General features: G+C 63.9%; 49 protein-coding genes (1 of these 49 cut by a window edge). 20 read left to right on the top strand and 29 right to left on the bottom strand.

Translation table 11 applies throughout. From position 1 onward, the window contains the following. The 3 genes from QM470_RS10085 to QM470_RS10075 form a co-directional block, all read left to right on the top strand. Window positions 1–135 carry the final stretch of a MarR family winged helix-turn-helix transcriptional regulator gene (locus QM470_RS10085; protein ID WP_283339166.1) on the top strand. 411 nt of this gene lie to the left of the window's left edge, so 135 of the gene's 546 nt are visible here — the last part of the coding sequence; its start codon lies beyond the left edge, outside the window; the stop codon is at window positions 133–135. 80 nt (window positions 136–215) lie between these two features. Next, complete coding sequence (locus QM470_RS10080) at window positions 216–2,333, top strand: FUSC family protein (RefSeq protein ID WP_283339165.1); 2,118 nt, start codon at window positions 216–218, stop codon at window positions 2,331–2,333. Between the two features lie 1,116 nt (window positions 2,334–3,449). After that, window positions 3,450–6,656, top strand: a complete 3,207-nt coding sequence (locus QM470_RS10075) for an autotransporter family protein (protein ID WP_283339164.1) — start codon at window positions 3,450–3,452, stop codon at window positions 6,654–6,656. A gap of 115 nt (window positions 6,657–6,771) precedes the next feature. Here the strand turns inward: QM470_RS10075 and QM470_RS10070 are convergent, their stop codons facing one another. The 5 genes from QM470_RS10070 to QM470_RS10050 all read right to left on the bottom strand — a co-directional run bounded on the left by QM470_RS10070 (window position 6,772) and on the right by QM470_RS10050 (window position 15,388). After that, window positions 6,772–8,589 carry a methyl-accepting chemotaxis protein gene (locus QM470_RS10070; RefSeq protein ID WP_283339162.1) on the bottom strand — a complete coding sequence of 606 codons (1,818 nt, stop codon included), beginning with the start codon at window positions 8,587–8,589 and terminating at the stop codon, window positions 6,772–6,774. Window positions 8,590–8,933: 344 nt separating this feature from the next. Further along, window positions 8,934–9,287, bottom strand: a complete 354-nt coding sequence (locus QM470_RS10065) for a DUF4148 domain-containing protein (RefSeq protein ID WP_283339161.1) — start codon at window positions 9,285–9,287, stop codon at window positions 8,934–8,936. A 221-nt stretch (window positions 9,288–9,508) separates the two neighbouring features. Further along, complete coding sequence (locus QM470_RS10060) at window positions 9,509–12,667, bottom strand: CusA/CzcA family heavy metal efflux RND transporter (RefSeq protein WP_283339160.1); 3,159 nt, start codon at window positions 12,665–12,667, stop codon at window positions 9,509–9,511. Between the two features lie 13 nt (window positions 12,668–12,680). Further along, window positions 12,681–14,051, bottom strand: a complete 1,371-nt coding sequence (locus QM470_RS10055) for an efflux RND transporter periplasmic adaptor subunit (protein ID WP_283339159.1) — start codon at window positions 14,049–14,051, stop codon at window positions 12,681–12,683. Window positions 14,052–14,053: 2 nt separating this feature from the next. Next, window positions 14,054–15,388 carry a TolC family protein gene (locus tag QM470_RS10050; RefSeq protein ID WP_283339158.1) on the bottom strand — a complete coding sequence of 445 codons (1,335 nt, stop codon included), beginning with the start codon at window positions 15,386–15,388 and terminating at the stop codon, window positions 14,054–14,056. Between the two features lie 173 nt (window positions 15,389–15,561). On the opposite strand from QM470_RS10050, the gene QM470_RS10045 reads away from it, so the two are divergent. From QM470_RS10045 to QM470_RS10030, 4 genes are all read left to right on the top strand, one after another. Continuing rightward, window positions 15,562–16,251: a heavy metal response regulator transcription factor gene (locus QM470_RS10045; RefSeq protein ID WP_283339157.1), complete on the top strand. Its 690-nt coding sequence runs from the start codon at window positions 15,562–15,564 to the stop codon at window positions 16,249–16,251. Further along, window positions 16,248–17,609, top strand: coding sequence for a heavy metal sensor histidine kinase (locus QM470_RS10040; RefSeq protein WP_283339156.1), 1,362 nt, complete (start codon window positions 16,248–16,250; stop codon window positions 17,607–17,609). The genes QM470_RS10045 and QM470_RS10040 overlap by 4 nt, the downstream gene beginning before the upstream one ends. A gap of 189 nt (window positions 17,610–17,798) precedes the next feature. Next, window positions 17,799–18,455: a glutathione S-transferase family protein gene (locus QM470_RS10035; RefSeq protein WP_283339155.1), complete on the top strand. Its 657-nt coding sequence runs from the start codon at window positions 17,799–17,801 to the stop codon at window positions 18,453–18,455. Between the two features lie 235 nt (window positions 18,456–18,690). Next, complete coding sequence (locus QM470_RS10030) at window positions 18,691–19,764, top strand: linear amide C-N hydrolase (RefSeq protein WP_283339154.1); 1,074 nt, start codon at window positions 18,691–18,693, stop codon at window positions 19,762–19,764. Window positions 19,765–19,928: 164 nt separating this feature from the next. Here the strand turns inward: QM470_RS10030 and QM470_RS10025 are convergent, their stop codons facing one another. The 5 genes from QM470_RS10025 to QM470_RS10005 all read right to left on the bottom strand — a co-directional run bounded on the left by QM470_RS10025 (window position 19,929) and on the right by QM470_RS10005 (window position 25,491). After that, entirely contained in the window at window positions 19,929–21,758 is a 1,830-nt protein-coding gene (locus QM470_RS10025; RefSeq protein ID WP_283339153.1) for a sensor domain-containing diguanylate cyclase, read from the bottom strand. Window positions 21,759–22,203: 445 nt separating this feature from the next. Then, complete coding sequence (locus tag QM470_RS10020; protein ID WP_283339152.1) at window positions 22,204–23,151, bottom strand: thiamine phosphate synthase; 948 nt, start codon at window positions 23,149–23,151, stop codon at window positions 22,204–22,206. A gap of 21 nt (window positions 23,152–23,172) precedes the next feature. After that, on the bottom strand, window positions 23,173–23,994 hold the full coding sequence (locus QM470_RS10015) for a thiazole synthase (RefSeq protein ID WP_283339151.1): 822 nt from the start codon (window positions 23,992–23,994) through the stop codon (window positions 23,173–23,175). Between the two features lie 88 nt (window positions 23,995–24,082). After that, a complete protein-coding gene (gene thiS / locus QM470_RS10010) occupies window positions 24,083–24,280 on the bottom strand; it encodes a sulfur carrier protein ThiS (RefSeq protein WP_280011638.1) in 198 nt (65 codons plus the stop codon). 83 nt (window positions 24,281–24,363) lie between these two features. After that, window positions 24,364–25,491, bottom strand: coding sequence for an FAD-dependent oxidoreductase (locus tag QM470_RS10005; protein ID WP_283339150.1), 1,128 nt, complete (start codon window positions 25,489–25,491; stop codon window positions 24,364–24,366). A gap of 316 nt (window positions 25,492–25,807) precedes the next feature. On the opposite strand from QM470_RS10005, the gene thiD reads away from it, so the two are divergent. Continuing rightward, the gene (gene thiD, locus QM470_RS10000; protein ID WP_280011636.1) at window positions 25,808–26,665 is read left to right on the top strand and encodes a bifunctional hydroxymethylpyrimidine kinase/phosphomethylpyrimidine kinase; all 858 of its coding nucleotides are present in this window, start codon (window positions 25,808–25,810) and stop codon (window positions 26,663–26,665) included. A 118-nt stretch (window positions 26,666–26,783) separates the two neighbouring features. Here thiD and QM470_RS09995 read toward each other — a convergent pair whose 3' ends face one another. The 4 genes from QM470_RS09995 to QM470_RS09980 form a co-directional block, all read right to left on the bottom strand. Further along, window positions 26,784–27,197 (bottom strand): ExbD/TolR family protein, encoded by a 414-nt coding sequence (locus tag QM470_RS09995; RefSeq protein ID WP_066534792.1) that lies wholly within the window; start codon window positions 27,195–27,197, stop codon window positions 26,784–26,786. A gap of 3 nt (window positions 27,198–27,200) precedes the next feature. After that, window positions 27,201–27,920, bottom strand: a complete 720-nt coding sequence (locus QM470_RS09990) for a MotA/TolQ/ExbB proton channel family protein (protein ID WP_066534790.1) — start codon at window positions 27,918–27,920, stop codon at window positions 27,201–27,203. Window positions 27,921–27,941: 21 nt separating this feature from the next. Beyond that, the gene (locus tag QM470_RS09985) at window positions 27,942–28,655 is read right to left on the bottom strand and encodes an energy transducer TonB (protein WP_218332544.1); all 714 of its coding nucleotides are present in this window, start codon (window positions 28,653–28,655) and stop codon (window positions 27,942–27,944) included. Window positions 28,656–28,814: 159 nt separating this feature from the next. Beyond that, window positions 28,815–29,084, bottom strand: coding sequence for a (2Fe-2S)-binding protein (locus tag QM470_RS09980; protein WP_280011633.1), 270 nt, complete (start codon window positions 29,082–29,084; stop codon window positions 28,815–28,817). Between the two features lie 336 nt (window positions 29,085–29,420). Between QM470_RS09980 and QM470_RS09975 the strand changes: the two genes are divergently transcribed. The 5 genes from QM470_RS09975 to QM470_RS09955 all read left to right on the top strand — a co-directional run bounded on the left by QM470_RS09975 (window position 29,421) and on the right by QM470_RS09955 (window position 34,263). Then, window positions 29,421–30,062: a PepSY-associated TM helix domain-containing protein gene (locus tag QM470_RS09975; protein ID WP_283339149.1), complete on the top strand. Its 642-nt coding sequence runs from the start codon at window positions 29,421–29,423 to the stop codon at window positions 30,060–30,062. Window positions 30,063–30,094: 32 nt separating this feature from the next. Continuing rightward, a complete protein-coding gene (locus QM470_RS09970) occupies window positions 30,095–30,616 on the top strand; it encodes a DUF2271 domain-containing protein (RefSeq protein ID WP_283339148.1) in 522 nt (173 codons plus the stop codon). Window positions 30,617–30,711: 95 nt separating this feature from the next. Further along, the gene (locus QM470_RS09965) at window positions 30,712–31,512 is read left to right on the top strand and encodes a DUF4198 domain-containing protein (RefSeq protein ID WP_283339147.1); all 801 of its coding nucleotides are present in this window, start codon (window positions 30,712–30,714) and stop codon (window positions 31,510–31,512) included. A 245-nt stretch (window positions 31,513–31,757) separates the two neighbouring features. After that, window positions 31,758–32,768: an FAD:protein FMN transferase gene (locus QM470_RS09960; protein ID WP_283339146.1), complete on the top strand. Its 1,011-nt coding sequence runs from the start codon at window positions 31,758–31,760 to the stop codon at window positions 32,766–32,768. 94 nt (window positions 32,769–32,862) lie between these two features. Next, window positions 32,863–34,263 (top strand): sulfite reductase subunit alpha, encoded by a 1,401-nt coding sequence (locus QM470_RS09955; protein ID WP_283339145.1) that lies wholly within the window; start codon window positions 32,863–32,865, stop codon window positions 34,261–34,263. Window positions 34,264–34,296: 33 nt separating this feature from the next. On the opposite strand, the gene QM470_RS09950 is transcribed toward QM470_RS09955, so the two are convergent. The 4 genes from QM470_RS09950 to QM470_RS09935 form a co-directional block, all read right to left on the bottom strand. Beyond that, complete coding sequence (locus QM470_RS09950) at window positions 34,297–35,460, bottom strand: alpha-hydroxy acid oxidase (RefSeq protein ID WP_283339144.1); 1,164 nt, start codon at window positions 35,458–35,460, stop codon at window positions 34,297–34,299. Next, complete coding sequence (locus QM470_RS09945; protein WP_280025105.1) at window positions 35,457–36,137, bottom strand: Fe2+-dependent dioxygenase; 681 nt, start codon at window positions 36,135–36,137, stop codon at window positions 35,457–35,459. Before QM470_RS09945 ends, QM470_RS09950 begins: the two co-directional genes overlap by 4 nt. A 134-nt stretch (window positions 36,138–36,271) precedes the next feature. Beyond that, entirely contained in the window at window positions 36,272–38,533 is a 2,262-nt protein-coding gene (locus tag QM470_RS09940; RefSeq protein WP_283339143.1) for a TonB-dependent receptor, read from the bottom strand. A 379-nt stretch (window positions 38,534–38,912) separates the two neighbouring features. Beyond that, on the bottom strand, window positions 38,913–39,212 hold the full coding sequence (locus QM470_RS09935; RefSeq protein WP_066534759.1) for an SWIB/MDM2 domain-containing protein: 300 nt from the start codon (window positions 39,210–39,212) through the stop codon (window positions 38,913–38,915). 536 nt (window positions 39,213–39,748) lie between these two features. On the opposite strand from QM470_RS09935, the gene rraA reads away from it, so the two are divergent. Beyond that, on the top strand, window positions 39,749–40,273 hold the full coding sequence (gene rraA, locus QM470_RS09930) for a ribonuclease E activity regulator RraA (RefSeq protein ID WP_066534756.1): 525 nt from the start codon (window positions 39,749–39,751) through the stop codon (window positions 40,271–40,273). A 114-nt stretch (window positions 40,274–40,387) separates the two neighbouring features. On the opposite strand, the gene QM470_RS09925 is transcribed toward rraA, so the two are convergent. After that, window positions 40,388–41,962, bottom strand: coding sequence for an ATP-binding protein (locus QM470_RS09925; RefSeq protein WP_283339142.1), 1,575 nt, complete (start codon window positions 41,960–41,962; stop codon window positions 40,388–40,390). 9 nt (window positions 41,963–41,971) lie between these two features. Beyond that, on the bottom strand, window positions 41,972–42,649 hold the full coding sequence (locus tag QM470_RS09920) for a response regulator (RefSeq protein WP_283339141.1): 678 nt from the start codon (window positions 42,647–42,649) through the stop codon (window positions 41,972–41,974). Window positions 42,650–42,903: 254 nt separating this feature from the next. On the opposite strand from QM470_RS09920, the gene QM470_RS09915 reads away from it, so the two are divergent. Then, window positions 42,904–43,200: a YkvA family protein gene (locus QM470_RS09915; protein ID WP_066534748.1), complete on the top strand. Its 297-nt coding sequence runs from the start codon at window positions 42,904–42,906 to the stop codon at window positions 43,198–43,200. Window positions 43,201–43,252: 52 nt separating this feature from the next. On the opposite strand, the gene QM470_RS09910 is transcribed toward QM470_RS09915, so the two are convergent. Next, window positions 43,253–44,098, bottom strand: coding sequence for a type 1 glutamine amidotransferase (locus QM470_RS09910; RefSeq protein ID WP_283339140.1), 846 nt, complete (start codon window positions 44,096–44,098; stop codon window positions 43,253–43,255). 276 nt (window positions 44,099–44,374) lie between these two features. Between QM470_RS09910 and QM470_RS09905 the strand changes: the two genes are divergently transcribed. After that, window positions 44,375–46,066 (top strand): VRR-NUC domain-containing protein, encoded by a 1,692-nt coding sequence (locus QM470_RS09905; RefSeq protein WP_283339139.1) that lies wholly within the window; start codon window positions 44,375–44,377, stop codon window positions 46,064–46,066. Further along, window positions 46,063–48,627, top strand: coding sequence for an ATP-dependent DNA helicase (locus QM470_RS09900; RefSeq protein ID WP_283339138.1), 2,565 nt, complete (start codon window positions 46,063–46,065; stop codon window positions 48,625–48,627). The genes QM470_RS09905 and QM470_RS09900 overlap by 4 nt, the downstream gene beginning before the upstream one ends. Window positions 48,628–48,737: 110 nt before the next feature. Here the strand turns inward: QM470_RS09900 and QM470_RS09895 are convergent, their stop codons facing one another. The 4 genes from QM470_RS09895 to QM470_RS09880 all read right to left on the bottom strand — a co-directional run bounded on the left by QM470_RS09895 (window position 48,738) and on the right by QM470_RS09880 (window position 50,271). Next, window positions 48,738–48,932: a hypothetical protein gene (locus QM470_RS09895; protein ID WP_192333194.1), complete on the bottom strand. Its 195-nt coding sequence runs from the start codon at window positions 48,930–48,932 to the stop codon at window positions 48,738–48,740. A 3-nt stretch (window positions 48,933–48,935) separates the two neighbouring features. Continuing rightward, window positions 48,936–49,130, bottom strand: a complete 195-nt coding sequence (locus tag QM470_RS09890) for a hypothetical protein (RefSeq protein ID WP_283339137.1) — start codon at window positions 49,128–49,130, stop codon at window positions 48,936–48,938. A gap of 167 nt (window positions 49,131–49,297) precedes the next feature. After that, window positions 49,298–49,483 carry a hypothetical protein gene (locus QM470_RS09885; protein WP_083520356.1) on the bottom strand — a complete coding sequence of 62 codons (186 nt, stop codon included), beginning with the start codon at window positions 49,481–49,483 and terminating at the stop codon, window positions 49,298–49,300. A gap of 431 nt (window positions 49,484–49,914) precedes the next feature. Then, complete coding sequence (locus QM470_RS09880) at window positions 49,915–50,271, bottom strand: PRC-barrel domain-containing protein (RefSeq protein ID WP_283339136.1); 357 nt, start codon at window positions 50,269–50,271, stop codon at window positions 49,915–49,917. 287 nt (window positions 50,272–50,558) lie between these two features. On the opposite strand from QM470_RS09880, the gene QM470_RS09875 reads away from it, so the two are divergent. Then, entirely contained in the window at window positions 50,559–50,981 is a 423-nt protein-coding gene (locus QM470_RS09875; protein WP_283339135.1) for a hypothetical protein, read from the top strand. Between the two features lie 165 nt (window positions 50,982–51,146). Further along, window positions 51,147–51,440, top strand: coding sequence for an ElaB/YgaM/YqjD family protein (locus QM470_RS09870; RefSeq protein ID WP_172591818.1), 294 nt, complete (start codon window positions 51,147–51,149; stop codon window positions 51,438–51,440). A gap of 134 nt (window positions 51,441–51,574) precedes the next feature. On the opposite strand, the gene QM470_RS09865 is transcribed toward QM470_RS09870, so the two are convergent. Both QM470_RS09865 and QM470_RS09860 read right to left on the bottom strand, forming a co-directional pair. Beyond that, window positions 51,575–51,901: a BON domain-containing protein gene (locus tag QM470_RS09865; RefSeq protein WP_083520355.1), complete on the bottom strand. Its 327-nt coding sequence runs from the start codon at window positions 51,899–51,901 to the stop codon at window positions 51,575–51,577. Window positions 51,902–51,932: 31 nt separating this feature from the next. Further along, window positions 51,933–52,097, bottom strand: coding sequence for a DUF1328 domain-containing protein (locus tag QM470_RS09860; RefSeq protein ID WP_083520354.1), 165 nt, complete (start codon window positions 52,095–52,097; stop codon window positions 51,933–51,935). A gap of 276 nt (window positions 52,098–52,373) precedes the next feature. Here QM470_RS09860 and QM470_RS09855 point away from each other — a divergent pair, with 276 nt between their 5' ends. Further along, window positions 52,374–53,396 carry an SDR family oxidoreductase gene (locus tag QM470_RS09855; protein WP_283339183.1) on the top strand — a complete coding sequence of 341 codons (1,023 nt, stop codon included), beginning with the start codon at window positions 52,374–52,376 and terminating at the stop codon, window positions 53,394–53,396. Window positions 53,397–53,496: 100 nt separating this feature from the next. Here QM470_RS09855 and QM470_RS09850 read toward each other — a convergent pair whose 3' ends face one another. Together QM470_RS09850 and QM470_RS09845 are read right to left on the bottom strand one after the other, a co-directional pair. Then, complete coding sequence (locus QM470_RS09850; protein WP_283339134.1) at window positions 53,497–53,829, bottom strand: four-helix bundle copper-binding protein; 333 nt, start codon at window positions 53,827–53,829, stop codon at window positions 53,497–53,499. A gap of 154 nt (window positions 53,830–53,983) precedes the next feature. Next, on the bottom strand, window positions 53,984–56,074 hold the full coding sequence (locus QM470_RS09845) for a catalase (protein ID WP_283339133.1): 2,091 nt from the start codon (window positions 56,072–56,074) through the stop codon (window positions 53,984–53,986). Window positions 56,075–56,197 lie beyond the last annotated feature (123 nt).

The raw sequence follows: 56,197 nt of genomic DNA, 5'->3' as shown, positions 1-56,197 counted from the left end.
GACGGCATGGATGCGTCCACCGCACAGCTGCTGCTGCAGGGAATGCTGCAATTACAGCAGCGCATGGCGCAGGAGCTGGGCGATGCGGTGGAGGATGCGGACGACACCGAGCCCACGATGGAGCGGCGGCGGTGATGGTGCAGGACGCTCACACATCCAGGTGGCAGCGCGGCCTGGCGGCCTGCGGTTTCCACCTGCCCACCCTGGTGTTTGCCTTGCGTACTGCACTGGCCGGTTTTGTGGCGCTGGCCGTGGCCTATGCCCTGGGGCTGGAACACCCGCACTGGGCGGCCATGTCGGCCTGGGCTTCCAGCCAGCCCATGCGCGAGCATCTGCTGTCGCGCGGCATCTACCGCTTTGCGGGATCCGTGGTCGGTGTGGCCTTTGCCGTGGCGCTGGTGCTGAGTGCGCAGGGTTCGCTCTGGGTGCTGGCCGTGGGCCTGGCCCTGTGGGGCGCGCTGTGCGCCTTTCTAGGCAATCTGCAGCGCGGCTACATGGTCTATGGCTGCATGCTGGCGGGCTATTCGGCTGCCATGGTGGTGCTGCTGCACCACGGGGGGGCGGAAGATGTCTGGCCGTTTGCCGGGGACCGCATGCTGACGGTGGTGACCGGGGTGCTTGCTGCGTTGTGCATTTCCTGGTGTTTCGCCCCCCGGCGCAAGGCCGCCGTGCTGATTGCCCAGAGTCGCCAGGCACTGGCTGCCGTGCTCGACGCCTGCGTGGCACGGTTGCATGGCCACAGTGCCGCGCCCGGGCTGGACAACGCCAGCCTGCTGGTGCGCCTGGCCGAGGTGGAGGAGTTGCTGGAACTTTACCCCGAAGGATCGCGCACCGCGCGCAACACCAGCAAGGCCATGCACTGGCAGCAGCTCCAGGCGTTGGAGCTGGTCTATCACCTGGGGCAGACGGCGCAGGACAGCACGGCTGTGACCGACGCCCTGGACCCGGTGTGGGCCTTTGCCGCGATACCTGCAGACGCAGACGCAGACGCAGACACTGACGCTGGTGCTTCGCCCGCGGCCCTGGCCGATGCACTGCAGGCTTTGGCCCAGGTGCTGCGCCAGACACCGGCGGCCGACAGCGCGGCCGCACACCCGGTGGATGCTGCACTGCGTGAGGCGATTGCCGCTTGCGAAGCGCTGGTAGAGCGTATCCAGGCAGACGGCCATGCGGTACAACCCGGGCTGAACGCCTTGTACCTGCTGATGCAGGAGATGCGCCGCGCCGTGCGTGCCGAGCAGCTGGACCTGGGCGGACCTGCCTATGCGGGTACGGCATGGCTCGACCGCCGGGTCGATCCCTTGCCACTGCACCGCGACTGGGTGGGCGCCCGCGAAGCCGCGATCCGCGCGGGCGGCACCTTGCTGTTTTTCGGCCTGCTGTGGGCCTGGACCGGCTGGAGCCTGATCGCCTTTGGCATGCTGGGCCTGTCGGTGATGCTGCTGGTGTTCTCGGCCTTCGAGAACCCGAACCGCACTATGACCTTTGTATTGCGCGGCCAACTGATCGGCGCCGCGCTGGCCCTGCTGTGCCAGTGGCTGGTGTGGCCCTGGGCACAGTCCGGCTGGCAGATGGTGTGGATGCTGCTGCCTTTTGCCCTGCTGGGCGGGCTGGTGTTTGCCCACAAGCGCACCGCCGCCGGTGCCATGGACACCAATATGGCTATGCTGATCCTGCTGGCGCCGGTCTTTCCGTATGCACAGGACATGGGCAAGAGCGTGACCATGGCGCTGGCCGTGGTGTCCGGCCCGGCGCTGGCCTGGCTGGTCTATCGCTGCATCTACCCCACCAATGCCCAGCGCCGCATGCGCACGCTGGCGCAGATGATGGTGGCCGAAGTGCCTGCGCTGGCCCAGCGCATGGTCGAAGAGGGCAAGCCCGGTTTGCTGCCCAGTCTGCCAGCCAGCATGGCCGTGGCGCCCGCCGGCTTCTGGCAGGCGCAATTGCACCACCGCCTGCTGCGCCTGGTGCGCTGGGCCGACAAGACCCAGCACCCGCGCCGCGCTACCTTGCCGGAGCTGGGCCTGGCCCTGCGCGCCACCCAGAGCACCATGCTGCAACTGCAGCAATGGCGGCGCGGCACCATTCTGGTCACCCCGCAGTTGCGCCGCACCGAACGCAGGGCTGAACTGGCTTTGCGCCGCATGGCCCAGTGGGGGGCAGCCCACAGCCTGGAAGCACAGGCTGCAGCCGGCCAGCATGCCGCCCAGGCCTGGCAGGCCCTGGCAGCGCAACCCGGCCTGCCGGTGCTGCTGGCCGCCGAGGCGCAGCGTGTTGCCCGGCGTTACCTGCCCGAGCTGTGTGCGGCACGGCGGGATCTGCAGGTGCAGTAAGCGTCGCAGGCAATGCCTCCCAGAGGGGCAGGGGGCAGCCGTGCTCACAGGCCGGTGGATGCAAAAAAGGGACTTCCGCAGGAAGCCCCTTTTCTGCATGGCGGCTGGTGCGTGCACGGTGACAGGGGTGGCCTTTCAGAAGGAAGTATTGAAAGGTCTTGCATTGGAATCCGTCAGTGCAGGGGCCTGGCAAGGTATAGGCACCTGTCAGTGGCAGGAACGCGCAGGCATGTAACAGCTTGTCAGGACAGCCTGCGCTGATAGACGCAAGACCCGTTTGGGCATGGTGCGGTGGTTGCGATACCGTGCGGATTTCCCATGACCGTTGGGCTTCGCTCAGCTCTTGTTGCATTGGCCGGTGTTTCTCCATTGCTGCATTGCGGCGGGGAAGGAGCAAGCTCTGTAAGGGCACCAGGCTGCATGCCGAACCACAGAAAACGAAAAGTTACAGCATCCATTGCTTGAAACAGCCATAAATCAAACTTTACAAAGCAGACCTCCCATGGATGGCTGCTGAATGAGGCCTATTTTTCGCTAAGACAGCTCTGCAGGGTAAGGGCGGAAAGCTGGAAAAAGCGATGGAAGTGGTGGTGATATACATCCGCGCAAGGCAAAACCAGAAAGGTTTCTTGCACTTTCTGTCTGTAATAAGCGTTTTTTGGTGGTTTGTTGATTGATTTTTCACAGCCTCACCGAAGAGGTGTGTGCGCAGTATTCAATAGATTTTTATGACTCAGGTGTTTTGGGATATTTAGGCCGTTATTACATTTATTTTAAAGGCTTGTGCGTTGTGCTGCATGGGGTATAAGAAATCAGTTGTTGGCGACATGGCTGTGCATGCCTCGCGTGCATATGGACGGTCCATACCAGCATGGAATACAGCAACGCAATTCAGCTCTCGAAGGAAACTGGTCGATTCACTTTTAGCCTTGCAACTCACCCTGGGAGGAAAATGTGCCATCAGCAATCCGCGTACACCCGATTCACCATGGCTTTGCCCTGACATCGGTCGCTGCATCTCTTTTATATATAGCCCCAATCAGTGCGCAGATAATTCCTCCTGCGGTTATTCAGTCGGGTGCCAATCTGGATTATGAGCAGTATTACAAAGGGAGTGTGATCAGCAATGGGGTGATCCAGGGCAGCGTCACCATCCATCCCGTTCCGCCTTACCCGAGCCAGCTGGGTGGGGCAGGCATTTCGGTATTCGATGGCGCGTCGGTCACCATCAATCCGAACCTGGGGACGCCCGGCGCTGTGCGCGTGACCTCGGAGTACCAAAGCGGCGCTCCCAACGACGCGCTCTACATCGCCAATGGTTCCGTGGAGATTGTTGCCAGCCCTGCCGGCGTCTGGTTTTATGGGCTGGGAACTTCCGTGCATGGGTTGTACATGCCCCAATCCTCGGCAGGTGCATCCAACCTGAATGCCGCCAACACCACGTTCACCACGAACGGTCTCACGGCAGACGGTATCCGCATGTATGGCAGCACTTCCACGGTGAGGCTACTCAACAGCAGCATCCTGGTACAGGGTGACGATAGCTGGGGCCTTCTAGCGTGGGGTGGCAGCAAGGCCACGCTGACAGAGGTGGACATCACGTCCAGCACCAGTACCGGCGGTGGCGGGGTGCGCGTCTATAACGGTTCCGAAGCCACCCTCCTGGGGTCGGCGCTGGTCAGTAGCGCCACCATAGGGTTGTCGGCCGAATCCGGTGGGGTGTTGAACATCAATTCGGATGCGTCCGTGGCGGGCACCCTGCAGGTGCACACCAGCGGAGCCAGCGCCAGCCATGCGGTCCGCATCGCCACATCGACCGGCAATCTGAACCGCGCCGCACTGTCGACGGTGGGCAATGCCAGCTATGGCCTGCATGTCAGCGGTACGTCCAACGTGACGGGCTCTGCCATCGCGATCAGTACCCAGGGGACTTCGTCCTACGGGATGTGGCTGTCGGGGAGTTCGACCACCACGTTGGATGGCGGATCGATCACCACCCAGGGGGCTACCGCGTATGGCCTGTTGGCAGGTTCGGGTGCCACCACCGCCAACCTCAGTGATTTCTCCATCACCACGAACGGCACCCAGGCCTACGGCATCTATGCATGGACCGGCAGCACCACCAATTTTGCGGGGGGCCGTATTGCGACCAATCAGGCAAGCACCTACGGTATTTACGCCAATGCAGGGGTGGTGAACCTGCTGCGCACGGCTGGGGGCGCGGGGACGGTCATCACCACAACGGGTACCAATGCCTATGCTGTCCGTATCCAGAATGGCGGTGAACTCTACGCCACTGGCGCAACCCTGCATGCACAGGGCAGCTCGGGTGCCGGCATCGTCTTTGATGCGCCGGCGGTTCTGGCTGCACCGACGGTGGGCACATCGACGCCAGCACTGCCGGTGTTGCCCGTGGTGACGCCGTTGGTGGACTCAACCACGCCTCCACCGCCGCTGGCCATTGATACGCCTTTGCCCACAGCGCCTACCGAGAATGCGGCCGATGCGGTGTTGCTGGCCGGGGGAGGTGCAGGGACGCCGGTCACCCCGCTGGCGCCAGCCCGCTACAACATGCGGTTGACTGACTCCACGGTCACCTCTGATCGCAGCGTGGCACTCTGGACATACGGCGGGGTGGCCAATGTTGCACTGGAGCGTTCGACCTTGACGGGGGCAACGGCATCGCTGTATGCGACCAGCCGCGCACTCTCTGGCGGCGGTACGCTGGGGGCGTCGCTGCTGGTGGATGCGGACCAGTCGGTGCTCAATGGGCGGATCTACACGGACGCGCAGAGCACCACCACGCTGAATCTGAAGAACGGCAGCAGATGGCTGGTCACGGCGGATTCCAATCTGACCCATCTGAGCAACAGCAGCAGCCTGATCGATTTCCCGGTGAATGCAGCCTTGCTGGCCAATCCCACGGATGCCAGCGTCTACCGTTCGGTGCGCGTCGACGGCACATATGTCGGTGACAGCGGCAATATGGCATTGAACACCTGGCTGGAAGGAGATGGCTCGCCCTCGGACCGCCTGATCCTCGACGGAGGAAGTGCCACTGGCACGACCCGGATTCTGGTGCGCAACACGGGAGGAGCCGGAGCCCTGACCGGCAATACCGGCATCCTGGTGGTGGATGCCCAAAACGGCGGTACTACTGCAGCGAATGCCTTCAGCCTGGCAAACACGCTGCGGCCCGGGGCGTACAACTACCGGCTCTTCCAGGGGGCAATGGACGGCAGCAACCCCGACAACTGGTATCTGCGCTCCGAGTTTGTGGCGCCACCTGAGCCGCCGGATCCGACAGAGCCGCCGACGACCTTGCCCATTGTGGGGCCGGAGTTGTCTACCTATGGCATTGCCCACCCCCATGCGCGGCAGATGGGGCTGGCGGCACTGGGCACCTTCCACGAACGCGTGGGCGAATCGCTCAACGGACCCAGCCTGGAAGGGGAAAGCGGCCAGCGCAGAGGTTCGGCATGGGGTCGCCTCTATGGCCAGGACACCGAGAGCCGGTACCGGGCTTATGTGACCCCGCGCAGCGATGCCCGGATCCTGGGTGCCCAGGTGGGGCTGGACCTGTGGCAGCGCGGCCAGTTGGGGGCACACCGCGATACCGCAGGGGTGTCCGTGGCCTACACGCATGGCAGGGCCGAGGCGACGGGTCTGGTCACCAATGCAGGAGCCACGGCCTATGAAATGGTGCGCACGGGCCGTGTCAGCCTGGATGCCTACTCCGTGGGCGCGTACTGGACGCACTATGGCCCCGACGGCTGGTATCTGGACGGGGTGTTGCAGGCGACGCGCTACAGCGGCACATCGCGCAGCTATGACACGGCCCTCGACACCAAAGGCCACGGGTGGATTGCATCGCTGGAAGGGGGCTACCCGATTGCGCTGCCCTGGGGCCCCGGGTTTGTGCTGGAGCCCCAGGTGCAACTGATCTGGCAGCGGGTTTCGCTGGACTCGGCACGGGACGCGTTCGGCTACGTGGCGCTGGGTTCTTCATCTGGCACCACAGCCCGACTGGGTGCACGCGCGCAGTGGACACTGCGCCAGGACAATGGCGATGTGTGGCAGCCCTATGTGCGCGCCAACCTCTGGCGCGATATGGGTGGGGAGTCCACACCCGTCTACGGCGGTGTGGACCGTGTTCCCCTGTCCATGCAGGCGACACGGCTGGAACTGGCGGCCGGGTTGACGGCCAAGCTCTCCAACGCCGTCAGTCTTTATGCCCAGCTGGGCTACCAGAAGGGCTTGCACAGCGGCGACCAGTATCGGCGCGGCGTCAACGGCAATGCCGGGATTCGCTACCGCTGGTGAACGGCACATGCTGTGACCGTGCGGTACGCCAAAAGGGCTTCTTGCGAAGCCCTTTTTTGATGAGGGAAGGTGGTGGTTGGGTGGGCGGTGGTCCTGCCGCCGCAGGGCTGCAGGCTTAAAAGCTTTCCCAATCGTCCATGTCCTGGCCCACGGTAGCGGGCTTGGGGGCGGGGGCGCTGGCTGCCCCCGATGCGCCAGATGCCCCAGAGAGGGGGCGGCGCAGAGCCGGTGCAGCCGGTGTGCCGGAGCCCGACTGTGCGGGGCGGGAGAAGGGACGGACGGACGGAGTGGCGGACTTGTCCGGGACGGTGGATGGACTTGCTGGCTGGGTGTGGGCCACGGGCGTCGCCATGGCCGCCGGGCTAGGTTGCTCGTAAGCAGACAGCTTGAACACCGCCACGGTCTCCACCAACGACTGGGCTTGGGTGTTCAGGCTGCTGGCGGCGGCGGCCATTTCCTCCACCAGGGCAGCGTTTTGCTGGGTGGTCTGGTCCATCTGGGTCACGGCTTCACCTACCTGGGCCACGCCCTGGCTTTGTTCGGTGCTGGCGGCGCTGATCTCGCCCATGATGTCGGTCACCCGGCGGATGGCGGCCACCACCTCGTTCATGGTGGTGCCGGCTCGGTCCACCAGCAGGGTGCCCTGGCCCACGCGCTCCACGCTGGTGCCGATCAGCTGCTTGATCTGCTTGGCTGCGTCGGCGCTGCGGCCGGCCAGTGCACGGACTTCGCCGGCGACCACGGCAAAGCCCCGGCCTTGCTCTCCGGCGCGGGCGGCCTCGACGGCAGCGTTCAGCGCCAGGATATTGGTCTGGAAGGCAATGCCGTCGATCACGCCAATGATGTCGGAGATCTTGTGGCTGCTGTCGTTGATGCTCTTCATGGTCTCCACCACTTCGGCCACGATCTCGCCGCCCTGGGCTGCCACGGTGGAGGCGTTGACCGCCATCTGGTTGGCCTGGCGGGCGTTGTCGGCATTCTGGCGCACGGTGGAGCTGAGTTCTTCCATGGAAGCGGCCGTTTCTTCCAGTGCGCTGGCCTGCTCCTCCGTGCGGCCCGAGAGATCGTGGTTGCCGGCGGCAATCTGCGCGCTGGCCGAAGCCACGCCCTGGGCATTGCTGCGCACCGTGGACACGGTCTGAACCAGGCTGTGCTGCATGCGCTGCAATGCCCCCAGCAGCAGACCCATTTCGTCCTTGCGGCCCACATCGATCTGGGTGCTGAGGTCGCCGCTGGCCACGCGGTTGGCTGCTGCCACGGCCTGGCCCAGCGGGCTGGTGATGGAGCGCGTGAGGGCGATGGCAATCCACACGCCCAGTGCCAGGGCCGACAGCACCAGCACGCCGGCCACCAGAATGGCTTGCTGGTAGGTGTGTTGCGCATCCGTTCGCGCGGCGGCAGCGCCTGCGCGGTTGAGCTCGACACTGCCGGAGATGAGGTCGGTGGCCGTTGCAAACGCCTTGGCCGATTCCCCGACGGACAGGGCGCGGGCATCGCCAAAGCGCTCCTCGCCTGCCTCGGCCAGTTCCAGCAGCCGCTTGTCGACCGTCAGGTAGGCAGCCCATGCGGCCTTGATCTTCAGGTTCAGCTCTTGCTCTTCGGGGGAGGAGACTAGTTTGTCATAGGCCAGCATGGTGGTGTCCATCTTGGCGATGGCTTCGTCGTGCAAGGCCCGCTGGGTCCGTTTGCCTTCGGGCGTCACTTCCAGCACCGAGCGCAGGGAGGCGCGGCGGGCGCTGTTGGCCAGCGCGCGCGCGTCGCCCAGCGTTTGCACGCTGGGCAGCCAGTTTTCGGCGATTTCCTCGGTGCCGTCATAGATCCTGGAGGCTTGGAAATAGGCCGCGGCCCCCATGCTGCACAGCAGCAGCAAGATGATGGCAAATCCCGCACTCAGGCGGGCGCCAATTTTGAAGTTGCCCAGGAAACCAGCCATGTTGAACGCCTCCAGATGAAAAATGCGCAGGCCTTGCGTGCCACGCCTGGCCCGCCAGGGTCGCGATTTTTTCGATTCTTGGGCATTTCCAGGGGGTCAGGCACTCCACTGGGAGGCAGTTGCATGGCCGACTGTCGATCTGGTGCAGGGAGGTGGCACCGTTCGTTCCCCATGGAATGTTGCCGTGACGGGGCCACTACGAGGTGGTTGCGGCCCCAGGGGCGGTTCTGTCAAGCTGGGTCAGGGACTGGCGCATGGCGGCTTTGCCTTGCTGGCTTCAAGGCCTCTGTGGGCCGCAAAGCGCCTTGTCCCTCCACCAAGAGGTGGCTGTCTCGTCCGCCGCTTCAGCCCCGGTACATCTCGCGGCGGGCTTTGCGCTCTTCCGGGGTCTCGTTCAGCAGCTCGTCCAGTACCTGCTGGCGTGTCTTGTTCGACGACTGCTGTGACGGCGAGCTGTCCACCAGCGGGTAGTTGCTGTTGCGGAACACATTGGTGCCGCCATTCTTCAGGAACTCGGCCGTTTCCGCCTGGACCTGGGCCCGTGTCTTGTCGCTGCGGAAATGGTCGGGGTACACCACATATCCCGCCTCCGAGTTTTTCGGGTGGATGTAGCTGCTGGCAAAAGCGGTGTTGACGGCGGCCAGCGACAGGGTGGCGAATGCCATGGACAGGAGAATGGGAGTGCGTGTGGTGTGCATGAGGGTGTGCCTTTCAGTCAGGTTGCAATCACCTCGAAGCAATGGCGGGAGCCATGGCTTTCGAGAGGAGTCCATTGTGGAAAACGCACGCTGACGAAAGGCACACGGGAAGATGACATTGCGGCAATGAAGGCCGCCCTGAACGGCGCGCAGAAACAGCAAAGCCATGGCGGCAAGGCCATGGCTTTGGGGGCAGTCCGGTACGGTCAGGACACGGACGGTCAGGAGGATGCCGCTGTCTGCGGCAATTCATCCTCGGACGGGTCATGCCGGTGGACCAGGCGGTAGAGCAGCGGAAGCACCAGCAGGGTCAGCACCGTGGAGGACAGAATGCCGCCAATCACCACCGTGGCAAGCGGGCGCTGTACCTCGGCGCCGGTCCCGGTCGCGATGGCCATGGGCACAAAACCCAGAGAGGCCACCAGGGCGGTCATCAGTACCGGGCGCAGACGCGAGAGTGCGCCCGCATGTACCGCGGCGGGGACGGCCATGCCGGTTTCACGCAGTGCCCGGATGGACGAGATCATCACCAGCCCGTTCAACACCGCGACGCCCGACAGCGCGATAAAGCCGATGGCGGCAGAGATGGAGAGCGGAATGTCCCGCAGCCACAGGGCCAGGATGCCCCCGGTCAGTGCGAAGGGAATCCCTGTGAACACGATGAGCCCGTCGCGCACATTGCCGAACATGGCAAACAGCAAGGTGAATACCATCAGCAGGGCCAGGGGCACCACGATCTGCAGCCGCTGCTGCGCCGACTGCATGTTCTCGAACGTGCCGCCCCAGCGTGTCCAGTAGCCGCTGGGCATGGGGATGGCGTCCAGCTCACGCTGCGCCTGCTCCACGAAGGAGCCGATATCGCGACCACGCACGTTGGCACTGACGACGATGCGGCGCTTGCCATCCTCGCGGCTGACCTGGTTCGGCCCGGGAGACAGATCAAACGTTGCGACGGTGGAAAGAGGGACAAAGCCTGTCTTGCTGTCCGCCTGCGCAGGCAAGGCGATGGGAAGGCGTTCCAGCGCTGCAAGGTCGCTGCGCACCGATTCCGGCAGGCGCACCTGGATGTCGAAGCGGCGGTCGCCTTCGAACACCGTACCGGCCTCCTGTCCGCCGATGGCGGTGGCAATGGTCTGTTGCACATCCCCCATGTTCAGGCCATAGCGCGACGCTTTCTCGCGATCGACCTGCACGGTGAGCATGGGCAGTCCGGTGGTCTGCTCGACCTTGACTTCCGAGGCGCCGGGCACCTTCTGCAGCATGGCAGCAATGGCCTGTGCCGTGCGCTCCAGCACCTGGGTGTCGTCACCGAAGACCTTGACCGCCGCATCGCTGCGCACACCCGAGATGAGTTCGTTGAAGCGCAGCTGGATCGGCTGGGAGAATTCGTAGTTGCTGCCCGGAATGGCCTCCACCACCTTCTGCACGGCGGCCAGCAGGTCTTCGCGGCTGCGTTGCGGATCGGGCCACTGTTCCCGGGGCTTGAGCATGATGTAGCCGTCCGAGATGTTCGGCGGCATGGGGTCCGAGGCAATTTCCGCGGTGCCGGTGCGCGCGAACACGCGCTCGATCTCCGGGAAAGACTCCTTGAGGGTGCTTTCCAGCTGCATCTGCATGTCCAGCGATTGCGTGAGGCTGGTGCCGGGCACACGCAAGGCCTGGATCGCAAAGTCCCCTTCGTTGAGGTTGGGGGCGAATTCGCTGCCCATGCGCGAGGCGAGCAGCAGGCTGAGCACGACGGCCACGACAGCTGCCGCCATGACCACCACGGGGATGCGCATCACCCGGGTGAGCAGCGGTTCATAGGCCTGGCGGGCCCAGACCATGAGGCGGTTCTCCTTTTCCGCGACGCGTTTGCCGATGCACAGCGCAATGGCCGCAGGGATGAAGGTGATGGACAGCACCATCGCGCCGGCAAGGGCCAGCACCACCGTGAGCGCCATGGGGTGGAACATCTTGCCTTCCACGCCCGTCAACGCAAAGATCGGCAGATACACCACCATGATGATGAGCTGCCCGAACAGCAAAGGCCTGCGGGATTCCCTGGCGGCGGCAAACACTTCGTGAAAGCGTTCACTGCGGGTGAGCAAGCGCCCCTTGAGCTCCTGCGCATGGGCCAGGCGGCGCACGCAATTCTCCACGATCACCACTGCGCCGTCGATGATGATGCCGAAGTCCAAGGCGCCCAGGCTCATCAGGTTGGCGCTGATGCGGTACTGCACCATTCCGGTGAAGGTGAACAGCATGGACAGCGGAATGATGAGGGCTGTGATCAGGGCCGCGCGGATGTTGCCGAGGAACAGGAACAGCACCACCACGACCAGTGCAGCGCCTTCCACCAGGTTCTTCTTCACCGTGGCAATGGCTTTTTCCACCAAGGTGGTGCGGTCGTAGACCGTCACGATCTTCACCCCTTCGGGCATGCTCTTGCGGATGGAATCCATGCGGGCGTCCACCGCCTTGGAGACCACGCGGCTGTTCTCGCCAATCAGCATGAACACCGTGCCCAGCACGACTTCGCGGCCGTTGTCGGTGGCGGCGCCGGTGCGCAGTTCGCGTCCCAGTTCGACATCGGCCAGATCCCGGATGCGCACCGGTTGGCCCTGGGCCGTGCCCACGATCACCTGCTGGAGGTCCTCGATGCCCTGGACCTGGCCGGGCGCACGGATGAGGTATTGCTCCCCTTCGCGCTCGATATAGCCCGCGCCAACGTTGGTATTGTTGTTCTGCAGGGCCGTGACCAGCCTGTCCATCGAGATGCCATAGGACGCCAGCTTGTCCGGGCGCGGCGCGATCAGGTACTCCTTGGAAAATCCGCCAATCGAGTTGATTTCCGTGACGCCGGGCACGTTGCGCAGCTGGGGTTTGATGACCCAGTCCTGGATCTCGCGCAGGTCCATGGGGGTATAGGGCGTGCCGTCCGGCTTTTTGGCGCCTTCTTCGGCTTCCACGGTCCAGAGATAGATCTCGCCCAGGCCGGTGGAAATGGGGCCCATGCTGGGGGAGATGCCGGACGGAAGCTTCTCGCGGGCCTCCTGGATGCGCTCATTGACCAGCTGGCGGGCAAAGTAGATGTCGGTGCCGTCCTTGAAGATCACGGTGACCTGCGACAGCCCATAGCGCGACAGCGAACGGGTCTGCTCCAGCTGCGGCAGGCCCGCCATGACGGTTTCTATCGGGTAGGTGATGCGCTGCTCGGTCTCCAGGGGCGAATAGCCTGGTGCCTGCGTATTGATCTGGACCTGGACATTGGTGATGTCCGGCACGGCGTCGATGGATAGACGCTGGTAGTTGAAGAGGCCGAGGATGGCCATGGCGGCCACGGCCACGATGACCAGCCAGCGCTGCTCGATGGCGAAACGGATGATGCGCTCAAACATGGGGGACTCCGGCTCAGTGCGTGTGCTCGGCAGACGCCTTGCCCAATTCGGCCTTCAGCAGGAAGGATCCGTCCTTGACGTAGTCCTGTCCGGCCTGCAGGCCGGCAGTGACTTCGGTGGTCTTCCCGTCCGAGCGCCCCAGTTGAACGCGCTGGGCCTTGTAGCCCCCCTGCGCAGGAACGAAGACCACGTTGTCCTTGCCATCCGGGCGCTGGATGGCCTTGGCGTCGACCGCGACGGGAACCTGTGCGGCATCCGCGAGGACCTTGACCTCCACAAACAGACCGGGTCGCCACACGCCCTGGGGGTTGGCCAGTGCCACGCGGGCGGTGGCCGTGCGTGTCTGTTCCCCAATCAGTGCGCCGACATAGGCGATCTTGCCTTCTGCGGCCGACTCGAACGCCGTGGCCCGCACCGTCACAGGTGCGCCGACGCTCACATAGGGCAGTTGCGGTGCGGTGACATTGATCTCCGCCCAGACGGCGCTGAGGTTCGACACGGTGAAGGAGGCGGTGCTTTCCGTCACCGATTCGCCCACGGTCAGGTGCTTTTCGACCACTACCCCTGCCAGCGGCGCGCGCAGCTCATAGCGGCTGGAGCCGCCCGATCCGCTGGAACCCGCGCCCATGGCTGCGAGCTTCTGCGAGGTGTTGGTCACGGCAATTTCGGCCTCCTGCAGGGCCTGACGGGCCTGCAGATAGTCCTGCTCGGCGGAAATCTTCTCTTCCCAGAGCTGCTTTTCCCGCTGGTAGGTGTTTTGGGCGAGCGCCAGACGTTTCTGTGCCGTCTGCAGTTCGCTGCGTTGGTCCGATACGGTGGCACTGTGGATCACTGCCAGAAGCTGCCCCTTGGCGACCTGTTCACCCAACCGGGCATGGACCGAGGCCACGATGCCGGCCACGCGCGGCACCACGTGTGCGGTGCGGTCTTCATCCAGGCGGATCTCTCCCGGCAGCAGGACTTCCTTACGGATGGCGGCTGCACCGGCCTGGGCCAGGGTCACGCCCGCTTTCTTCGACTGGGCTTCGCTGAGCTGGACCAGGCCTTCCTCTTGTTCATGGCCGTGTGCGTCTTCCCCGTGCGGGTCGGCAGCCGACGCGGTCTTCTCCTTGTCGGCCGTGCCGGTTTTGGCGTCGTGGTGTTCTTCGTCGGAGTGCTTGTCGGCTTCCTGGTGGTCGCCATGCTTTTCAGCTGGCTGGCCATGGTGCTCGCCATCCTGGTGCGCGTCGGCATCCGCGTGGCCGGACGCTGCGGCCGGAGTGGGGGCGCCCGGAGTCCGGAGGATGAGGGCGCCAGCCACCATGCCACAGGCCAGAATCGCTGCGACGGCGATCCAGTGTTTGGGAGCAGAGAGTGATGCGTCGAATTGCTTGGGTTCGGACATGTTCAGATTCCAGTGTGTGTGTCGGCCAGGGATTCCGTGCCCAGGAGGCGGTCTATTTCTGCGCGGGCTTTGTGTGATGCCATCCACTGGTCCAGCAGCTGGCGCTGGCTTTCGAACAGCGTGCGCTGGGCGTCCAGCACATCCAGGAAGCCGAACTTGCCCAGGGAAAAGCCGCGTACGGCGATGTCGTAGGCAGACTGTGCGGTGGGCAGCACCTGGCTCTGCAGCAAGGACAGTTGCTGGTTGCTGCTGATCAGTTGCTGGCGTGCCGTGAACACCTGGGCCTGCAGCTGCAGGCGCTGTTCCTGCAATTTCTGTTCGGCCTGGTCCACCTTGCGCAGGGCCTGGAGCTGGTTGCCTGCATTGCTGTCGAACAGCGGCAGCGGGATGCTGATGCCCAGCACCACCTGGTTGCGGCCCACCTCATTGGCCCGCTTGACGCCCAGGCTCACGGTTGGGTCCTGCACGCGCCTGGCGCGTTCGATGGCGGAGGCGGCCTTGCTCTGCTCCAGGGCGTGGCGCGCTTGCACCATGGCGGGGGCGGTGTCCAGCAGCGCGTCCAGCTGGTCGGCTGTTGGAGCTTGCGCAGTGGCAGAGACGTCACCAATGGCCATGCCGATGTCCGCCGCCCGGCCGCCCCAGAGTGCGGCCAGATTCTGCTGCGCGACCGTTACCGACGACCTGGCCTGCTGCAGTTCCAGGGCGGCATTGGCCTGTGCCACCTGGGCGCGGCTGGCTTCGAGCGGAGGCACTTTGCCGGCCTGGACGCGCTTGCGGGCTGCGTCGCTGGCCTGTGCAGCGAGATCGTGTGTCTTCGACGCGAACTGCACGCGTTGCTGGGCGAGCAGCAGTTCGTTGAAACCATTGACCAGTTGGTAGCGGAGCAGGGCCTGCGTTTCGGCCACGGCGGAATGGGCTGCAGCCTTCTCGCTTTCCGCCAGGCGCATGCGCGCTGCACGTTTGCCTCCCAGCTCGATGACCTGGTTGATCTGGACCGTGCTGGAGCGGGTCTCGGAGCGGGTGTCTTCCTGGCTGAACGCCAGTTCGGGGTTGGGGCGGGCCTGGCTTTGCAGCAGAGCGCCTTCGGTGGCGGCGGCACCGAAACGGGCTGCTTTCAGACCGGGGTTGGCTGCCAACGCCCTGTTCCAGGCGTCAGCCAGGGTCATGGATGTGCCGGTTTGCGCCGTGTGGTTGGGGGCCGGCGTCGCCAGGGCCGGGGGCGGGTCTGTCGCGGCGGTCGTGGCGGATGCCCCGCTGGAAAGCGCCAGTGCGATCCAGACCAGGGAAATCTTGCGCTGCGTACGTGCCCCGCCGGGAGCATGGGCCAGGGTTGCCATGTGTGCTTCTCCAGAAATTGGTCGCGCACACGGGCCTTCCTGCGGCCGGTGCGGCTGCGGGTTTCCATGTGCGATGGCGCAGACTGTAGAAACCGCCAGCGAACACCAAGCCGTCGGCCAGATGACAAATTTGTAATCTGGCGGAAGCGTGCAAATCCGGGAAAATGGATTAGATGAGACTGCTGTTGATTGAAGACGAAGCCAAGCTGGGCGAGTACCTGCGCAAAGGTCTGGCCGAAGAGGGCTATACCGTGGACGTCGCAGTGAACGGCATTGACGGATTGCATCTGGCGATGGAGCTGGACTACGACCTCATCGTTCTGGATGGCATGCTGCCGGGCATCGATGGCTTTGCCGTGCTGGCGGCGCTGCGACAGTCCAAGCCGACGCCGGTGCTGATGCTCACGGCCCGTGCGGATGTCGAAGACCGCGTGCGCGGCCTGCAAAGCGGTGCCGATGACTACATGATCAAGCCGTTCGCCTTCTCCGAGCTGGTGGCGCGGATCCAGGTGCTGCTGCGCAGGGCGCATGCCTACCAGCTGGCGCCTGAGCCCACGGCGCTGAAGGAGGGCGATCTGGAGGTCGACCTGATTCGGCGCAAGGCGGTCCGGGCCGGGGTGCGGCTGGACCTGACGGCCAAGGAGTTCAACCTTCTGGCATTGCTGTTGCGCCGCCAGGGTGAGGTGCTGTCCCGCACGGAGCTGGCATCGCAGGTCTGGGACATGAACTTCGACAGCGAAACCAATGTGGTCGAAGTGGCGGTGCGGCGCCTGCGCATGAAGGTGGACCAGCCCTTCGAGACGCCGCTCATCCATACGGTGCGGGGCATGGGCTATGTGCTGGAGAGCCGGGCCCGGCCATGAAGCAGACCGCTGGAGTGCAGCACCTTGGCAGGCAGCTTTCCCGCTGGATGGCCTTGCTGTCGATGCTGGGGCTGGGGGCGGTCAGCATTGCCGTGTATCTGGTGTTTGACACCACACTGTCGGCGCGCCAGGAGGAGATGCTGGACCAGAAGCAGCAGGCGCTGGTCCATGTACTGGGTGACGACGACGCCGAACACCGGGACAAATCGCTGGCCCATGTGCTGACGGATTTCCTAGCCGGCCATGCAGACTATGCCATCCGCATTGTGGATAGCCAGGGCGCCACGCTGTTCGACAGCCGCGTTCCCGGCCTGGGGGCGGAGCATACGCTGCAGCGGACGTTCGCCGTCACCATCCAGTCCCGCACCACCGACCATGCGCAGGCAGCGACTGCCACGCTGGTGATGGACCGGCGTCCCGATGACGCCCTGCTGCGGGCGCTGGCCTGGGCGCTGTTCATTTCCATGATTGCGGGCTCGCTGCTGCTGTCCCTGTTCGGCGGCCTGCTGGTCCGCCGCAGTCTGCGTCCCATCCAGTCGCTGGTCTCGCAGATCGACGAGCTGTCGGCCAAGGACTTCGGCCGCCGCCTGGACGGCAGCGGGCTGCCGCAGGAGTTGCTGCCCATCGTGACGCAGTTCAATGCCTTGCTGGACCGGCTGGCAGACGCGTACCGGCAGCTGGAGTCCTTCAATGCCGACGTGGCCCACGAGCTCAATACGCCGCTGTCCACGCTGATTTCCAGCACCGAGGTGGTGTTGCGCAAGCCCCGCACGGTGGAGGAGATGCGCGAGGTGCTGGAGTCCAACCTGGAGGACCTGCGCCGCATTGCCGCGATGGTGGGGGACATGCTGTTTCTGTCCCGGGCAGACCGGGGGGCGGGCACCCGGGAGGCCAAGGTGTTCAGCCTGGCGGCGGTGGCCGCCGATGTGGTGGAGTTCTACGAAGCGGTGGCCTTGGAGGCGGACCTGACGGTGGAGGTGCGCGGCGATGCGCAGCTGCAGTTCGATGCCCCTCTGATGCGCAGGGCGGTGTCGAATCTGCTGAGCAATGCGACGCGGTATGCAGACAGCGGCTCGCGCATCGTGATCCAGATCGGCACCCAGGCGCAGCACGGGCACACGGAGGCCGTCATTTCCGTGACCAACACCGGCGCGGACGTTGCTCCCCAGCATTTGCGCCATCTGTTCGACCGTTTCTACCGGGCGGATTCCGCACGCTACAACGCAGACCGTAACCACGGCCTGGGCCTGGCCATTGTGAAGGCAATTGCCAAGATGCATGGCGGAACGGTGTTTGCGCAGTCGAAAGGTGGAACGACCACGTTTGGCCTGGTCCTGCCGGTGACTCCGGAGGCTTGAGGCGGAACGCCGCGGTCTGCGCGGCAGATGGCGAGATGGCGAAGCGGAATCATGTGCATGCCTGTGGGGCACCGCACGTTGCCGTAGCCGGCGCTCCCACTTCCCGCATACCATGCTGACCGTGCCTTCCATCCTCTGTCAGAGGCCGGTACCTGCCCTCCCTGCCGGCGTACGCCACTGACCTGCACCATGACCACCACCAAACAGCTGTTCTATTACCCCAGTAACGCCAGCATGGCGCCCCACATCGTTCTGGAAGAAATCGGGGAGGAGTTCGAGCTGGTGAAGGTGGAGCGCGCAGAGAATGCGCACAAGTCCGCGGACTATCTGAGCCTGAACCCCAACGGCCTGATCCCGGTGTATGTGGAGGGCGACATGGTGCTGTACGAGACCGCCGCCATCTGCCTGCACCTGGCGGACACCCACCCCGAAAGCGGCTTGGCGCCCCTGCTCGCCACGGCCGAGCGGGCTGCGTTTTACAAGTGGCTGATGTGGCTGACCAACACTTTGCAGACTGCGTTGATTGTCTATTTCTATCCCGAGCGCTGGGTGGATGTGGGCAACGAATCGGGCATCAGACAGGTGCAAGCCCATGCGGAATCGAAGATCACCAGCCTGCTCGAACAACTGGAAGCGCAGTTGCAACAGAGCGCAGGCCCCTGGTTGCTGGGGACGCAGTACACGGTGCTGGATCCCTATGCGTTCATGCTCTGTCGCTGGACCCGGGGCTTTGCACAACCTGCGCGGACATGGCCATTGCTGGGGGCGTATCTGCAGCGGATGCTGGCGCGGCCGGCCGTGCAGCGCGTGATCGCCACCGAGGGACTGGCAGAGCCCCTGGTCTGACGGGAACGCGGAGGCTGCTGGCACGCTGGCCTTGGGCCGGCAGGGCGGCGTTTTGACGGAGTGTAGGACCGGGATTCGTTTGCGATGACCCCGGTTGTGGCCCTACCATGCACAGCGGGCGGGGCACAGCAGGAGGCCTTGTCCTGGGGTGCGAGGGCATGTCCCTGCGCGCTGCGTTCCGGTTTCGCTTTGTGCTTTTCGTTTGTGCTTTTTGCTTGCGCTTCAGGAGGCCTTGATGAACATGAACTTGCCACGCATTCGACCGCAATGTGCTGCGTTGTTGCTCGGTATCGCGGGGATTGCTGCCGCGTCCAGTGCCTGGGCTTGCACCAGACTGGTGTTTCACGGGGCCAATGGCCAGGTGGTGACAGCACGTTCCATGGACTGGAAGAGCGACATCGTCAGCAACCTCTGGGTGCTGCCGCGGGGCATGGAGCGCGATGGGAAAACAGGGCCCAACACCGTACGCTGGACGTCCAAGTACGGGAGTGTCATCACCTCGGGCTACGACGTCTCGACCACCGACGGCGTGAACGAGGCCGGTCTCAATGCCAATCTGTTGTGGCTGGTGGAGTCGGAATACCCCGCATTCGATGGCCGTGGCAAGCCCGGGCTGACGATTGCCGCATGGGCGCAGTACGTGCTGGACAATTTTGCGACGGTGCAGGAAGCGGTGACGGCACTGCAGAAAGAGCCCTTTATCATCGTGACAGACAATGTGCCGGGTGAGAACCGGTTGACCACGCTGCACCTGTCCATGTCAGATGCCAGTGGTGACAGCGCCATCGTGGAGTACATCGGGGGCAAACAGGTCATTCACCACGGCCGCCAGTACCAGGTGATGACCAACTCGCCCATCTTTGATGAGCAACTGGCACTGAACACCTATTGGCAGCAGATCGGTGGCACCGTGATGCTGCCGGGCACCAACCGGGCTGCCGACCGTTTTGCGCGCGCATCGTTCTATGTGAATGCCATTCCCAAGGATCAGACTCCGAACAAGAACCTGGCCAGCGTGTTCAGCGTGATCCGCAATGCGTCGGTGCCCTATGGCATCAGCACCCCGGGGCAGCCCAATATTTCCTCCACCCGCTGGCGCACCGTGTTCGATCACCAGCGCAAGCTGTATTTCTTTGAATCTGCACTGACGCCTAACACCTTCTGGGTGGATCTCAAGCAAATGGACTTCAGCCCGCAAAGCGGCAAGGTGTTGAAACTGGACCTGGGTCCCGATCAGGACCATACGTTCTCGGGCAATGCCACGTCGCAATTCAAGCCATCGGCGCCATTTCAATTCCTGGGCATCTAGGCCAGGGCGGATGAAGTTCGGCTGGAGCCCGAGTTAGGCCGATGTCGCTGAAGCGCCCTTCACGGGGAAGCTGAGGTGCTTGCGGCGGCCTCAGCCCTGTGCCCACAGCTTCGGTGGGCCCAGGGCGTGGCTATAGCTTTTTCCAGTCGCTGCAGGCCTGGGCCTCAGCTGACGGTGCCCTGCGGCAGGTCCGCATGCTGCACGATGCGGCCCTTGCCGGCATGCTTGGCCGCGTACATGGCCTCATCGGCACTTTGCAGCAGCGTGGCCGTGGAGCTGTCTTTGCTGCTGACAGAGATGCCGATGCTGATGCCGACATGGGCCATGATGCCTTCTTGCAGGGCGATGGGCTGGCGCACGGCCTCCATGCAGCGTTGCATCACCGACAGCGCTTCCCCGGGGGTGTGCAGGTTGGCGAGCAGCACCACGAATTCATCACCGCCCAGGCGGGCCACACAGTCGCCGGCGCGGGCCTGGGCCGTGAGCCGGGCGGAGACCACGCGCAACACCTCGTCCCCGGCATCGTGGCCCTGGGTGTCGTTGACCTGCTTGAAGCCATCCAGGTCCATGAAGCACACCGCCACCATCTGGCCGGATGACAGCTCCTGGGTCAGCGTGTCTTCCAGTGCCCGGCGGTTGGCCAGGCCGGTGAGTGCGTCGTGGTTGGCCAGGTGGGTGGCGGCCTGCTCGCCTTGCTTGAGGGCGTCGATGTCCACAAAGATCCAGAGCGACTCGTCTGCGTTCAGCAGCGTGCCGGACGCGTCCACCCAGAAGCGCTTGCCGTCGGAAGCCTGTAGCTGGAACTGTTTGTGAAACTTGCCGCGGGCCAGCAAGGAGGCGTAGGCTTTCTCGCCGATGACCCGGTAGCTCGCATCGTCTGGATAGAACATGCGCGTGGACGCGCCCTGCAGCGCCGAAGCAGGCTGTTTAAGCAGGCGGCGCAGGGCGGGGTTGGTCCACACGATTCTGCGGTCGCGCAGACGGGCCATGCCGATGAGGTCGTTGTCGATGACCAGTTCCTGCTCCTTGCGGATGCGGCGCTCACGCTGCTGCAGGCGGTAAAGGGCCACCGAGCCCAAGGCGATCAGGGCTATGCACAGGCCGGTGAGGGCCCAGGCACGCCAGGCGGAGGCGCGCCACATGGCCAGATAGGCTTCCGTTCCGAGCCCGGTGAACACCGTGAGGGGGTAGCCCGGCAAGCGCTGGTAGGCCGTGATGCGCTCGACGCCGTCGAGCAGGGTGGGGGTGATGTACCAGCCTTCCTCGCGGTTATGACTGATGGCCCGGTGGTATTCAGGCGAGACCGTGGCCTTGCCGATACCCGATTCTGCGTCCTGGCTTGCTGCCGGATAGCGCGCCACCAGCAGCGCCTGGTCGGTGCGCAGTGCCATGGCGCTGTCCGGCCCGAACAACTGGCGCTGGAACAGCTGGTGAAAATGATCGGCAGCGACGATGGCATACACGATGCCCTGGAAGCTGTCGTCTTCGGACTGAAGGCGTCGCGCCAGCACGATGGACCATTTGCCAAAGGAGTGGCTGACCAAGGGCTCGGACACCACCATCTGGTCGGTGGCACGTGCCTGGGCGAAGTAGTCGCGGTCGCCCACCGAGAAGGGGATATCGATTTCGCTGGGCGTGATCAGGACTTCGCCTTCCTGGTCGGTGGTGCGCAGGGCCGTGACAAACGGGATGAGGGCACGCTGCTCCTGCAGCATCCCATACAAGGCCAGGTTGGCGGCGGGAAGACCGTCCAGGCTGCGCGTGCGATACCGACTGGCAATGGAAGACAGTGCGTTGTCTACCAGCCGCATCTCGGCAGCCAGTTCCAGGCTCAGAGTACGCGCGTGGTGTCGGGTGACTGCGACACCCAGGTCCATGTCTGCACGGTAATTGGCATGCATGCTGAACCAGGTGGCAAAGCACAGCAGGGCGGCCACCACCAGGTTGCCGAGCACGATGTGACGCAAAAGCGTGTGGGAGCGGAGGCTTGTCATCTGGATGCGCAAGGTCCCTGGAGGCACGCCGGGAGCCAAAACATTTCGGGTCCTGGCCATGCTTCCAATCACCGGTTGAGTGGAAAGTCTCGGGCCGCCACTGTGCGTTGGGCGGGTCCTCATCCGCAGCGGCTGCGAAGAGTTTATAAGCGAGGATGAGATTCCTTGGAAAGCCCTGTGTGGGGGGAAAGCCTGCTTCCAAAATTGATTGCAGACTTTGGCCACCCGCTGTATATCCAGCGCCTGGCAGACCCCGTCGCAGCAGCACGGCGGTGGCCGTGTGCATACCGTGTCCCGCCACGGCCCCGCGCCGAGGAGCGGGGCGGCAAGGGCACACAGTGGGTTGCACACCACACTCCAGGCAAAAAAAGAGGACTTCAGATGAAGTCCTCTTGTGGCGATGGCGCCCGGGGGCGTCGCTGCAGGTTCGCAGACTGACTGGCAGTCAGGACTGGGCGGGCTGTGGCAGCCTTGCCATCAGATCCCGCGCGGCCGCTTCCGGATCGGGCGCATTCACCAGCGCGCGCACCACGGCAATGGAGCCGACGCCGGTGGCGGCAATTTCGCCGAACTGCTCGGCGGCAATGCCGCCGATGGCCACCAGCGGGTAGGCCTGCATCAGCCGCACATAGGCCTGCAGGCGGGCCAGACCTTGCGGAGCGGTGGCCATTTTCTTGAGTGTGGTGGGAAACACGGCACCCAGGGCGATGTAGCTGGGCTGTACGGCATGGGCGCGCACCATCTCGGCGTAGCCGTGGGTGCTGACGCCCAGGCGCAGGCCGCTGGCGTGGATGGCGGCCAGGTGCTCACCGGCCAGCGCGTCCAGGTCTTCCTGGCCGACATGGATGCCGTAGGCGCCGGCGTCGATGGCTTCACGCCAGTGGTCGTTGATGAACAGGCGGGCGCCCGTGCCTTGCACGGCGGCCACGGCCGCCTGCACTTCGGCACGGATGGCGGCGGTGTCGCCGCTCTTGAAGCGCAGCTGCACCGTGGGCACGCCGGCATGTGCCATGCGGCCCACCCATTCGGCCGTGGGCAGCACGCCGTACAGACCCAGCTGGCGCGGGCAGGTTGGGAAGGCCTGGGCGGGATCGGCACCGGCCAAGCCAAAGTCCTGGGGATCGTCCGGCCAGTGGGTGACGTCGAAGTGGTTGGTCCGCTCGGCCTGGCGCTGCCAGGCCTGGGCCAGGCATTCGGCGTCGACCGCGATGAAGCCCAGGCGGCTGCAGGCCTGCAGGGCGGCCAGGTAGGCGGGCTCCGTACGCAGTGCCGGCGGCGTGGGCTGGGGCACCAGTTCGACGGAGTTGGCATCGTGGTGCAGGCGCGCGCCAAAGGTGGCGCTGTGGTGGTGGACGATGGCGTCCGCCAGGGCCTGGATCTCTGCAGTGTGCATGGCGTGGTCTTCCAGCGGGGGTCAGGCGTGGTGCCAGAACGGTGTGCCCAGCACGGGGGTGCTGGGCTGGGCGGCACGCTGCTCGGCCATGGCGCCGGCCAGGTAGCCATCGCGGCCGGCCTGCACGGCGTCGGCAAAGGCACCTGCCATGCGCACGGGGTCTTCCGACAGGGCCACGGCGGTGTTCAGCAGCACGCCGTCAAAGCCCCATTCCATGACCGTGCAGGCGTGGGAGGGGCGGCCCAGGCCGGCGTCGACGATCAGCGGCACGTTCAGGCGCTCGCGCAGCGTCTGCATGGCATAGGGGTTGGCGGGACCGCGGCCAGTGCCGATGGGCGCGGCCCAGGGCATGACGGCCTGGCAGCCGACATCGACCAGGCGCTGGCACAGCACCAGATCTTCGGTGCAGTAGGGCAGCACCTGGAAACCGTCCTTGATCAGGATGGAAGCGGCCTCCACCAGGTTCAGGGTGTCGGGCTGCAGGGTGTAGTCGTCGCCGATCAGCTCCAGCTTGATCCAGGGCGTGTCGAACACCTCGCGCGCCATCTGGGCGGTGGTGACGGCTTCCTGGATGGTCATGCAGCCAGCGGTGTTGGGCAGCACGGGCACGTTCAGCTTGCGCAGCAGTTCCCAGAAGCTGGCGCCGGTTTCGGCCACTTCGGCGGCGCTGCTGCCCTGGCGGCGCAGCGAGGCGGTCACCATGGCCGGTTTGGCACGGGCGACTGCGGCTTCCAGCACGGCGGGGGAAGGGTAGCGCGAGGTGCCCAGCAGCAGGCGGCTGTGGAAGGTCTGGCCGTACAGCGTCAGGCTGTCAGTGGAGGAGGCGATGGTGTCGGTCGACATGAAATACTTCTGTGTTGGCGGAGGGCTCCGGCGCCTGCAGGGCGAGGGAGCGGTCCATTGAATGCTGAATCGAGGTCCGGGTCTGTGGTCAGCCGCCGGTCACGGGGGCAATGATTTCGACCTTGTCGCCTTCGACCAGTGCATGGGCCGCATAGCGGCCACGGGGTACAAAGCCGGTGTTCACCGCCACGGCAAAGGGCGGCTTGGCCTGCCACTGGGCCACGGCATCGGCCACGGTGGCGTTGGCAGGCAGTTCCACGGATTGCTGGTTGATGGTGATGTGCATGGGCTCTCAAATCAGGGCAAAAAGGCAAAAATCCACCACGGGTTAACCCATGGGAGTGCGGCGATGCCGCGGGCCGGGCGGGTTCAGGCCGCCTGGGCGGCGGTCTGGGGCGCAGTGTGCGGCAGGTGCACGGCCACGTCGAATTGTCGGGCCAAGTCGGTAGCCCCGCTGCGCAAAACCTGCAAAGTGATGTCCAGCATGGCCGGGGAGATCATGAAACCATGGCGGTACAGGCCGTTGACCTGCAGCACGCGCTCATCCAGCCAGCGCAGGGCGGGCAGGTTGTCGGGCAGGGTGGGGCGGCACTGGGTGGCGATCTCCAGGATGCGTGCCTCGGCAAAACCAGAGTGCACCGTGTAGAGGGCGCTAAGCAGCTCCATGGTAGAGCGTACGCTGGCCGGTCCCATGTCGTCGGACTCGATCTCGGTGGCGCCGATCACAAACACATGGTCCTGCTTGGGCGCGATGTACAGCGGATAGCGTGGGTGCACCAGGCGCGTGGGGCGCTGCAGCGTGACTTCGGGGGCGTGGACGCGCACGACCTCGCCGCGGATGCCGCGCAGCGCGCTCCACTCTGTGCGGGCGCCCAGACCGCGGCAATCCAGCACCAGATCGGGCTGGCCGGCATTGCCGGGGGCAAAGTCCGTGGTTTCACGGGCGATGTGCCAATGGAATTGCACGCCCAGGCGGGCCAGGGTGGATTCCAGCGCGGCCAGCAGCTGGCGGTTGTCCAGCTGGCCCTCGCCAGGCAGGTACACGCCCTGCTGGAAGCGGCCCTGCAGTGCAGGCTCCACGGTGGCCATCTGGGCGTGGCTGACGCTTTCCAGCGCGGGCAGCGTGGGGTTGATGCGGCGGTTCTTCTCGAACAGGCCGCACAGGCGGCTGGCATCGGGTGCATCCTGGCGGTGCCAGACCACCAGGGTGCCGTTCTGCTGGAAGTAGACCGGAGCGTCGAGCTGGGCAATCAGCTCGGGCCAACGGGTGAGGGCGTATTGGCCCATGCGCACCACGCCGGGCTCGGTGATGGCCGATTCGGCCAGCGGGGCCAGCATGGCGGCGGCTACGCGGGCGGCGGCGCCGTCGGCTTCGGGGCCCTTGGCCTCGAACACTTCCACGCGGTGCCCTTCGCGCGCCAGCTCCAGGGCCAGCAGGCGGCCCATCAGGCCGGCGCCCAAAATGGCGATATGGGAAGGTGCAGTCAGAGCAAGCATGGCGGTGTCGTTTCGTCCAAGGCGGTTAGAAGGCAATCCAGGGACCAAACGGGGTGGCGCAGCCTGCAGAGGGCGGCCACCGGCTGTGAAACTCCCCACGCCAGCATGACCTGGATCGGGTGTCGGGGTCGTCTGTGTGCCGGGTCGGCATCCAGGCGGCCCCAGGGTCTGTTCTCAGTCGCATGCGGCCCGTGCCGCTGTGCGGCGGGCCGATGGACACCCCTGTTTCGTCCGTGAGCAGGAATTACAGCACAAGCCGCATACCTGGGATGGCCTTGTCGGCACAAGCCTTGGCTTGGGTCATAATTTTTGCCCTATGACCCCTCAGACATCCTCTGCGCCGCACCCAACTTCGCGTTATGTGCGTGTGCTGTCCATTGCCGGCTCCGACAGCGGCGGTGGCGCCGGCATCCAGGCCGACCTCAAGACTTTCAGTGCCCTGGGCTGCTATGGCATGACGGCCATCACGGCCATTACCGTGCAGAACACGCTGGGCGTGACCGGCATCCACAGCATTCCCGTGGATATTCTGCGCGGCCAGATCGACGCCGTGGTGGAAGACATCGGTGTGGATGCTGTCAAGATCGGCATGCTGGCGACGCCGGAAGTGGTGCGAACGGTGGCCGACGCGCTGCGCCGCCACCGCCTACAGCAGGTGGTGCTGGACCCGGTGATGGTGGCCACCAGCGGCGACCGCCTGATTGCCGAAGACACCAAGGACGTGCTGGTGCGCGAACTGTTCCCGCTGGCCACGGTGGTGACGCCCAATCTGGACGAGGCCAGCCTGCTGATCGGCCGCACCATCGATGGCATCGACGCGCTGGAAGCTGCAGCCAGCGACTTGCTGGCGCTGGGCGCGCCGGCCGTGGTGGTCAAGGGCGGGCATTTGCCCGGAGACTGGGTGGTGGACCTGCTGGCCGCGCAGGATGGTCTGCGCCGCACGCTGGAGTCGCCCCGCATTGCCACGCACAACGGCCATGGCACGGGCTGCACGCTGTCGTCGGCCATTGCCTCCCACTTGGCCCTGGGCCTGCCGCTGGCCGATGCCGTGGCGCACGCGCGCAGCTATATCCTGGAAGCGATCCGTGCCGGGGCGGCCGTGCGTACCGGCCATGGCCATGGGCCACTGAACCACGGCCACGCGCCCGTGGCCCAGATCATTCGCCCCAACTGAAGGCGCGCAGCGGCGCAGGGCGCCGATGAGCCCCGCTGTGGCATGCAAACAAAAACACCCCGCAGGCTGTGCGCCGTGCGGGGTGTTTTTTTGGGGATCTGCCCAGAGGCGGGTGGGCTTATTTGGTGACCGGGTCGGTCACAAAACCGATCTTGCGCACGCCAGCAGTTTGTGCGGCGGCCATGGCCTGTGCCACGCGCTCGTAGCGCACTTCCTTGTCGCCATGGATGTGCAGGTCGGGCTGCGGATCCTTGGCGGCTTCGGCCTGCAGGCGGGTCACCAGCTCCTCGTCGGAGATGGCTTCCTTGTTCCAGTGGTACTTGCCATCGGCGGTGATGGACAGGCTCACGTTCTGCGGTTTGACCTTCTCGGGCTCGTTGCTGGCGCGTGGCAGGTCGACGTTGATCGAGTGCTTCATCACCGGGATGGTGATGATGAAGACGATGAGCAGCACCAGCATGACGTCCACCAGGGGCGTCATGTTGATTTCGTTCATGACTTCATCGCTGTCGTCTTGGGTGCCGAAAGCCATGGCTTACGCGCCTTTCTTGATGGGAGAGACGTTGTGGTGGCCTTGGCCGCTGTCCACGCGGGCGCCGGTCACGAAGTAGGCGTGCAGGTCGTGGGCGAAGGTGTTCAGGCCGTTGAGCACGTTCTTGTTGCCGCGCACCAGGGCGTTATAGCCCAGCACGGCGGGGATGGCCACGGCCAGACCGAAGGCGGTCATGATCAGTGCTTCGCCGATGGGGCCGGCCACCTTGTCGATGGAAGCCTGGCCCGAAGTGCCGATGGCCACCAGGGCGTGGTAGATGCCCCAGACGGTACCGAACAGACCCACGAAGGGGGCGGTGGAGCCCACGGACGCCAGAATGGCCAGGCCGGCTTGCAGGCGGGCGGTGAATTCGTCCACGCAGTAGCGCAGCGAACGGGTCATCCAGTCGCTGATGTCCAGCGCGTCGTGCAGGTGGGCGCTGGTCTTGCGGTGGTGGGACTGGGCTTCACGGCCTTCCAGGGCCATGTAGCGGAAGGGGTTGGAGGGGTCGGTGTCCAGCTTGCTCAGACCGGCGCTGAAGTCTTCGCTGTGCCAGAAGTCCTTGGCCTGGCGGGCCTGCTTCTTGTACTTCACCAAGGCCAGGGTCTTGATGATGATGACCGCCCAGGAGGCGACCGACATGATCAGCAGCAGGATGGCCACGCTGCGCATGACGAAGTCACCTTGTGCCCAGACGTGGGCAATGCCGAATTGGGATTCCATGAAAACTCCTGAGATGAATGTTTATTCGAGAACGAAATTGATGGGGACGATGTTCCACATGCCTTCGGGGACGCCATTGCGCTTGCCGGGCACGAATTTCCATCGTTTGACGGCTTCCAGGGCCGCCTTGTCCAGGCGTTCGAAGCCGCTGGACTTGTTGATTTCGAGCTGCTGGGGCTGGCCTTGCTCGTCAATGAAGACGCGCAGCACCACCTTGCCCTGTTCGTTCATGCGGCGGCTGATCGCCGGATAGGACGGACGGGGGTTGTTCAGGTAAGCGGCGTTGCTGGACGGCAGCTGGATGGCTGGCGGCGCGGGCGGGGCTGGTGGTGCGGGCGGAGCCGGGGGCGCAGCCGGTGCGGCCGGCACGGGCTTGCTGGGCTCGCTGTCCAGCGTGCCGGTGGGCGCGTTGGGGGAGGGCGTCGGATCCGCAATGGCCTTGGGCAACGGCTGCTTTTGCACCGGCTTGGGGACCGGAGCGGGCTTGGGCGTGGGCTTGGGCGGTTGGGGCGTGGGCGGAGCCGGTGGTGGAGGGGCCGGAGGCTGTGGCTCGGGGGCGGGCGGCGCAATGAACTCGGCAATCACCTCGGCGGGCACGATCAGCGGCTCGGGAGAGTGGGTCAGTGCATGTTGCAGCGCCCAGATGCCGGCCACGTGCAGTGCTAGCACCGAGCCGGTGATGACCGCATTGCGGTGCATGTTGCCGGTCGGCGCGAAACGTTCAGATGAAGACATAGGGATCAAAAAGCCGGCCACGAGGCCGGCACTTGCACAGGGTCTGGTTCACGACCCCTCGAAGACTAGCGGATTGCGGACCCATTCAGGTCAACATAGCGCAACCCGATGTGATGGGCTAGCGCCGGAAAATCCACAGGGAGCACCCCAGGACCAGGATCAGACTGCCAGTGACGGTTGCGAGGAATGCCATGCTTTGCTCTCCAAAATAGAGGTGGCAAGCTGAACCGGCTTGGCAGATTCATTGTGAATGGCAGCATGCGTGCCGCTGGAGCAGCATTTGTCCACCACGTCACGGGCACAGCTTTCGCAGCGTCCGCACTGGGTGGCCACGCCGAGTTCGAACTGAATCTCGTCGAAAGACATGCCCGCATGTGCGTGACGTGCGATTTCGCGGTCAGAAACCCGGCGGCAAACACAAACAATCATGGTCTCAAGCAGATGTGGCTGGCTGTTAAAAGATGGGAGTGATTATAAATAGGAATCTATCGCATTTGCAATGTCTATCTTGTTCATAGTCGTTGCGGAGGTTCCAAAACGTGGAAAAGCGGGGGAGGTCCCGTCCCTAATGGTTGGCGTGCTCCTCTGTTCTATATAGGTAAGAGGTTGGAATGGCCCTGTCTCGCTCAGGGACAGGGGGTCACGGCGGGGGCGCCGGGGTCTACGTAAATCTTAGGTAAATGAGAGCTATTTTTATTTGTTAGCCCTAGAATCGAGGGCTTCGTGGCGCAGGGCAGGGTCCGTGCGCACGCCATCTTTTTGTGTATGCAAGCCTCCCCTTCTTCCCAACGTGCCTACTGGTTGAAAACCCTGCATGAATGGCACTGGGTCAGCTCCGCCATCTGTCTGGTGGGCATGCTGTTGTTTGCCGTGACGGGCTTCACCCTCAACCATGCCGGCCAGATCGAGGCCAAGCCCCGCGTGGTCTCCCGCCAGGACCGGTTGCCTGACTCCTTGCTGCCGGTGCTGCAGCAGGCGGCCGAGGCACAGAAAGCCCAGCCGCAGGAAGGCGCCGGCCTGCCGGTCACCGTGCAGACCTGGGCGCGCGAGGTGCTGGGGGCCGATACCCGCCAGCGCGCCGTGGAGTGGAGCGAGGACGAGGCGTATGTGCCCCTGCCCCAGCCGGGCGGCGATGCCTGGCTGCGCATCGGCCTGCAGGACGGCGAGGCGGAATACGAGCACACCGACCGGGGCTGGATCTCTTATTTCAATGACCTGCACAAGGGCCGCCACACCGGCACCGCGTGGAGCTGGTTCATCGACGTGTTTGCCGTGGCCTGTCTGGTGTTCTGCATCACCGGCCTGTTTATCTTGCAGATGCATGCGGGCCGCCGGCCCATGACCTGGCCCATGGTGGGGCTGGGACTGCTGATTCCCGCCTTGCTGGCCATGCTGCTGGTGCACTGAACATTGACCGAATCACTTGAGAGGGACATTACATGACAACAAAAATCTTGCGATTCACGGCCGCGCTGAGCGCCGTGGCAGGCCTGCCCGCCATTGCCGGCAGCATGAATGTGGGCGTGGAAGTGCCGCGCCTGGACGTGGCCGAGTACCACCGCCCCTATGTGGCCGTGTGGGTGGAGCGCGCCGACAACTCGGTGGCCGCCACGCTGTCCGTCTGGTACGACACCAAGATGCGCGATGCCGAAGGCATCAAGTGGCTCAAGGACATGCGCCAGTGGTGGCGCCGCACCGGCCGTGAGCTGACCATGCCCATCGACGGCGTGACCCAGCCCACCAAGCCCGCCGGCAAGCACGCGCTGTCGTTTGCCGAAGGCCGCAACCCGCTGCCCAAGCTGGCTCCCGGTCAGTACAAGCTGCAGGTGGAAGCGGCCCGCGAAGTGGGCGGCCGTGAACTGGTGACCATTCCGTTCGAATGGCCCGTCAAGCAGGCCACCAACCTGAACGTCAAGGGCAAGAGCGAGCTGGGCGACATCACGCTCGAACTCAAGCCCTGATCGGTCTGATCCGCTGTCTTTCCGCGCTGCTGTCCAGCATTCCTTCCCGGGTTTCCCGCTTTCTCTGTTTCGACCATCTATTCCAAGGAGTCACCATGTTTTCTGCTTCCCGCCTTGCCCTTGCCCTGTCCTTGGCCTGCGCTGCCGTGGGCGCCCAGGCGCACAATCTGTGGCTCAAGCCGTCGAGCACGGTGCTGTCCAAGGCCGATTGGGTGACGGTGGATGCAGCCGTCTCCAACGACATCTTCTTCTTCAACCACCGCCCTCTGGCCGTGGACAAGCTGACCATCACCGCGCCCGACGGCAGCACCGTGCAGCCCCAGAACGTGGCCAAGGGTGAGCTGCGCAGCGTGTTCGACCTCAAGCCGGAAAAAGCCGGCACCTACCAGCTGAGCATCGTCAACCAGGGTGCCATGGGTTCGTACAAGGACGCCGCCGGCCAGATGAAGCGCCTGCGTGGCTCGGTGGAAGACATCGTCAAGCAGATTCCTGCCGACGCCAAGGAGGTGATGGTGGCCGAAAGCGCCAGCCGCATCGAAACCTTTGTGACCATGGGCAAGCCTTCGGCGCTGCGCCTGAGCGGCAAGGGCCTGGAGCTGGCCCCGGTGACCCACCCCAACGATCTGGTGGTGGGTGAGGAAGCCACGTTCGCCTTCCATGTGGACGGCAAGCCTGCTGCCAACGTGGAAGTGGTGCTGGTGCCTGACGGCAAGCGCTATCGCGATGCGGTGAACGAAATCAAGCTGGTGACCGACGCCAAGGGCCAGTTCAAGGTAAAGTTTCCCGTGGCCGGCATGTACTGGCTGGATGCCGACGTCAAGGACAACAAGACTTCGGTGCCTCAGGCCAAGGAACGCCGTCTGGCCTATGTGGCCACGCTGGAAGTGATGCCCTGATGGCAGGTTGCCCTCTGCCCACGTGACAGAGGGCAAATGGCCCTTGCCTTGTGCATCCACGCATGAAGCCCCCCGCACGCGCTCTGCCGGATCCTGTGAAGCCCGGTGTCCGCCAAGTGCCGCGCGTGCATTTCGGCAGCGGCATCTGGCAGCGCCCGGCGCCGGTTGTGGCTGCTGTGCCTGCGGCCACAGCGGCGCCTCCCTCGTTTGCTGCCGCTGGCTGGCAGGCCGCGGGAGCGCAGCGCATGCAGCTGCAGCAGGACCGCAGCCTGCAGACCCTGGGCGGTGCCACCATGGGCACCACCTGGTCGCTGCGGCTGGTCAACCCCGACTATGCGCCGCTGGCGCCCGTACAGGCCCTGGTCCAGTCCATCCTGGACGAGGTCGTTGCGCAGATGAGCAACTGGGAGGCGGATTCCCGGCTGTCGCGCTTCAACGTGGCCGCACCCGGCAGTTGGCACGCGTTGCCAGCGGAGCTGGCCCAGGTCATCGATGCGGCCCTGCACTGGGCACGGGCCTGTGATGGCGCCTGGGACCCGACGGTGGGCGCTCTGGTGGCGCTGTGGGGCTATGGCCCGCGGGCGCAGCCGCAGCAGGCGCACAGCGGGCAGCTGCCTTCGGACGCCGAGATCGCCCAGGCGCTGCGCCACTGTGGCCACCAGCGGTTGCAATGGGAGCCTGCGCAGCGGCGCCTGTGGCAGCCGGGTGGCCTGCAACTGGATTTGAGCGGCATTGCCAAGGGCTTTGCCGTGGACTGGGTGGCCCAGCGCCTGCAAGCCGCCGGCTGGCAGCATGGGCTGCTGGAGATTGGTGGCGAGATTCTGGGCTGGGGCCTGCGCCCCGATGGACAGCCTTGGCGCGTGGCCGTGGCCGGCCTGCCGCCCGAAGTGCAGGGCAGTGCCACACCGGAAGCCGTGCCCTTGCAAGGCGGCGCCCTGGCCACCTCGGGCGACCACTGGCATGTGTTCACCCAGGGCGGGCGGCGCTATTCGCACACCATCGACCCGCGTACCGGCCAGCCGGTGGCGCATGCCCTGACCAGCATCACCGTCTTTCACGCGGCCTGCATGCACGCCGATGCCCTGGCCACGGTACTCACCGTGCTGGGGCCGCAGGCGGGCTGGGATTTCGCGCTGGCACAGCATGTGGCTGCCGTGTTCCACACCCACCCTGATGCAGCGCATCCCCATGGGCAGCGGCGCAGCACGCCGGCATGGGATGGGCGTTTTGCTTCCGCTGGAGGCCTTGGACAATAAGAGCTGCCTGCGCACTGTGGGATGCCATACCCGGTAACTAATGGATGGGGTTCTCTGCGGCAGGCGTACACACAGCTATGGTTTTGAGATCAGCATGATGGATTGGATTGTGACCCCGGCACGTCTGGGTGGCGCGCTGGCGCTGGTGCTGGGCTATGCGGGCCTGTGCTCGGGCGTGGCCTGGCGGCTGCGACAACAGCGCCATGCGTTGCAGCGTGAGCGCCGCAGCCTGCAGCAAGGGGTCGACGCAGATGGTGCGGCCATGCTGGTGGTCTACGCCAGCCAGACCGGTCAGGCCGAGGCCCTGGCCCACGATACCGCACGCACCCTGCACGCTGGCGGCTGCCCGGTGCAGCTGGTGCCCGTGCAGGAGCTGACGCTGGCGCAGCTGCAATCCAGCCGCCACAGTCTGTGGCTGCTGTCCACCACGGGCGAGGGCGATGCGCCCGACCAGGCGCTGCCTTTTGTGCAGCAGTTGCTGCCCCAGTCTGCGGCGCTGCAGGGTCACGATGCCCGCATTCTGGCGCTGGGTGACCGTGAATATGAGCAGTTCTGTGCCTTTGGCCTGCGGGTGCAGGCCTGGCTGCAGAGCCAGGGCGCACAGACCCAGGTGGTGTGCATGGACAGCGGCCAGGCGCAAGCCCAGGCCCGTGCGCTGGCGGACTGGCAGGACGGCGTGGCTGGGCTGCTGCACGCTGTCACGGGCCAGGCTGCGGCCGGTTGGCAGTCGGCAGACAGCAGCCAGCAGTGGGTGTTGCGCAGTCGCACGCATTTGAACCCCGGCAGCCAGGGCGGGGCGGTGTACCTGCTGGAATGGGAGCCCGAGAACGGCCAGCTGCCGCAGTGGGAGTCGGGCGATCTGGTGTCGCTGTGTCCCCCGGGCGAACCGGATACGCCGCGTGACTACACCATTGCGTCGGTGCCGGCAGACGGCTGCCTGCAACTGCTGGTGCGCCAGAGCGTGCGGGACGATGGCGAGTTCGGCGTGGCATCGCGCTGGCTGTGCGAGGAGATGGCGCCTGGCGCCACGCTGACGCTGCGCATCCGTGCGCACAGCGGCTTCCGGCTGGAGGGCAATATGGACCGCCCGGTGGTGCTGATTGGCAACGGCACCGGCCTGGCCGGGCTGTACAGCCACATCAAGGCGCGGGTGCAGCAGCAGCAGTTTGACCACTGGCTGCTGTTTGGCGAGCGCAGCCCCGAACACGACAAGCTGCTGGATGCGCAGCTGCAGCAATGGGTGGCGCAGGGGCAGCTGGCCCGGCTGGACCGTGCCTGGTCGCGCGATGTCGCGCAGCCCGGCTATGTGCAGCAGCTGCTGGCCCAGCAGGCCGACCGCCTGCGCCACTGGGTGGAGCGCGGTGCCGCCATCTATGTGTGCGGCAGCCTGCAAGGCATGGCCAAGGGGGTGGACGATATGCTGCGCGAGCTGCTGGGCAGCGAACAGCTGCAGGCCCTGGCCGCCAGCGGCCGCTACCGGCGGGACGTGTACTGACGGGGCAGGCCTATGCCTGCACCCTGGTTCGGTTCAACGCGGCTGCCACAACAGGTCGGCGCCGATCTGCTGCAGCTGGGCACATCCGGTCTGGGCCATGGCCAGTTCCAGTTCGGAGCGCAGCAGGTACAGCATGTGCGCCGTTCCCAGCGTACCGGCCACGGCCAGGCTGTGCAGTTGCGGACGGCCGATCAGCACGGCATTGGCGCCCAGTGCCAGGGCCTTGAGCACGTCGGTGCCCTGGCGGATGCCGCTGTCCAGCAGCAGTGGCAATTGCGGGCCGACGGCCTGGCGCACATCGGCCAGCACATCGATCGGGGAGACCGCCGCATCCATTACGCGTCCACCGTGGTTAGACACCACGATGGCATCGGCCCCCAGTGCCGCCGCCTGGCGTGCTGCGCGTGGCGACAGAATGCCTTTGACAATCAGCGGCAGACGGGTGTGTGCGCGCAGCCATTCCAGATCGCTCCAGCGGGGTGCGCCGGTGGCCAGCGGTGTGCCAAACAGGATGCGATCGTCCATCAGGTCGCCAGTCTGCTGTGGCTGTGGCATGCCACGCAGATTGACGGCTTCCACGCCGGGGGGCAAGGGGTAGCCTGAGCGCTTGATGTTGGCGTCCACCGTCCATACCAGGGCCTGGTAGCCGGCCGCTTCTGCGCGGCGTACCAGGGACAGGGTGTGCTGGCGGTCAGGCTGGCTGTAGAGCTGGAACCACAGCGGGGCCGTGCGGCCCAGCTCCTGGGAGGCGGCGGCCGCTGCCTGGGCGATTTCTTCCAGGGTGTAGCTCGACAGGGTGCTGACCACCATGCCGGTGCGCATGGCCATGGCCGCGCGCACGCTGGCAATTTCGCCTTCCGGGTGGGCCAGCCGGTGGTAGGCCACCGGTGCCAGCAGCACTGGCCAGTCGAAAGCCTGGCCCAGCAGCTGCAGGCCGGTGTGGGCCTGGGACAGGTCCGGCAGCGGCTCGGGCAGCAGGCGGATGCCATCCAGTGCCTGGCGGTTGTGCGCCAGCGCATGGGCCTGGTCGCAGCCACTTTCGATGTGCGCCCAGGCATGGGCTTCGATGTGGTGGCGAGCCTGGCGCGCGTAGTCGGCCAGGGCCCCGATACCGGAGGGGATGCGCGACAGTGCCGGCTGTACGGCCTGGCCCAGCGCATTGAGCGCAGGCGACAGTGCGGAGGGGGTGCCTGTCATGCTTCAGACCACATGCGCAGCAGGTTGTGGTAAGTGCCGGACAACGTGGACAGGCGCGGGTGTGCAGGCAGTTCGCTGCTGAGCTGCTGGATGGCCTGGTCCAGGTCGAACAGCAGGCGGCGTTGTTCTGCAGATTTGATCAGGCTTTGGGTCCAGAAGAACGAGGCATAGCGCGTGCCGCGCGTGACCGGGTTCACGCGGTGCAGGCTGGTGCCGGGGTAGACGATGGCGTCACCCGCTGCGAGCTTGACGGTCTGCTGGCCAAAGGTGTCTTCCACCACCAGCTCGCCGCCTTCATATTCTTCCGGCTCGCTGAAGAACACGGTGGTCGACACATCGGTGCGCACCTTGATGGCCGTACCGGGGATGGTGAACAGGGCGTTGTCGATGTGGTTGCCGTAGGTGCCGCCGCCTTCGTAGCGGTTGAAGCGCGGCGGCAGCACCTTGCTGGGCAGGGCGGCGGACAGGTACAGCGGATGGTGGCCCAGGCGGTCCAGGATCAGGCTGCCCAGGGTCTTGCCCGTGGCACTGTCCAGCGGCAGTTGCAGATTGTTCTTGACCTGGGCGGCCAGGAAGCCGGCCGTGGTGCGGCCATCCTGCCAATCGGCTTGTTCAAGCGCTTGGCGGCATTGGCGCACATCTTCGGCGGACAGCAGGGCGGGGATACGCAGCAGCATGGCAGGATGATTCTTTCAAGACAGTACAGGGTACAGGCCGTAAGTGTGAATGCAAAAAGCCCCGTGGGCACGGCGGTCCACGGGGCTGTGACGCTGGCCTGCGCTACATCAAGTGCGCAGACGGGTCAGGGGGCTCAGTACGTGAACTTGAGCGAAGCCACGGCAGAACGGCCTGCCGCAATGTTGGCGTAGTGGGGCGAGCGCACGCCGCTGTAGTAGACCTTGTCACCCAGGTTGTACAGGTTCAGCTGGAAGGCCAGGTTGCGGTTGATCTGGTAGCCCAGCATGGCGTCATAGCGCGAGTAGCCGCTGACGCCCTTGGTGACGATGCCGCCACCAGGAGCGGTCGACAGGGCATAGCTGGCGTTGACACTGCTTTGAGCATACACACCCAGACCCAGGGTCAGCTTGTCCGTGGGCTTGTAGCTGGTCCACAGACTGAAGCTGTGCTTGGGCGTGTTGGGGAAGGCCTGGCCGTTGGCGGCATTACCGGTACCCATGTCCTTTTGCTCGCTATCCATATAGGTATAGCCGCCGAAGACGCTCAGGTTGCGCAGGATCTGGCCGGTGAAGCCCAGTTCGATGCCGTTCACGACCTTGCTGCCAGCCATGTAGTCCACGCCGCCTTCGGTGATGCGTGCGTTGGTCACTTCGTTGCGGAAGATGGCGGCTGTCAGGCCCAGCTTCTTGTCCAGCAGATCCCACTTGGTGCCCAGTTCCATGGAGCGGGTCTTTTCGGGCTTCATGTCGGCTGCGGTGGCCGTCGTCATGACCATGTCTTCGCTGCCGTTGCCCAAGGCGTTGCCCACAGGGCGGGTGGAAGTGCCGATGTTGGCGTAGATGCTGCCATTGGGTGCCGGCTTGTAGACCAGGCCCAACTGGTAGTTGAACAGGGTGTCGGAACGCGAGATGTCGTAGGCCGGGTAGGTGTTCGGCGCACGGCCACCGGCAGGGCCCGAAGACGAAGTCTTGTAGTGGTCGGCACGCAGACCCAGGTTCAGCAGCCATTGCTCATTGAACTTCAGCGTGTCGAAGCCATACAGGGCGATGGTGTCGACCTGGTTGGTGGTGGCTTGTGCTGGCAGGCTCCAGGCGAACGTCCAGGGGGCATTGGCGCCGCTGGGGTTGCTCAAGGTGGTGCACCATGGTGCGACCGCCGAGGTGCAGGTGCCGCCGCTTTGGATGGCGGTAGAACGGACTTCGGCTTTTTCCTTGGACAGTTCCAGGCCCAGTGCAAAGCTGTGGCCCACGGAGCCCGTCTGGGCCTTGCCCGTCAGCTCGGTCACGTTCTGCAGGGTGGTGGTTTCCGAAACGCGTGCGTTGCCACGGCGCCAGACGTAGCCGTTGATGGCATTGCCTTTGCTGTCGTCAGGCTGGGTCCAGACATAGTCCTGGTCGGTCTTGCTGTAGCGCAGGCTGTTGCGGATCTTGTTGGTGTCGGTGAACTTGTGTTCCACGGTGGCCGTGAACAGATCGCTCGTTTCCTTTTCGTAGTCACGGTTGGTCAGGCCGTACCAGTTGGCGCGGTCGTTGCCATAGGTGGGACGCACCACGCTGCCGCCAGGCAGTTTGGCCATGGCCGTGTTGCTGTACAGGTAAGGCACGCCACCGTCGGGAATATTGTCCGTCTTGAGGTGTTGCCAGGACAGCGTGACTTCGGTGGGGGTGCCCATGCCGAAGGTCACGGTAGGTGCGATACCCCAGCGCTTGTTGGTCGGACCATCACGGCCGGGAATGTCTGCGTCATGCGCCATGGCATTCAGGCGGAAACCGGTGGTTTCGCCCAGCTTGCGATTCAGGTCCAGCGTGGCGCGCTTGTAGTTGTCGGTGCCCAGGCCCACATCGCCAGCGACGAAGTTGTCGTTCTTGGCTTTTTTGGTGGTCAGGTTGATCGAGCCACCTGCACCGCCACGACCGGCGTAGGCCGAGTCAGCGCCCTTGATGACTTCCACCGATTCCAGGTTGAACACTTCGCGGGTGCCGGCGGCGATGTCGCGCATGCCGTCCACGAAAGTGCTGGCCTGGGAGTCCATGCCGCGGATGAAAGGTTGGTCGCCGGAAGGGTTGCCGCCTTCGCCATTGCCGAAGGTGATGCCGGGGGTGGACTTCAGCGCGTCTTTCAGGCTGGTGGCACCGGTTTGCTTGATGATTTCTTCACCGATCACCTGCACGGTCTTGGGGGTGTCCACCAAGGGAGCCGTGAACTTGCCCTGGGGCGAAGTCTGGGGGTTGAAGGGAGAATCGGCTGTGGCATTCACCTGGACCGAAGGCAGGGTGACTTCTTGTTGGGCCAGGGCGTTGCCGCCCATCAGGCACAGGCCAGCAGCGACCACGATCTGCGTGAGTTCGCAGTGCAGTGCGTTGATGTCTGTAGGTGTGTTTTTGAGTGTAGACATGTGAGCAAAGGTAGAGGGAATCCGGTCTCGGTCGATCTCGAGAGACGCCGGATTTTAGACACTACTGATAATTGTTCTCACTGCTATTCAGGGAGTATGGAATGTAAAGCTGGGATTTGTTGCCACTCTGCAACAAATGGCGGGGTGGCGACCTGCGATCCGTTTGATGTTGGTGCTTGCTCTCTTTTGGGGTGAAGCGGTATGGCGGTGCGTGGAGCAGCGGATGAGTACGCTGGATGACACTTCATGGCAGGCAGAGATGAATGCATCGCCAGATCGCAGTGCATAGGGCTGGCGGGCACGTTGCGCAAACGGAGTTGTGCCGCAGACGCAAAAAAGCCGGCTCGAGGCCGGCTTTTTGAATCCTGTGAAGGATGCTTTACTTGACGTGCTTGCCGATCAGGCCAGCCATCTCGAACATCGAGACTTGGGGCTTGCCGAAGACTTCCTTGAGCTTGGCGTCGGCGTTGATCATGCGCTTGTTGGCAGCGTCTTGCAGGTTGTTGGCCTTGATGTAGACCCACAGCTTGCTGATGATTTCGGTGCGTGGCAGGGGAGTGGAACCGACCACGGCAGCCAGAGCGGCGCTGGGGGTCAGGGGTTTCATGAAGGCTGCGTTAGGGGTGCGCTTTTTTGCAGGTGCTGCCGGTGCAGCGGTTGCCTTCTTTGCAGTTGCCATGGTTGCTTGTCCTTGTTGAGGAAGTGTGGTTCTCTTCGCCACGCTGCGGTCTTGCAGCAAGGCATCAGCAAATCCTACTGGGAAAATTTGCCCATTCCAAGCTGACTGGCCCCTTTTTTTGCCTCGAATTGTTGTGCAACGTCACTTTTGACGGGTTTCCGGCACTGGCGGCGTGCCTGAATGGGTGTTCGGGACGCCACGGCAACCAGAAAACGGGGGCGCCTGCACGAGCTGGCGGAGGCCATTTCCAGGGGGAATGGCAGCGCTGGCGGCCCAGGCAGAGGTGTCTGACGGACATCTGTGGAAGACTGTGGCCTGTGTTGTCGGGAGCCTGTCAGCGACTGCCGGGATGATGGGAAGACCCTTTCCGGTGGCTTGCACCTGCTGCCTGCGATCTGCCGTCGGCTGTCGGCTGTCGTTTGCTGGCTTGCGTGCGGTCGCATGCTGCCCCTCTGTCAGGGGCCTCGGTGCTAACGCTGGGATCCGCTATCACGGGCGGCCCTGCAGGGTGATGACTATTGTTTTGGAGCTTTTTCATGCGCACTGCCTCTGCCCACGGTCCCCAGGTTGCCACTTGCGATCTGTGCGATGTGTACAAGAATGACGAATCCGGCCAGTTTCGGGTGCTGCCGCCGGTCTTCCCCAGCTTTGGCGGGGTGGAGTCCTTTGCCGGCCCAGCCTTCACGGTGAAGTGCTTTGAAGACAACAGCCTGGTCAAGGCGGCGGTCGATTCCCCGGGTCAGGGCCGGGTGCTGGTGGTGGATGGCGGCGGCTCGGTACGCCGCGCGCTGGTGGGCGGCAATCTGGCCGCCGCCGCCGCCCGCAACGGCTGGGCGGGCGTGGTGGTGTATGGCGCCGTGCGCGATGTGGCTGAGTTGCGTGCCGCCGCCGTGGGTATACGCGCGCTGGCGCTGATGCCGCTGCCCACGGAAAAGCGCAACGAAGGCCAGTCCGGTGTGGCCGTGCAACTGGCCGGGGTGACGGTGCGTCCCGGGGACTGGGTGTATGCCGATGCCGATGGCGTGGTAGTGGCCGACCGGGCGATTCACCCCGGAGCCTGAGCGTTCCGTCGCGGCGGCGTCCTGCGGGGCGCATTGGCGGTTGCTGGCGCCGCCAGCAGGGGCGCCGACGAGGTATCTGGGGGCGCCAGAATGGCAGATATTGCCCCCGGCGCCTCAGACTGCGCGGTGTGCCACCCGCTGCAGCGGCAGCGACAAGGTCGCGACCAACCCCGGTGCGCCCGGAGCCAGGTGCAACTGGCCGTCAGCGCTTTCGGCGATGCGCTGCACGATGGTCAGGCCCAGGCCGCTGCCCTGGGTGGCCGATGTCTTGCGCCAGAAGCGCTGCAGGGCCTGGGCGCATTCCTCGGCGCTCAATCCAGGGCCATGGTCCCGCACCTGGATCTGCAAGGTGGCGGTGGCCGTGCTGGCACAGGCCTCCATCCCTGTCGTACCCACCGTTCCGTGGCTTGTTGTGCCATGGGCCGGGTCGGGCCCTTCCTCAACGCCATCGGTATCGCCAGCTGTACCCGTGCCGGCAGGCAGCAGGCTCAGTTGCAGGGTGATGGGTTGCTCGCCCAGGTGGTGGCGCAGGGCGTTGTCCACCAGGTTGGTGACGGCGCAGGTCAGCAGGGCGGGGGCCAGCGGCAGCTCCCAGTCGTGCAACGCGCCGGGTTCCAGGTCGGTCTGCAGCCTGGGCGTGGGGGTGTCGCCCTTGTTGGCGCGTTGCAGCGATTGGCGGCAGGCCAGTTCCAGGGCCTCGGCGATGGCAGTACCCTGTGTGCTGGGGGCCGTGCCGGTGCTGGCGCTTTCCACGCGGGCCAGTTGCAGCAGCTGTTCCAGTGTGGCGTGCATGTGGTCAATGCCTTCGCTTGCCTGCTTCAGGGCCTGGCTGGCGGGGTTGCCGATGGCGCTCGGGGTGGCAGGGCCGGGGCCAGTGTGGCGTTCCAGCACCAGCTGGGCCACCTGCACATGGGTTTTGATGGCGGTCAGCGGGGTGCGCAGCTCGTGGGCGGCGTCGGCCGTCCAGCGGCGCTCGTGCTCGATGGCGCGGTTCATGCGGCCCAGCAATTGGTTCAGGCTGCCCACTAGCGGGGCCAGCTCGGCCGTGTCCTGGCCGGTCTGCACGGGCGAAGGGTCCTGGGGTGGGCGGTGCTGCAGTTCTTCCCCCAGGCGGCGCAGCGGCTCCAGACCCAGGGTGCAGATCCACCAGGTCAGCAGCACCACGCCGGCCAGGGCCAGCACAAAGGGCACCACCAGAGTATAGACAAAGGATTGCACCAGCTGTTCGCGCACGTCCAGCCGGTCGGCGGTGGCAATGCGGATGCCGTTTTCCTCCAGCACATAGGTGCGCCAGGATTTGCCGCCTTTTTCAATGCGGCCAAAGCCGGAGCGGGTGAGCGGGGTGAAGTCGGGACTGTTGCTGGTCTTGGCCAGCGGCAGGATGTCCACCTCGCTGCGCACCAGGCTGACCTCGCAGGCCACGCCGTCGCGGGCAATCACCGACAGCAGCGCGTTGTTGGCCGGGGTGATGGCATCCACCTGCGCCGGCTGGAACTGGTGGACGATGCCGGCCACCATGCGGGCGCTGGCGATCAGCCGGTCGTCCAGCATGGTGCGCAGCTCACGCTGCATGGTGGGAAACATCCAGGCCGCCACGCTGCCCCACAGCACGCACAGCGTTAGGCTCAGCCCCAGCACCAGGCGCAGGCGCAGGCTGGTGGGGGCCGGGGAGCGGCGCAACAGTTTCATGCCGGATCCTCAGAGACCGGGCTGGCAGTAGCGCGCGCCCAGCCGAAAGCCGATGCCGCGCACTGTGTCGATGATGTCGCTGCCCAGTTTCTTGCGCAGATGGTGCACATGCACATTCACCGTGTTGCTGCCCACATCCAGGTCAAAGCCGTACAGGCTGTCGTGCAGCTGGGCCAGGTTCAACACCCGGCCCCGGGATTGCAGCAGCGCCGCCAGCAGCGCCCATTCGCGGCGGGACAGCTCCACCAGTTGACCGTTGCGCCAGACCTCTCCGGTGCCGGTGTTGACCTGGCAGTCGCCCAGCGCCATCAGATCGGTGGCACGGCCGCCGGCGCGGCGCAGCAGGGCGTGCAGGCGCAGCACCAGCTCCTGCAGGTCGAAGGGCTTGGTCAGGTAGTCGTCGGTGCCGGTCTGAAAGCCGGCCACCTTGTCTTCGATGGTGCCGCGCGCCGTCAGTATCAGCACCGGCAGCTGCAGGCCGGCGGCGCGCCAGCTGCGCAGCAGGGCCAGGCCGTCACCGTCGGGCAGGCCCAGGTCCAGCACACAGGCGTCGAAATGGCCGGCGGTCAGATGGCGGTCGGCCAGGGCCAGACTGGGGGCAATGTCGCAGGCAAAGCCGTGCAGCTCCAGCCCGGCCTTGATGCCGCTGGCCACCAGGCTGTTGTCTTCCACGATCAGTATGTGCATGCCGCTGCCTCTGCGCGCCCGCGCGCGAAAAAATCACTGATTCTAGAAATGCAGGGTTATCGCAGTATTAAAGGCAGGATGCCGAGGCGAATCAAAGGGGGCGAGCGGCCGGCACGGTGGCGCCCTTGCTGCTACACCCAGCAGCAATTGCAGACGGCGGCAGCCCTTGTCATCTTCCAAACTGTCCGCATGTGAGGGACGGGTTGCGTGGCATGGTGCTGCGGGACCGTCTGCCGTCGAGAGAAAGGTCTGCCATGTGGAAGCTGGGTCGTCTGCTGTCGGTGTTTCGCAAGGAGCTGCGGCTCGCCTGGGCGGTGCTGCGGGATCCGCGTGCGCCCAAGGCGGCCAAGCTGGCCACGGTGCTGGCAGCGTTGTACGTGGTCAGCCCGGTGGATTTTGTGTCGGACTTCATCCCCGTGCTTGGTTGGCTGGATGACGGTGTGATCGCCTATCTGCTGCTGCAACTGGCTTTCAAGTTTCTGCCGCCCGAGCTGCTGGCCACGCTGCGGGCCCGGGTGGGGCAGCGCAGCCCCGGCAAGGCCACGCCCTGAGGCCAGGCGGCGCGTGCCTGCGCCCCCGGTGTTCCAGACGTTGTCGACGTGATCAGCCCACGGCGCGCGCCAGGATGGCTTTGGTCTGCCGCGCCAGTGGTGCCTGGTACTGCAGTGTCAGATCGGGGCCGGGTTGGTTCCGTCCGGGCAGGGGGGCCGTGGCCGGCGCACCCGGCAGAGCCCCCAGTTGAAACAGCGCAGGCCGGTCCAGCTGCTCTGCCCAGGCACTGTAGGTGCGCCGCGCCGTGGCGTGCAGCAGCGCCAGGTGCTGGGGGAGCTGGGCCAGAATCTGCGGTGCCCGCTGCACGGCGGGGCCGGGGGCGTGGCGCAGTTCGTCCTGGCCTTCGCTGCACCAGGCGCGCACGCTGTCCTCCGTGACTTCCAGGTGGCCCTGAAACGCCCAGTGGCGGCCGTGCACAAAGCCCTTGTTCAGGCAGAACGCGCCGTACATGCTGCGCGAGGCGCCCTGGGGCAGCTCGAAGGTGTCGTAATGCCAGTTGAACAGCGTGATCCGGGGCGGCAGCTGCATCAGGTCCTGCGCCTGGCGCGTGACCCATACGTTGCTCCAGCCGATGTTGGGGCAGGGGTTGCGCCACACCCGCGCACCCATGGCGCGGGCCAGCATCTGTGCGCCAAAGCAGTGGCCCAGCACGGGCACATCGTGCGCCAGCGCGTTCTGCAGCAGGCAGCGCTCCTGTTCGATCCAGCGCAGCTGCTCGTTGGCACAGTGGTTGCTGCCCAGCACCACCACCCCGCGGTAATCCTGCGCCCGCACCGGCGCACGGCCTTCCTGGCAGGGGCTGATCAGTTCACAGGCAATGCCTTGCTGCTGCAAATGTTCCCAAAGCACCCCGGGGCCTTGCGCGGCTTCGTGCTGGAGGATGGCGACAGGTTTCATACATCAAAGGGCTGGATGCTCCAGCCTGTGGTGGCGATGGCTGAAATCTAGGCACTCGGGCATCAAGCCCGTGTGGGGATTGCGCAGTCGGCCATCAAGATGGCGTCAAGTTGGCGCGGCCAGGCACAGGGGCAGCAGGCCTTGCGCCACGCCCGTCTTGCCCATGGCCCTGGCGGCACGGTAGGCATTGGCCGGGCAGAGTGGAGGAGTCTGTATAAAAATACAGGTCTCAACCCGTTTCCGCCACTTTCTGCCATTTCCTTCCATCTCCCGCCCGTGACTGCGCCGCAGCCTGCTGCCTTCCCGCCCCATCGCCTGTATTACCTGCACAACTTTCAGCGTGCGCTGAACTGGTTGGGGCAGCGCTATGGCGACCTGCTGGGTGAAGAGGAGGCCGGCTTTCTGGCCGGGTTTGCCCTGCTGCCGGAGCCCGCGCAGGCCCTGCTGGTGCGCATGGTGATGCGTAAGGGGCCGTGGTTTCGGGCCAGCAAGCTGGTGTATGCGGAAATCGGCGACAGTGCCCAGGCGGCCATGCCGCTGCTGCAGATGGGCTGGCTCAGCACGTCTGCGCCCATGGCGCTGGGTGAACTGTTTGGTCTGCACACCAAGTCCGAGCTGCTGGACATCCTGCAAGGCGCCGGGTTGGCGGCCACGCTGCGCAAGGCCGATATGCTGGCCGCGCTGGACGGGCAGACTGACCCGCAGCCCTATGCCGCCTGGCATCCCCAGGCCACGGAACCTGTCTGGCGCGTGATGGTGGGTGAGGTGTGCGAGCGGCTGCGGCTGATGTTCTTTGGCAACCTCCACCAGGACTGGTCGGAGTTTGTGCTGGCCGATCTGGGCATCTTCCGCTATGAAGCCGTGGCGCTGGATGCTGCGTCGCGCGCTTTTCAGAGCCGTGCCGATGTGGACTTCTACCTGGCCATTTCCACCAGCCGCCAGGCACTGGATGCCGGGGGCGATGCCGGGGCGCTGCTGCATTCGCTTGGGCCGCTTGAAAGCCCCCACCGCTGGTTGAACCAGCGCCGCGCCAAGCTGCTGCTGCGTCTGGGCCAGGCATGCGAGCGGGCGCAGGACTGGGAAAACGCTGCCCGGGCCTACACCGCCAGTGCCTACCCCGGCGCCCGCCACCGGCATATCCGCGTGCTGGAACGCATGCAGTGCTTCGGGCAGGCCCTGGACCTGGCGGCACAGGCCCAGGCAGAGCCTGAAAGTGAAGAGGAATCCCAGCGCGTGGCCCGCATGCTGCCGCGCTTGCGCCGCAACGCGGGCCTGGGCGGCGCACCCCGCCAGGCTGCGTTGGCTCCGGCCGTGGCTGCGCTGTGCAGCGAGGTCGTGCTGGCGCCGCCAGCCCAGCCGGTGGCCGTGGAGTACGCATTGCGCGACCACTGGCACCGTGCCGAGGCACCGGTGTTCTATGTGGAGAACGCGCTCATCAACTCGCTGTTCGGCCTGCTGTGCTGGCCGGCGATTTTTGCACCGCTGCCGGGGGCGTTCTTTCACCCCTTCCAAAGCGGACCGGCCGATCTGGGGGCCCCCGACTTTGTGGCGCGCCGCCTGCCCCTGTTCGATGCCTGTCTGGCCGAGCTGCAGGATGGCCGTTACCGCAGCACCATCCGCAGTCGTTTTGCCGACAAGGCGGGCACGCAGTCGCCCTTTGTCTTTTGGGGCGCGCTGAGCGACGCGCTGCTGGAGTTGGCGCTGGATTGCATTCCCGCCGCCCACCTGCAACGGCTGTTTGACCGCCTGCTGCGGGATGTGAAGGTCAACCGCACCGGCTTTCCCGATCTGGTGCGTTTCTGGCCTGGCCGCGAAGAGGGCGCAGGCCGCTACGAACTGGTGGAAGTCAAGGCGCCGGGCGACAAGCTGCAGGACAACCAGATCCGCTGGCTGGACTATTGCGCGGCCCATGGCATTCCCACGCGCGTCTGCCATGTGCAGTGGCAGGGGACTGGCGAAGGCACATGAGCGACGCCGCTGCCCCGCTGACGGTGGCCGTGCGAGCGCTGTGCGAGTTCACGGCCCGCACGGGTGATCTGGACCTGCGCTTCACACCGGCGCCCAGCGCGCTTGAAGGCATGGAGGGCCATGCGGTGGTGCAGCAACGCCGACAGGCCCAACCAGACAGCAGATATGAAGCCGAGGTCGCGCTCAGTGGCCAGTTTGAAGACCTGCAGGTGCGCGGCCGGGCCGACGGCTTTGATGCGGCGGCGCAGCAACTGGAGGAAATCAAGACCTACCGCGGCTCGCTGGACGCGGTGCGCCCCCACCACCGCGCATTGCACTGGGCCCAGGCCAAGGTCTATGGCCATTTGCTGTGCCAGGCACGCGGACTGGCACGGTTGAACGTGGCGCTGGTGTATGTGCACATGCCGTCCCTGCAGGAAACGGTGCTGGTGCAGGACTGCAGTGCCGACGAGTTGCAGCAGTTTTTTGCCATGCACTGCCGCCGCTATCTGGACTGGGCGCGCAGCGAAGCAGCGCACCGCCAGCAGCGCCATGCGGCGCTGGCGGCAGCGGCCTTTCCCATGGCGGCGTTTCGCACCGGGCAGCGGCAACTGGCGGTGGCGGTCTACCGCACGGCCCGCAGTGCCAGTGCAGGCCGGTGCCTGATGGCCCAGGCCCCCACCGGCATTGGCAAGACGCTGGGCACCATCTTTCCCATGCTCAAGGCCATGGCGGGGCAGGGTGCCACCGCGGCCTCGGCTGCAGAGACCACGCCCCCTGGCTCCGCCGCCCATGGCGCAGCCGGCGCGTCCAGCAATGACACCGGGTTGGACAAGCTGTTTTTCCTGACCGCCAAAGGCACGGGCCATGGCCTGGCATTGCATGCGCTGGAGCACATGCAGACGGCATTGAACCAGGGTCAGCACGAACGCCTGCGGGTGCTGCAAATGCGCGCACGCGATGCCAGTTGCGAGCACCCGGACAAAGCCTGCCACGGGGAGTCCTGTCCGCTGGCGCAGGGCTTTTTTGACCGGCTGCCGGCGGCGCGGGCTGAGGCCGTGGCCCTGTCTGCATCGGCGGAGCCGGTGCTCTGGGATGGTGCCACTGTGCGCCAGGTGGCGCTGCAGCATGGCATCTGCCCCTATTACCTGTCGCAAGAGCTGGCGCGCTGGGCAGATGTGGTGGTGGCCGACTACCACTACTTCTACGACAGCGCCGCCATGCTGTATGCCTTGGCGCAGCAGCAGGGCTGGCGTGTAGGCGTGCTGGTGGACGAGGCCCACAACCTGCTGGAGCGCGCCCGCAGCATGTACACCGCACCGCTGTCGCAGTTTGATCTGGCGGCCGCCCGCCGCTCGACCACTTCAGCCACGGGGGCCGTCAAGAAAGCGCTGGATGCGCTGCAGCGCCAGTGGAATGCGCTGAACAAGGCGCAAGCTGGCCTGCCGCAGCAGGCGCCGGATTCCGACGCCGATGGGGCGCCAAGGTCGCAGAGCCTGCCGCTGTTTGCCCAGGGGGCCCCGCAGGCCGTGTCCGGCCCCCGTGACCACCGCCACACCTCCAGCCACACGGCCTACCAGAGCTATGCCGCCATCCCCCCGGCCTTGCTGGCGGCCGTGCAGCGTGCCATCGGGGCGATTGCCGATGTGCAGGCCGACCAGGCTTTGCCTGCTGGCGACCCGGTGCTGACGCTGTACTGGGCCTTGCTGCATTTTCAAGCCCTGGCTGAACAGTTTGGTCCACATGCGCTGTTCGATGTGCAGCTGGCGCCGCCGCTGCCGGCTCGCGGCGGGCAGCCACGCACACCGGCTTCCACGCTGTGCATACGCAATGTCATCCCCGCACCGCACCTGGCTGCGCGCCATGCTGCGGCCCAGGCCACGGTGCTGTTTTCCGGCACGCTCAGTCCGCCGCAGTTCTACCGTGATCTGCTGGGGCTGCCTGCCGATACCGCCTGGCTGGAGGTGGAGGCGCCGTTTGCCGCCCACCAGCTGCAGGTGCGCATTGCCCGCCACATCTCCACACGCTGGCGTGACCGGGAGGCATCGCTGGCGCCCCTGGCCGACCTGATCGCCCGGCAGTACGCCGATCAACCCGGCAACTACCTGTGCTTTGTCAGCAGCTTCGACTACCTGCAGCGGGTGGTTGCCAGCCTGCAGCGCCTGCACCCGCAACTGCCGTTGTGGCTACAGGAGCGCAGCATGGACGAAGCCGGGCGTGCTGCCTTTCTGAAGCGTTTTGTCGAAGGCGGACAGGGCGTGGGGTTGGCCGTGCTGGGCGGCGCCTTTGCCGAAGGGGTGGACCTGCCCGGCACCCGCCTGATTGGTGCTTTTGTCGCCACGCTGGGGCTGCCCCAGGTCAACCCCGTCAATGAGGCCATGCAGCGCGCCATGGATGCCGCCATGGGTGCCGGGCGGGGCCATGACTACACCTACCTTTATCCCGGCTTGCGCAAGGTGGTGCAAGCCGCTGGCCGCGTGATCCGTACCGAGCAGGACCGGGGCGTGGTGGTGCTGGTGGATGACCGCTTCCAGCGCGCCGAGGTCAGGGCCTTGCTGCCGTCATGGTGGCGGGTGGAGTGAGTCACAGGAACTGCGACCTTGGGCAGGCAGTTCTGGGATAGAGCCGACGCCCTTGCGCCGTTGCAAGGCATATTTGTTGGCGCGGCGGTTCCCCGGCACGATCTAGCTGGCTAATTTTTAGGCGAATCCGGCATCACTGTGCGCTTGGATTCGGGATCCTGGGGAATGTCTGGTTCGGTGTCTGGCGAGAATGGCGGATGGGGCGGATCATCGCCATCCTTCTCCTGCTCGGGGTATGGCTTGCCAACAGGATCCATTTCTTCGTCCTCGGGAAATGAAGGCTTGCGTGTGCTTGGTGTGGCCATACCTCACTCCTGGTTGTGTTTCCCGGACTTCGGTGCATGCACAGAAGGAGAGCTTCCCTTGGGCACAGATTGGGGACCGGTATTGGGCTTGCGGTGTTGCTCGGCGATGATGGTCGGTTCGGCCGCTACACCTTCTCCGGGCGCGCGCTTCGGCGAACGATGCTGGCTGGCATCGGTGCTGCTGGTTTTCGTTGACATATTTGCCTCCTTCCTGAGAGCCGCTCACACCACCCCATACCCTGTTCCGCTTTATCGTACGAAGTGCGTTGCCAGCGGCTTTGTGCCCGTCTCGGCTGCAAACCTGTGGTTCGAGGGGGACGTGTTGGCCACTCTGAGAAGCCGGCCCGGCCGGCTGCCGGGAAAAATTAGCGCTGAGGCTGGTTTGGCTGGTCCTGCCCAGGTTGCTGGCGATTCGGGTTTTGCTGCTGCTGTTGGTCAGAAGGCTTTTGTCCAGGCTGTTGCTGACCAGGCTGCTGTTGGTTGGGGTTCTGCTGTTGATGTTGGCCCGGTTGCTGTTGATTGGCGTTTTGCTGATGGGGTTGCTGCGACATGTCTTGAGCTCCTTCGGGGAAACAACAGGTCGGGGTGACCTGCCTGTTTGTCAGCATGGAGCGTTAATAGCAAACGATCTGTAGTCACAATCTGACAATGCGCTTCAGTTATGTAAGTGAATGCTCTTGTTTTATGCATTGCTATGCCTTGTATGCCTGTGAGAGGTTGAGTGCGCTTCTCACAGGTTGAGGTGTTTTGTAGACTTCTCTTACGTCAACGCTTCCATGTTCTGGTTCTCAGTGCCGTTCCCCCTACGTCGTTGCCCGCTTTACCGAACGGGTTGCAGTGTTTGGCAGTCTCACGCCGTGTCTTGATTTCAAACTTGCTGCTCACAGGGCCGTGCTAGCCGTCCTAAGTGGCCTGTGAAAAATGGATGACCAATGAAAAAAGCCCGCAAATGCGGGCTTCGGTTTTGGATGTTTCAGATAATTTACAGGTATGGAACTCCGTAATAATCATTCACACGGCGGCGGTTTTCATCGGTGTAATCCCACTCGATACCGCGCGCATAACTTGGAGCGTCTTCCAGTTGCTCCTTGCTCACAGAGACAACGTAGCCGCCCATATTGGGTTCGTACTTCAGGCTGCTCCAGGGAATGGGGTAATTGTCGGTACCTATTCCCAGGAAGCCGCCAAATTCCATCACGGCGTAACGGACTTGTCCGCTGATCTTGTCGATCATCAGAGAGTCAATCGAGCCGAGCTTTTCGCCATTGGGGTTATAGACATTGGTCCCATTGACCTTGTCAGAGGAAATGATGCTCGATGCAGTATTGGGTGTAACCATGGCTATCTCCTAGAGGGTTTTACACACAAACGCTGAGGAAATGCGATGCCACCAAGGTGGCGATGCGAGGTGCGGACCATGTTGTGGAGAGAGTAATTCCTCTCTATTGATCCGCTTCAGCGCTTGGGACTTGCGAAGCAGAATGGCTTCTGGGTACAGATTAGGTCGCTCGTCGACGATAGGGAGTAGTCGATAGGTCTGCAGGACTGTAGGATCAGCACTTGCTCAAACCTGTCCAATGATATAACCCTCTTTCGGCTGTAACTTATTGCATGGAAATGCGTGAAATGATCTCTGTCGTTTGGAAAAATAGTTCTCATACAGAAAAAATGAAGGGCTGTGAGCGCTGCAGCCATTGGGAGAAATGGGAGAAATTAATGCGTAAATTTTTTACAATCATTTTTCTTGCATGGGTCTGTGGAGCAGCAGCGCAGGCAGACGGTGAGCCTGCAATCAATGAGGCGCTTCTGCGCAATGCGTTGGGCGAAAGACTGAGTGGTACGGAAAGCGCCGAATTGAGGGCGCTGGAAATCATTGAAAGCAAGAAAGAGAAGGGCGATTTTCAGATCTGCGGTGAAATCAAGGTGGGTGACAGCGAAACTTATACGCCCTTTCTGGTGTACATCGTCAATATGGAAAAGTACTCTGTGCTGGATATTTCGCCCAATGCGCGCAAACTGTGCACATTGGTCAAGAACGGAGATGTTTAAAGTTGCGCAGCGCTCCTCGCCCAGAGCATTGGCGGGGAGCTGGTGTACTCAGCCATTGTTTCATTTGGCTGCGCTTGTATCAGTCAAGGTTGTGATCGACCTACATCCATGGCGTGGCATTGGACGTACTCTGTACAGACTGTTCACCACACGAAGGAGTACACAATGAAGTTGTTTTCCCCGAATGCATCGACCATTCAGCGCGACCTGACCCGCCTGCTGCAAGACACGGGTGACGTGCTTGCTGCGCGCGCCAAAGAGGAACCCAAGTTGAAGGAGGCGGTGCAGTTCCTGGATCGTGGACTCAGTCGCGCTCGAAATGCGGCCAACGGAGCTGTGGATTATTCGAGGGATGTTGCTCGCAACACCGATGACTATGTCCATGATTCACCATGGCAGGCCATTGGCGGTGCATTGGCCGTGGGGGTTGTCATCGGCATGCTTTTGACCAGACGATAAGCTCCAGTTGGATGTTGAGAATTTGTGAATAGAAAAGCCCGCATGATGCGGGCTTTTCTCTATATCGTTACCACAACCTTATTCAGGTCCATGCGTTGCGATTGTCCATAAATAATTTTATGGATGTGTGAGAATCAAGGGCGAACCACAATGCTGTTCCTCACCCCCATAACACCTTTGGTGTTGCGTGTGATGGATTCTGCGCGGTCTTTTTCTGCCTGGCTTTTGGCGAAACCGGAGAGCTGAACCACCCCCTTCATGGTTTCCACGCTGATGGAGGTAGCTGCCACAGTTTTATCCTCTGCAAATTTTGCCTTCACCGCTGTGGTGATGCCAGAGTCGTCCATATAGGACCCCACACTCTGTTGATTGCGGGCCACAGAGCAGCCAGTGACAGCCAAAACACCAGAGCTGAGTGCAATGGCGACAATCAGAGCGCGAGATGTGTTGCTTGCTTTCATGACGATTCCTTTCTGGGTTGGATGTCGGAAGTTATTTCTTGTTGATCAAACTTACGACGAATGTAATTACCGCAATCGCGATAAATACAAAGAAGAGAATTTTCGCAATATCCACTGCACCTGCTGCGATCCCACCAAATCCCAAAACGGCAGCGATCAGTGCAATGACCAAGAAAATAACAGCATAACGTAGCATGTTTGCCTCCTGTACTTAATTTTTATGCTGGGACTAAGAAAATATTTGTAAGGTTATTCAATAAATAGATGAAAGATATGGACTACACCATACGGAATTATCAGCCTGAGATCACTGTAAATCAATATTACATTTACGCCTGCATAGTTCTTATAATAGATATTCAAGTTCAGTATGAAAATAATTGAATTTTCAAAGCAATAGCATTGGTGTGAATTTTATCAACCTTGCTTGGTTAATAGGCGTTGACGCAAAGACATGAAAGGAATCACCGCGATGAAAGACCCAAACAAGTGGAAAAAATCTGAGCGACCTGCCGATGCCGATGCCGCTGTGCAACGCCAACAAGTTATTCAGGCGACGCAGGATGCAGATGACCGCCAGGCTCCCACACGTAATGCGCGTGCAAAGCCAAAAGCCAAAGGTGCTCCAGGCCCGGGACATGTCGAGCCAGCGCCCCCTCTGCCGTCGCAGACGCTTGCCAAGCCAGGGTTGCAGGCCGACATGCAACTGCAGCCTCGGAGCCTTGCCAAGCACTATCGTGGCAGCGGCAAGTTGGAAGGCAAGGTGGCAATCGTTACAGGAGGCGATTCAGGCATCGGTCGGGCGGTCGCGATTCTCTTTGCACGCGAAGGCGCCCACGTCGCCATTGCCTATCTCAACGAGGACGAGGATGCCCAAGAAACCTGCCGCCTGGTGGAAGCCGAAGGTGGCAAGTGCCTGCCCATCTCGGGGGACGTACAAGATGCCGCATTTTGCGAGGGTATGGTTGCCAAGGTGATAGCGACGTTCGGCGGCATCAATGTGTTGGTAAATAACGCTGCCTTTCAGGAGCATGCCGAACACATCGAAGACATCACGGAGCAGCGACTCGAACAGACTTTCAAGACGAACGTCTTTGGCTACTTTCATATGGTCAAAGCCGTGCTGCCTCATCTTGGTCAGGGCGACTGCATTATCAACACCGGTTCTGTGACAGGCCTTCGCGGCAGTAAGAACCTCTTGGACTATTCGGCCACGAAGGGCGCAATCCATGCGTTCACCAAGGCGCTTGCAAGTAACCTGGCCGAGCGCAATATCCGCGTGAATGCCGTCGCACCAGGTCCTGTCTGGACGCCGCTCAATCCTGCTGACAAAACAGCCGAAGACGTGGTGCAGTTTGGGGCCAAAACCGACATGCGGCGACCCGCACAACCTGAAGAAATCTCGCCGGCCTATGTTTTCCTAGCGTCTCAAGCGTGTTCCAGCTACATCACCGGCGTTGTGCTTCCCATCACAGGAACGGCTGCAGAAGGCTGAAATTGGGCTATCCAGCACTCCAGCCACCGCAAAGGCGCGACCGTCCGTGCCGCATGCCTTTGCGTCGTGTGGTGCTGGCTTAAAGCCGGGCAGCTTGGCCTCAATTGACCATTGCCTGGCAGGCTTCTGCGCAGTGCTTGCATGCGTCAGCACACTGCTGGCAATGGTCATGTGCATGCTGCGAGCATTCGTTCGCACAAGCCAGGCAGACTTCGCTGCACACACGGCAAAAATGCCGAGCCATTTCACTGTCGCGGGCCATCGCATGCGCTGCAAGGCTGCAGATGGCTGCGCAATCGGTGTCGAGTGCAATGCAGCGCCGCATCATTTTCACGTCGTCTTCCTTGAGGCAAGCGGCCAGGCAGGCATTGCAGGCGGCAGCACAAGCGTTGCATGCGTCGATACAAGCCTGATATCGGGTGTGAATATTCATTGCTCAATCTCCAGTTCTCTGTTGACGATGCGATCCAGAGCCGCAGAAACTCTGTTCCATCCGATCTATTCGGCCCTGCAGTGGTGCCAAGACCGAGCGCACGGTGACTCCGTAACCACTGGTGGAAGGCGCTGGCAGGGCCTGTACATCTCGTTCACGCAAGACTGCGCAATGCGGGCTCACGTTCCCAAAAGCGAGATACCGCGGCCTTCACAAACGCTTTGGTGTCACTCGGGTCCACTACGCCGGCGTCGGGCTTTACTCCAGCGGCGTCAAGGATGGCGTGTGTGCCCTTGCAGGCTGCGATAGCTTTAAGGTGGCCAAAGGCATCGCGAAACCAGTTCTGTGCTGCGGCTTGCTTGGCCAGTTTTTTGCCAGACTCCAGCGGGATGATGGAAGCCACCGCATCAAACTGGGCGGAGGGCGATCCGGCCAGTTGCCCATCGATGGCGGCATCTTTGCCATCACTCAGCGTGATGCCACCCAGGCGCGGGGCAATCAACTTGACGCTGGCCTTGGCCGCCTCCAGCGCCTTGCGCATCGCGGCAACGGACTCGGCATTCGATCCTTCATCCACCAAAATGGCGACGCAGCGGCCTTCCAGCGTGGGCTTCATTCGGTCGATGATGCGGGTGGCCGGGCTGACCGGCAGGTCCTGCACGGGGACGGCGGGCTGCACTGCATCAGGCACCGGCGACAGGCCCAAGCCCTTGGCCACGCGCTGGCCCAGTTCCTCGTCAATCACGCGCAGCTGGCTGACCACCGCGCTGCGCACATGGAGTGTCTGTACCTTTGAAAGCTCAAACACCAAGGCGCTGGCGATGTGGGCCTGCTCCAGGACACTTTGGCTGCGGAAGAACATGCGTGCCTGGCTGTAATGGTCCGCGAACGATTCGGGGCGTACACGGCCTTTGCTGCCTACCGCAGCTTCGGCAAATGAGCGAGAGCCCTGAGCCAGCGAAGCACGCGGGCTGTCGGGTTGCAGGCTGGACGGTTCATAGGCCACGCGACCCTTGGGTACTTGCATTTGCATATGTCCGTCGCGCTGGTGATGGGCGAAGGGACATTTCGGCGCATTGATGGGGATTTGCGCAAAATTGGGCCCACCCAGGCGCGAGAGCTGCGTATCCAGATACGAGAACAAGCGGCCTTGCAACAGCGGGTCGTTGGAGAAATCGATGCCTGGCGGCACGTTCGCTGGGCAGAAGGCCACCTGTTCGGTCTCTGCAAAGAAGTTGTCGGGCCAGCGATTGAGTACAAAACGGCCGATTTTTTGCAGCGGCACAATTTCTTCCGGAATGATTTTGGTGGGGTCAAGGTGGTCATAGGGCAGCTTGCTGGCCTGCTCCTCGGTGAACAGCTGCACGCTCAGCTCCCAGGCAGGCGCTTGGCCGGACTCCAGTGCTTCAAACAGGTCGCGGCGATGGAAGTCGTTGTCGGCGGCTTGCAGCGCCAGCGCTTCGTCCCACACGGTGGACTGGATGCCCAATTCGGGTCGCCAGTGGAACTTGACAAAGGTGCTGTCGCCCTGGGCGTTGATCAGCCGGAAGCTGTGCACACCAAACCCTTCGATGGTCCGCAGGCTGCGGGGGATGGTGCGGTCGCTCATGATCCACATCACCATGTGCATGGACTCGGGCATCAGCGAGATGAAATCCCAGAACGTGTCGTGGGCCGAGGCCGCCTGCGGAAAGCCGCGATCGGGCTCCATCTTCACCGCGTGTACAAGATCTGGAAACTTCATCGCGTCCTGGATGAAGAACACAGGCACGTTGTTTCCGACCAGATCCCAGTTGCCTTCGTCGGTATAGAACTTGATGGCGAAACCACGCACGTCGCGCGGGGTGTCCACGGAGCCAGCACCGCCGGCCACGGTGGAAAAGCGCACGAAGATGGGTACCTTCTTGCCCGTTTCGGTGAGTACTTGAGCCGTGGTGTATTTGGCCAGGGATTGACTCAACTCGAAGTAGCCGTGCGCGCCCGTGCCACGGGCGTGGACGATGCGCTCGGGGATGCGCTCATGGTCGAAGTGGGTAATCTTCTCGCGAAGGATGAAATCTTCGAGGAGGCTGGGCCCACGCTCATAGGCCTTGAGAGAGTTCTGGTTGTCGGGGACCGGGATGCCTTGCTGGGTCGTCATCGCCGGGTGGCTGCCCCCGGCTTGCTGCTGCAGCTCGCCGGCATTCCCGCGTAGGTCGGTCACTGACGGCTTGGCACTGCTCTTTTTCGCTGCTGGCTTGGTCATACAAACTCCTTTGCTGGTGGGAACTGTTAACTATGCAGCGCTGAGCTGTCAGCGGGGTAGGCGTGGGGGAGGCATTGCTGGGGGCGATTGGACTACAAAGGGGCTCCTGAAGTTCTCGTCCCT

Source organism: Comamonas sp. 17RB (assembly GCF_030056555.1).
Classification (GTDB): Bacteria; Pseudomonadota; Gammaproteobacteria; order Burkholderiales; family Burkholderiaceae_C; genus Comamonas; species Comamonas terrigena.
Note: the sequence above shows the minus strand (reverse complement) of the source record. Positions and strands in the feature narration are given on the sequence as shown.

What these genes read in the sequence shown, in the direction of transcription:
- QM470_RS10015 (WP_283339151.1), bottom strand. Translation starts at nt 23,994, where the DNA reads ATGTCGACCGACACCATCGCCTCCTCCACTGACAGCCTGACGCTGTAC.
- QM470_RS09960 (WP_283339146.1), top strand. Translation starts at nt 31,758, where the DNA reads ATGCAGCTGCAGCAGGACCGCAGCCTGCAGACCCTGGGCGGTGCCACC.
- QM470_RS09940 (WP_283339143.1), bottom strand. Translation starts at nt 38,533, where the DNA reads ATGTCTACACTCAAAAACACACCTACAGACATCAACGCACTGCACTGC.
- QM470_RS09895 (WP_192333194.1), bottom strand. Translation starts at nt 48,932, where the DNA reads ATGGCCACACCAAGCACACGCAAGCCTTCATTTCCCGAGGACGAAGAA.
- QM470_RS09875 (WP_283339135.1), top strand. Translation starts at nt 50,559, where the DNA reads ATGATCTCTGTCGTTTGGAAAAATAGTTCTCATACAGAAAAAATGAAG.
- QM470_RS09945 (WP_280025105.1), bottom strand. Translation starts at nt 36,137, where the DNA reads ATGCTGCTGCGTATCCCCGCCCTGCTGTCCGCCGAAGATGTGCGCCAA.
- rraA (WP_066534756.1), top strand. Translation starts at nt 39,749, where the DNA reads ATGCGCACTGCCTCTGCCCACGGTCCCCAGGTTGCCACTTGCGATCTG.
- QM470_RS09935 (WP_066534759.1), bottom strand. Translation starts at nt 39,212, where the DNA reads ATGGCAACTGCAAAGAAGGCAACCGCTGCACCGGCAGCACCTGCAAAA.
- QM470_RS09985 (WP_218332544.1), bottom strand. Translation starts at nt 28,655, where the DNA reads ATGTCTTCATCTGAACGTTTCGCGCCGACCGGCAACATGCACCGCAAT.
- QM470_RS09920 (WP_283339141.1), bottom strand. Translation starts at nt 42,649, where the DNA reads ATGCACATACTGATCGTGGAAGACAACAGCCTGGTGGCCAGCGGCATC.
- QM470_RS10030 (WP_283339154.1), top strand. Translation starts at nt 18,691, where the DNA reads ATGAACATGAACTTGCCACGCATTCGACCGCAATGTGCTGCGTTGTTG.
- QM470_RS09890 (WP_283339137.1), bottom strand. Translation starts at nt 49,130, where the DNA reads ATGTCAACGAAAACCAGCAGCACCGATGCCAGCCAGCATCGTTCGCCG.
- QM470_RS10005 (WP_283339150.1), bottom strand. Translation starts at nt 25,491, where the DNA reads ATGCTTGCTCTGACTGCACCTTCCCATATCGCCATTTTGGGCGCCGGC.
- QM470_RS09900 (WP_283339138.1), top strand. Translation starts at nt 46,063, where the DNA reads ATGAGCGACGCCGCTGCCCCGCTGACGGTGGCCGTGCGAGCGCTGTGC.
- QM470_RS10070 (WP_283339162.1), bottom strand. Translation starts at nt 8,589, where the DNA reads ATGGCTGGTTTCCTGGGCAACTTCAAAATTGGCGCCCGCCTGAGTGCG.
- QM470_RS09915 (WP_066534748.1), top strand. Translation starts at nt 42,904, where the DNA reads ATGTGGAAGCTGGGTCGTCTGCTGTCGGTGTTTCGCAAGGAGCTGCGG.
- QM470_RS09855 (WP_283339183.1), top strand. Translation starts at nt 52,374, where the DNA reads ATGAAAGACCCAAACAAGTGGAAAAAATCTGAGCGACCTGCCGATGCC.
- QM470_RS09860 (WP_083520354.1), bottom strand. Translation starts at nt 52,097, where the DNA reads ATGCTACGTTATGCTGTTATTTTCTTGGTCATTGCACTGATCGCTGCC.
- thiD (WP_280011636.1), top strand. Translation starts at nt 25,808, where the DNA reads ATGACCCCTCAGACATCCTCTGCGCCGCACCCAACTTCGCGTTATGTG.
- QM470_RS10050 (WP_283339158.1), bottom strand. Translation starts at nt 15,388, where the DNA reads ATGGCAACCCTGGCCCATGCTCCCGGCGGGGCACGTACGCAGCGCAAG.
- QM470_RS09910 (WP_283339140.1), bottom strand. Translation starts at nt 44,098, where the DNA reads ATGAAACCTGTCGCCATCCTCCAGCACGAAGCCGCGCAAGGCCCCGGG.
- QM470_RS10035 (WP_283339155.1), top strand. Translation starts at nt 17,799, where the DNA reads ATGACCACCACCAAACAGCTGTTCTATTACCCCAGTAACGCCAGCATG.
- QM470_RS09995 (WP_066534792.1), bottom strand. Translation starts at nt 27,197, where the DNA reads ATGGCTTTCGGCACCCAAGACGACAGCGATGAAGTCATGAACGAAATC.
- QM470_RS09975 (WP_283339149.1), top strand. Translation starts at nt 29,421, where the DNA reads ATGCAAGCCTCCCCTTCTTCCCAACGTGCCTACTGGTTGAAAACCCTG.
- QM470_RS10045 (WP_283339157.1), top strand. Translation starts at nt 15,562, where the DNA reads ATGAGACTGCTGTTGATTGAAGACGAAGCCAAGCTGGGCGAGTACCTG.
- QM470_RS09870 (WP_172591818.1), top strand. Translation starts at nt 51,147, where the DNA reads ATGAAGTTGTTTTCCCCGAATGCATCGACCATTCAGCGCGACCTGACC.
- QM470_RS09970 (WP_283339148.1), top strand. Translation starts at nt 30,095, where the DNA reads ATGACAACAAAAATCTTGCGATTCACGGCCGCGCTGAGCGCCGTGGCA.
- QM470_RS10065 (WP_283339161.1), bottom strand. Translation starts at nt 9,287, where the DNA reads ATGCACACCACACGCACTCCCATTCTCCTGTCCATGGCATTCGCCACC.
- QM470_RS09885 (WP_083520356.1), bottom strand. Translation starts at nt 49,483, where the DNA reads ATGTCGCAGCAACCCCATCAGCAAAACGCCAATCAACAGCAACCGGGC.
- QM470_RS10040 (WP_283339156.1), top strand. Translation starts at nt 16,248, where the DNA reads ATGAAGCAGACCGCTGGAGTGCAGCACCTTGGCAGGCAGCTTTCCCGC.
- QM470_RS09865 (WP_083520355.1), bottom strand. Translation starts at nt 51,901, where the DNA reads ATGAAAGCAAGCAACACATCTCGCGCTCTGATTGTCGCCATTGCACTC.
- QM470_RS09955 (WP_283339145.1), top strand. Translation starts at nt 32,863, where the DNA reads ATGATGGATTGGATTGTGACCCCGGCACGTCTGGGTGGCGCGCTGGCG.
- QM470_RS09850 (WP_283339134.1), bottom strand. Translation starts at nt 53,829, where the DNA reads ATGAATATTCACACCCGATATCAGGCTTGTATCGACGCATGCAACGCT.
- QM470_RS09965 (WP_283339147.1), top strand. Translation starts at nt 30,712, where the DNA reads ATGTTTTCTGCTTCCCGCCTTGCCCTTGCCCTGTCCTTGGCCTGCGCT.
- QM470_RS09950 (WP_283339144.1), bottom strand. Translation starts at nt 35,460, where the DNA reads ATGACAGGCACCCCCTCCGCACTGTCGCCTGCGCTCAATGCGCTGGGC.
- QM470_RS09925 (WP_283339142.1), bottom strand. Translation starts at nt 41,962, where the DNA reads ATGAAACTGTTGCGCCGCTCCCCGGCCCCCACCAGCCTGCGCCTGCGC.
- QM470_RS09845 (WP_283339133.1), bottom strand. Translation starts at nt 56,074, where the DNA reads ATGACCAAGCCAGCAGCGAAAAAGAGCAGTGCCAAGCCGTCAGTGACC.
- QM470_RS09990 (WP_066534790.1), bottom strand. Translation starts at nt 27,920, where the DNA reads ATGGAATCCCAATTCGGCATTGCCCACGTCTGGGCACAAGGTGACTTC.
- QM470_RS09880 (WP_283339136.1), bottom strand. Translation starts at nt 50,271, where the DNA reads ATGGTTACACCCAATACTGCATCGAGCATCATTTCCTCTGACAAGGTC.
- QM470_RS10025 (WP_283339153.1), bottom strand. Translation starts at nt 21,758, where the DNA reads ATGACAAGCCTCCGCTCCCACACGCTTTTGCGTCACATCGTGCTCGGC.
- thiS (WP_280011638.1), bottom strand. Translation starts at nt 24,280, where the DNA reads ATGCACATCACCATCAACCAGCAATCCGTGGAACTGCCTGCCAACGCC.
- QM470_RS10060 (WP_283339160.1), bottom strand. Translation starts at nt 12,667, where the DNA reads ATGTTTGAGCGCATCATCCGTTTCGCCATCGAGCAGCGCTGGCTGGTC.
- QM470_RS10020 (WP_283339152.1), bottom strand. Translation starts at nt 23,151, where the DNA reads ATGCACACTGCAGAGATCCAGGCCCTGGCGGACGCCATCGTCCACCAC.
- QM470_RS09980 (WP_280011633.1), bottom strand. Translation starts at nt 29,084, where the DNA reads ATGATTGTTTGTGTTTGCCGCCGGGTTTCTGACCGCGAAATCGCACGT.
- QM470_RS10055 (WP_283339159.1), bottom strand. Translation starts at nt 14,051, where the DNA reads ATGTCCGAACCCAAGCAATTCGACGCATCACTCTCTGCTCCCAAACAC.